Below are 54,583 nucleotides of genomic sequence, written 5' to 3'. Positions count from 1 at the left end.
AGCAGGTCGACTCCCCGCGCAACATGTACGACCGCCCGGCCAACCTCTTCGTCGCCGGCTTCATCGGCTCCCCCGCCATGAACCTGGTCGAGGTCCCGATCACCGACGGCGGCGTGAAGTTCGGCAACTCGGTCGTGCCGGTCAGCCGTGAGGCCCTCAAGGCCGCCTCGGACCGGGGCGACACCACCGTCACGGTCGGCGTCCGCCCCGAGCACTTCGACATCGTCGAGCACAACGGCGAGGCCGTGAAGTCCCTGACGAAGGACGCCTCCGACGCCCCGGCCGGTCTCGCGGTCTCCGTGAACGTGGTCGAGGAGCTCGGCGCCGACGGTTACGTCTACGGTGCCGCGCAGGTCGGCGGCGAGCACAAGGACCTGGTCGTCCGCGTGAACGGCCGCCAGGTGCCGGAGAAGGGTGCCGAGCTGCACGTCGTGCCGCGCGCGGGCGAGACCCACGTGTTCTCGACCTCGACGGGCGAGCGCCTCTCCGACTGACGCGTATCGACCTGAACCACCTGCCACGTACCAACTGAACGGAAGGGCCTCGCACTTCGGTGCGGGGCCCTTCCGTCGTCCCGTCGCGACGTCGCTCACGTTGTCGACAAATACCCCGGCAATTCCGGCATTTCACCCCACGACGTCAACACCCCATCATCAAAACCCAGTTACCAGTCCCTCATCAGAGTGACTAAATGTCGCCAAATCATCACCGACCGCTACGCTCACTCGCGTGACGCACTCCGCTAACTACACCCAGAAGTCGCGCCGAGCCCGGGGCCGGGGCCCCGCCCGCCGCGCCGCCCGCACGCTCGCCTTCGTCCTGCCGGTGATGCTGGTGCTCTCCGGGACCCTCGCGGTCACCCGAGTCAACTGGTCCGGGAGCTCCTCGGACTCCATCCTCACGGCTTCCTCACAAGACGTCTCCGCGCGTGCCAAGTCGCGCGCCCCCCAGGACGTCCTGCGCGACCGTCTCCTCCTGGAACTGCAGGAGAAGAACCCCGGTGTCGTGCTCACCCATCTCCAGCAGGAGGTCGACCGCCGCCCCTCTCTCGCCAAGCACTGCATGTCGATCGCGAAGGCCCTGGGCCGCGCGGCCGTGCAGGCCTACGGCCCGGCGCGTGCCCAGTCGTACGCCCGCCCGGTCTGCGACACCTCCTTCGCCTCGGGGGTCGCGGGCTTCCGCGGCTGAACCGCGGCTGGCCATCGGCTCCCCCGCGGGCCGTGCGCACGTACAGTTCCGGTCATGACGACCGCTGAACCGGCCGCGCACGGCCCGCACTCGTTTCCCCGTCGTGAGGAGCACCGCCCGACCCAGGCCGTTGTCCTGGCGGGCGGCCAGGGCTCGCGGCTTCGCCCCTACACCGACGACCGGCCCAAGCCCATGGTGGAGATCCCGGGCACGGGCACGCCGATCATCGGCCACCAGCTGGCCTGGCTCGCCGAGGAGGGCGTCACCGACGCCGTCGTCTCCTGCGGCCATCTCGCCGAGGTCCTCGAGGAGTGGCTGGACGCGGCCGACCTGCCGCTGCGCGTCACGACCGTCGTCGAGAAGGAACCGCTGGGCCGTGGCGGCGGCCTGAAGTTCGCGGCCGCGCACCTGCCGCACCAGGACCAGCCCTGGTACGCGACGAACGGCGACATCTGGACCCGCTTCTCGCTGCGCGAGATGGCGGACTTCCACCACGAGCGCGAGGCCACCGCGACGCTCGCGCTGGCCCGCCCGCGCATCCCGTGGGGCGTGGTGGAGACGAACGAGTTCGGTCACATCACCGACTTCATCGAGGCCCCGCCGTCGCCCTACCTCATCAACGCGGGCCTGTACGTCTTCTCGCCCGAGTTCGCGTCCCTGCTGCCGGACGTCGGCGACCACGAGCGCACCACGTTCCCGCGCCTGGCCCGCGCCAAGCGCCTGGCGGGTTTCCCGATCCCGCAGGGCGCGTACTGGCGGGCGATCGACACGGCGAAGGACCTCCGCGAGGCCGCCAAGGAGCTTGCCGCGCTGGGCCGTTGAGAGCCGCCTGATCCGGTACGTCGATGGGGCCCCGCACGAGATGCCGTGCGGGGCCCCATCGACGTACCGAATCAGGAGAAGGGAGGGGGAAGGAGAGGGGGAAGGAGAGGGGGAAGGAGAACGGTCAGCCGAGCAGGCCACCCACCAGGCCCGGCTTGTGGTCGCCGCCGGAGCCGCCGGAGCTGCCCGACCCGCCGCCGGAGGACGAGCCGCCGTCCGAACCGCCGCCCCCGGTCGTGCCACCGGACGACGTGCCGCCGCCGCTGCTGCTGCTCGACGGCGGCTGCTGCGGCGTCGACTGCTGCGGCGGGGCCTGGCCCGCGGTGGCACCCTGCGTCGGCGTGCTCGTCGCCCCGCTGGCCGTGCCGGACTCCCGGGCGCTCGGGGCGCCGGACGGGCTCGAAGTGGCCCCCTGCGACGGCGAGTTGGAGGCCGACGGGCTCTTCGAGTGGCGCGGCGCCTTGTGCCGGCCCGGCTCGGAGGGGAGCGGGGACCCGGGCAGTTCGTTGCGCGGGGCGTCGCCGGGGCCCGGGGCGGTGACCCGGTCGGCGTCGCGGACGGCGCCGCCGAGCAGCGAGCCGATGAGCAGCGTGCCGCCGATGACGAGGGTGGCGACGACCATGCCGCGGCGCAGCACGTAGCGGCGCAGCTCCCACAGGGCGGCGCGCGGGCCGAGTCGGCGCCAGGCACCGCCCGCCAGCCGTCCGTCGATGGAGTAGACGGGGGCACCGGCGATGATCAGCGGCGACCAGGCGGCGAGGTAGATGATGTCCGGCGCGTCGTAGGCGGGGACGGTCTTCCAGCTGACGGTGAGCAGCAGTGCGGCGGAGAGCAGTGCTCCGGCGACGGCGGCGATCCGCTGCCACAGGCCGAGGACCGTCAGGACGCCGACGATGACCTGGGCGAAGGCGATGGCGAGGCCGGCGCCGACCGGGTGCTGCAGCGCCCAGTCGCGCATCGGCTCGGCGAGCGCCCAAGGGTGCAGCGAATTCAGCCACTTGACCATGGAGCCGCGCTCGCCGCCGTCGAAGTAGACGGGGTCGCAGAGCTTGCCCATGCCCGCGTAGATGGAGATGAAGCCGAGGAAGACGCGGAGCGGGAGGAGCACCACGCCGAGGTTCATCCGGCGTCCGGGGTAGTAGGCGTGCCGGACGGGGCCGTAGCGCCGGGCGGCGGTGGTCTCGCTCTCCGACTCCTCGTCCTCGTACTCGTCGAACTCCCCGTCGTCGTACGAGACTTGGTCCAGCTCGCCGGTCTCCTCGAAGGCGCTGCCGGCCTGCCGCATCTGCGGCAGCAGCCGGGTGCCGTCGCCGCCCGCGCGCGGGGAGACGACGACGGGCGTCTCCTGCGTGGGCTCGCCCGCGTACAGATCGAGGTCGTCGGCCAGGCCGTCGGCGAGGTCGCGGTCGAGGTCGATGCGCGGGATGACCTGCGTGGCACCGCCGTCGTCGGCCGGTCCGGGGGCGCCCGCCCGGCGTGCGGACTGCAGCAGCCCGCTGGCGGCGAGGTCCCCGGCGCCGCTCATGACGACGCGCCGGCGCCTGGCGCCCGGGGTGCCGGCTGCGGTGATCACGGGAATGCGTGTGGTGGCCGCGTCGGCGCTCAAGTGCCGTGCGATGCGCGGGAGTTGCGTCTGCTGCGCCGTGGGGAGCTGCACGCGGAAACTCGCGTGGTTGACGATGACCTGCGCCGGGTCGCACGGAACCTTCACCATGCTCAGCGCGGGAGCGTCGTCGAATCCCGACGAGCGGTCCCCCGAGGGTGTGCGGGGCGTTCTGGTGTCCACACTCATCTAACCGAGTGATGTGTGTTTAGGACACTGCCTTGACTGCACCGATGTGTCCGAGACGCGTCAATGCCCTGGCAGGCCCTGATCCGGCGCCGTTGCGCCCCGGCCGCGGGCCCGGCCGGCCCTCGCGGTCTACGCGCTTGTCCGTACGTCACCGGCCACTCGGCCCCAATCCGCCTCCGGTGCGAGGTTCTGGCCGTGCAGGGGGAACGACCCGGGCACGGGGACCGTCATCAGCCTTGTCCCACACCCGCGTTCAGGCGCCGGTTCCAGAACACGCCGTCCCATTGGGGGACCCATGCCGAACCCAGAGGTGGCCTCACCCGCCGACCGCTCCAGCCATCAGCTCCTGTTCAGTGATCTGACCGACTACCCGGTCATGTCGCAGGCGCTCGACAACCAGTGGATGCCGCCCCGGCTGGCCATCGGCCGACAGCGGGCGGGCGCGACCGGCGGGTCGACACCGCAGATGGTCGAGGCGGGCGCCGCCGAGCTGCGCCGGTGCCTGGTCAACAGCGGCACCCTGGTCATCAACCGCGCCCACCTGATCAACACCCCTGCCCTGTACGTCAATTACCTGCCCACCGCGGACCCGGGCGACCGTGCCGCCTTCGCCCAGCTCCTGAACAACCGGGCGATCGTGCCCTACCTCTACAACGAGCGCGACCCGGGCGAGGACTACGCCTGGACGTACGACGAGCCCGTCCACCGTGCGTGGCGGCGGCTGCTCGCCCACGAGGCCGAGCCCGACTGCGTCCGCTTCTCCTGGAGCGACGAGGAGAACGCCGAGCAGAACGGGATGGTCGGCCGCTACTTCTCCCGCCAGATATCGGCGCTGCGCCGCATACCGACACCGCTGATCGCCGAGCACCTGCAACTGGCGCCCGCCAGCGCCCAGGTGCTGCGCCAGGGCATCCTCAGGGACATCTACTTCTGGGCCGGTGAACAGGACCCGGACGCCGACATCACCCGCAGCCAGGTCTACGAACGGTTCTTCACCCGTCCCGGCACCAAACCGCACGAGCTGCTGCTGCGCGAGGGCGAGCACATCGTCCCGGCCAAACAGCTCGTCGATCTGCTGTACAACATCGGCGTCGCCGCGAAGGCGGGCACGCTGGTTCCGCTGACCCCGCCCGACTCGCCGCCCCGCTCGGTCCTGGACGAGCTGAACCAGGCCGCCACCGCGCAGCGCGACCCGGAGGCGGTCGGGCTGCTCCTGCGGCAGCTGTTCGCGGACGATCTGCACCGGGTGGTGGACGGCCCCAACTCCTATGGCTCGCTTTCCCTTTCGGATGTGCTGGCGCTGCGCCGCGAGGAGGAGTGGCGGTCCTACATCGACGCGCTCGACGCCATGGTGTTCGGCCGGTTCGGCGCCGACCGGGTGCCGCAGGCCGGTGAGTTGAGCGACGCCGCGGCGGACATCGCCCGGCTGCACGCACAGATGCTGGGCAAGGCCCGCATGATCAGCCGGGGCCACCAGGGCTTCCGCCGTGAGATCGGTGTGACGCTGCTCCTCGAGTCGCCCGGCCTCGTCCTTCAGATGGTGAGCGGCCAGTCGACGCTCCTGTACGGCTCGGTCCAGGCGGCGTCGGTGGCGGCGGGACCGCTCGTGATGCGGCTGCTGTTCAAGGAGCGAGGTGTCCGGTCGGCGGACCGCTTCGGCGGCCTGGGGCACAGCATCACTTTTCCCACGGTGCGACTGGGCAATCTGCGCAAGGACTGGGCAGAGATCCTGAGTACCTATGGCGGGCGGATCACCGAGACGGGCGCCGAACCGCTCGCCGGTCTCGCCGACTTCCAGGCGCAGAGCAGTAGTTGAGCCCCGACGGAGGCCCGGTTGAACAGCGACGGTACGGCCCGGTACGAGCAGGTGCGCGCCCAGCGCCCCGAGGTGTTCGTCAATCCGCCCGGCGGCATCGAGATCCTCACCGACCCGGAGGCGGTCGCCGCCGCGGGCGGAGTGGTGTACGAGGATCCGTATCTGCTGCTGCTGCGGGACGCGGTGCGCTTCACCGACCGCGATCGCACCCGCGGCACCTACATCCGCGCGCTGAGCCCGACGGCCGAGCCCGGCTGTGTGGTGCTGCCGCTGCTCGGTGGGGACGTGGTGCTGGTGGAGATCTTCCGGCACGCCGCCCGCGCCTGGCAGTGGGAGGTGCCGCGCGGGTTCGGCACGCTCGGTCTGACGGGTGCGCAGAACGCGACGAAGGAGCTCCAGGAGGAGATCGGCGCGCAGGTACGGGAGTTGGTGCCGCTCGGTGAGGTGTGGCCGGACACCGGGCTGCTCGGCAGCAGCGTGCTGCTGTTCGCGGCGCGGATCGACGCGGTGGGCCCGCTCAGCGCGGGCGAGGGCATCCGCTCGGCGCTGACCGTGCCGTTCGCCGAGGCCGAGGCGATGGTGGCGGACGGCCGGATCAGCGACGCGTTCACGATCGCCGTACTGACCCGGGCCCGCCTCAACGGCCTCGTGCAGGGAGGCTGATCACGGGCAGCCTGATCAGCGGCGCTGACGAGCCGCCTCGTACAGCACGACACCCGCGGCCACACCGGCGTTCAGCGACTCGGCGCCACCGGGCATCGGAATCCGCACCCGGTAGTCGCAGGTCTCGCCGACGAGGCGGGACAGGCCCTTGCCCTCGCTGCCGACCACGATGACGACCGGACCGTTGAGCGCCTCGAGGTCGCCGACCTCGCGGTCGCCGTCGGCGGCCAGGCCGACCACGACGACGCCCGCCTTCTTGTACTGCTCGAGGGCGCGGGTCAGGTTCGTGGCGCGGGCGACGGGCGTACGGGCAGCCGTGCCCGCCGACGTCTTCCACGCGCCGGCGGTCATGCCGGCCGCGCGCCGCTCGGGCACGAGGACACCGTGACCGCCGAAGGCGGAGACGGAGCGGACGACGGCGCCGAGGTTGCGCGGGTCGGTCACGCCGTCGAGCGCGACGATCAGCGGGTCCTGGCCCTCGTCGAACGCGGCGGCGACCAGGTCCTCGGGGTGCGCGTACTCGTACGGCGGGACCTGGAGGACGAGCCCCTGGTGGTTGAGGCCGTTGGTCATGCGGTCCAGCTCGGGGCGCGGGGCCTCCATGAGGTGGATGCCGCCGCGCTCACCGGCGAGCTGGAGCGCCTCGCGCACCCGCTCGTCGTTGTCGATGAACTGCTGCACGTACAGCGTCACCGCGGGCACGCCCTCGCGCAGCGCCTCCACGACGGGGTTGCGCCCGACGACCATCTCGGAGGTGGACTTGCCGCGCGGGCCGCCGGTGCGGCTGCTGGGACGGCCCTGGGCCCGCTTGGCCTGGGCCGTCGCGATGCGGTTCTTCTTGTGCTTCTTGCGCATCTCGGCGGGCGGGGTCGGACCCCGGCCTTCGAGACCCTTGCGCCGCTGGCCGCCACTGCCGACCTGCGCGCCCTTCTTGCCGGACATGCGGCGGTTGTTGTTGGCGGCCATGACCTACCTGTCTCTTACGTGTCTATGAGTGTGCGTACGTCTATGAAGTGTGCCGCCCGGAGAGCCGGGCGGCACATTCAGCATGCGGTCAGCGCGGACCCAGGGTCCACCGGGGTCCGGACGGGCTGTCCTCGATGACGAGCCCGGACTGGCCGAGCTGGTCGCGGATGGCGTCGGCGGTGGCCCAGTCCTTGCGGCCGCGGGCCGCCTCGCGCTGGTCGAGCACGAGGCGTACGAGCGTGTCGACGACCCCGTGCAGGTCCTCGCCGCGGTCGCTCTCGCCCGCCCAGTGCGCGTCGAGCGGGTCGAGCCCGAGGACGCCGAGCATGGCCCGCACCTCGGCGAGCCGGGCGACGGCCGCTTCCTTGTCGTCGGCGGCGAGGGCGGAGTTCCCCTGCCGCACGGCGGTGTGCACGATGGCGAGCGCCTGCGGGACACCCAGGTCGTCGTCCATGGCCTCGGCGAACGCGGGCGGCACCTCGTCGGCCGGTTCCACGACGCCGCCGGCCTTCTCGACCACGCGCTGGACGAAGCCCTCGATGCGCGCGAAGGCGGACTCGGCCTCGCGCAGGGCGTCCTCGCTGTACTCGATGGTGGAGCGGTAGTGCGGGGTGCCCAGGTAGTACCGGAGCACGATGGGCCGCCAGTGCTTGACCATCTCGGAGACGAGCACGCTGTTGCCCAGCGACTTCGACATCTTCTCGCCGGCCATGGTGACCCAGTAGTTGTGCACCCAGTACTTCGCGAAGTCGTCGCCGTAGGCCTTGGCCTGCGCGATCTCGTTCTCGTGGTGCGGGAAGACCAGGTCGAGGCCGCCGCCGTGGATGTCGAAGGCGGGGCCCAGGTACTTGTGCGCCATGGCCGAGCACTCCAGGTGCCAGCCCGGACGGCCACGGCCCCAGGGCGTCTCCCAGCTGGGCTCGCCCGGCTTGGTGGCCTTCCACATGGCGAAGTCGCGGGGGTCGCGCTTGCCGGTGATGCCTTCCTCGGACGGCTGGCGGAGCCCGTCGAGCTCCTGGTTGGACAGCTCCAGGTAGCCGGGGAAGGAGCGCACGTCGAAGTAGACGTTGCCGTCGGCCTCGTACGCGTGGCCGCGCTCGATGAGGCCGCGCATCATCTCGATCATCTCGGGGACGTGCCCCGTGGCGCGCGGTTCGTACGTCGGCGGCAGGCAGCCGAGCGCGCTGTAGGCGTCGTTGAACGCCCGCTCGTTCTCGTACCCGATCGACCACCACGGCCGGTTCTGCTCGGCCGACTTCTTGATGATCTTGTCGTCGATGTCCGTCACGTTCCGCACGAACGTGACGTCGTAGCCGCGGTACGTGAACCAGCGGCGCATGATGTCGAAGTTGAGCCCCGACCGGATGTGCCCGATGTGCGGGGCCGCCTGGACGGTAGCGCCACACAGGTAGATCGAGACGCAGCCCGGGATGAGCGGGGTGAAGTCACGGATCTGCCGGGCGCTGGTGTCGTACAGGCGAATAGTCACCCCTCCAGGGTAGTGGCCCCGGAGGGGTGCCATGGGCCTGGCCCTCAGACCCGGCCGACCACCTTTCGGGCCCGCACCCGGACCACGACGCGCTCGGCGTCATCGGCCGACGCCGGGTTGAACTCGGCGTACTTCTTGCCGGTGTACTTCAGGGCCAGCTCGTCGATGAGCTCCTGGCCGCCCTCGGTCGTGATGTCGGCGGTGCCGCGGATCTCGGCGTACGCGTACGGGTTGTCCGCGGGCTGGACGAGGACCGTCACGCGGGGGTCGCGGCGCAGGTTCTGCTCCTTGCGGCGGCCGACCGTCGTGGAGAACAGCACGTCGTCGCCGTCGCGCTTGGCCCACACCGGGGAGACCTGGGGGCTTCCGTCGGGCTGGATGGTCGCGACCCCGATGAAGACCTTGCTGTCGAGCAGTGCTTTGAGTGCGTCGGAGAGCTGGGCGGACATGGAGGCTCACTCCTTCTCGATGGACTTCTCGATGGACTTCTCGATGGACTTCTCGATGGACGATGCACGCGTACCCGATCCTGCCGGAAACCAGGCCGGGGCACGGGGAACTCAGCCCGTCCGCACCACCAGTGCCGTCGCCACCGCCATCAGGCCCTCGTCGCGCCCGGGGAACCCGAGCCCGTCGGTGGTCGCCCCGGACACCGACACCGGCGCCCCGGCGGCCTCGGAGAGCACCTTCTGGGCCTCGTCGCGGCGCTTGCCGATCTTGGGCCGGGGGCCGACGACCTGCACCGCGACGTTCCCGATGACGAAACCGGCCTCGCGCACGATGCGGGCCGCCTCCGTGAGCAGCGTCAGGCCTGAGGCACCGGACCACTCGGGCCGCCCGGTCCCGAAGTGCTGCCCGAGGTCACCGAGCCCCGCGGCGGAGAACAGCGCGTTGCACGCGGCGTGGGCGACGACGTCGGCGTCGGAGTGCCCGGCGAGCCCCGGGCCCTCGTAGTCGGGCGCCTCCCACTTCAGCCCGGCGCACCACAGCTCCCGCCCCTCTTCGAAGGCGTGGATGTCGGTCCCGATGCCGACCTGCGGAAGCGCGTACGGGAACGTCTCAGAACCCATCGTTGGCCCTCCTGCGGGCGAGCACGGCCTCGGCGAGGACGAGGTCCAGCGGCCTGGTCACCTTGAACGCCTCCTCGTGCCCGGGCACGAGCACGACCTGCAGGCCCAGCTTCTCGACCATGCTCGCGTCGTCGGTGACGTCCTCGGAGACGGTCTCGTGGGCGCGTACGAGCGTGGCGTGGTCGAAGCCCTGCGGCGTCTGCACGGCGCGCAGCCGAGCCCGCGACGGCGTCGCGACGACGGGCTCGGGGCTGCCGTCGGTGGTCGGCACGACCTCCTTGACAGTGTCGGCGAGCGGCAGCGCCGGTACGACGGCCGGGGCCCCGTCCCGTACGGCCTCGATGACCGCGTCCACGGTGTCGACCGGTACCAGCGGCCGGGCCGCGTCGTGCACGAGCACGATGTCGATCCCCGGCGGCAGCGCGTCGATGCCGAGCTTCACGGACTCCTGGCGGGAGTCGCCGCCCGGGACGACGACGAAGTCGGTCCGCTCGGGCAGGGAGTGATCGGCGAGGAGGGCCTTGACCTCGGGGGCGCCGTCCGGCGGGGCGACGACCACGACGAGGGACACGGAACGGGACGCCGCCATGGCGCGGACGGCGTGGATCAGCATCGGGGTGCCGTTCAGCGCGCGGAGCGCTTTGGGGGCGCCAGGACCGAGGCGTACGCCCCGTCCGGCGGCCGGAATCACGGCCGCGGTGCGTGCGCCGCCCGCGTCGGGACGCGTTTCGTCAGACATCGGTTCCGTTCAGGTTTGTGCGCTCGGGGGTGGTGGGTATGGCCCCATCGTGCCGGGCGCGACTTCTTGACCGGACCCTTCCGTGACATCTGGTCGAGCCAGCTGCCCGGGCCCGGCACACCAAGTAAGTGCAGCCGTTTTATGGGCGGGTACGAACATGCCGCAGCGCCCGGCGACACCATCAGGGTCAGCGGGCACTACGGCATTTGTTCGGCGCTGCGGTGTTCTTACCGCGCGGCAGCAGCGCGTATCAGGACGCGAGAACCTCGTCGAGCAGGGCCTCGGCCTTGTCCTCGTTCGTGTTCTCCGCGAGCGCGAGCTCGCTCACCAGGATCTGGCGAGCCTTGGCGAGCATGCGCTTCTCACCCGCGGACAGTCCGCGCTCGCGCTCCCGACGCCACAGGTCACGGACGACTTCCGCGACCTTGATGACATCGCCCGAGGCGAGCTTCTCCAGGTTTGCCTTGTAACGGCGCGACCAGTTCGTGGGCTCCTCGGCGTACGGCGCGCGCAGTACCTCGAAGACCCGGTCGAGCCCGTCCTGACCGACCACATCACGCACGCCGACGAACTCCGCATTGTCCGCTGGCACACGTACCGTCAGATCGCCCTGGGCGACCTTCAGCACCAAGTAGGTCTTGTCCACGCCTTTGATCTGGCGAGTTTCGATAGCCTCGATCAGCGCGGCCCCGTGATGGGGATAGACCACGGTGTCGCCAACCTTGAACGTCATGTGACAGGTACCCCTTCCGTGGCTATCCAGGGTAACACGGAAACTGCGGGTTCTGAATGGCGTTTTCGCAGGTCAGGGCATATCTCGGGGCTTGACAACAACAACAGGAACGTGCTGCGGAGGGGTAGCGGAGCACGGTATTCGCAGGTCGGAGCCGCTCTCCGACGACACCGAAACGCGTACGCTACAGGCCCCTGAACAGGCCCCCAAGGGGTCGAACGTCCCGGTTTGCGTGCTTCGAAGCGATGAACTTCCGCTGCTCCGTTCGGGTCTCCGGAGGTCTGTTCGAGCCGAATCCGGAATTGATCATCGCGATTCCCGACGCCGGGTGATCGTTTTTCCGGACCCCCCTGCATTCCTTACCGGAAATCCGCACGGGCCGGTGGACAGCGGTTATGTGAATGGTGAACGGGCGGCCAATGGTGACTGGGGGGACCCGTGCGCACCAGGGTGGCTCGTGTGCCGGGGGTGCTCTAGGGGCGGGTCGGGTGCGGCGGTGTCGGAACGGCTCGGTAACCTAAGGCCGCTGACAGACCCTTAGGACGGCTTTACATCCCGTAGTGCCGTTCGCTCCGCCCACGTTCAAGGAGTTGCCGCCGCCGTGAGCAGCAGCCTTCGACGCGGCGCTCTCGCCGCCGCCGCCATCGCGTTCTCGATCGCCTCGCTCGCCGCGTGCGGCGCCGGCAACAACGCGCAGACGCTCGAGGTCAAGCCGGACAACGCCGCGACCTCGGTCGGGGACATCAAGATCCAGAACGCCACCGTCGTCACACAGCCGGACCGCAAGTCCACGGGCCCGGCCGTGATCACGGCGACGCTGTTCAACAACGGGGACACGCCCCAGACGCTGGACTCGATCACCGTCGACGGCGTCGACAAGACCGCGAAGCTGACGGACGCCAAGGGCGGCTCGACCGTCACCGTCCCGGCCGGCGGCTTCCTCGTCCTCGGCGGCAAGGGCAACGCCTCCGCCGAGCTGCCCAACAGCCGTACCGCGGTGCTCGACGGCAACGCGCAGGCGATCACGTTCGGCTTCAGCGAGACCGGTGACGTGAAGCTGAAGGCGTTCGTGGTCCCGGCCGAGAGCTACTTCGAGAAGTGGGGCCCGAGCGAGCTCCCGGCGACCCCGACGGCGTCGGCTTCCGCCTCGACGTCCGCGTCGACCTCCGAGTCCCCGAACGCGGGCAGCACGGCGTCTGGCTCGGCCTCGACGTCGGCTTCCACGTCGGCCTCGACCTCGGCCTCGCACAGCGCCGGTCACTGAGCGCGTACGCCCGCGTCAACGCCTGAGGGCGGCTTCCCCGACACACTCGGGAAGCCGCCCTCAGGCGTTGTCACAGGGGTCGAGGGGGTCGGGGCCTACGGCTCGAACTTGTAGCCCAGGCCCCGCACCGTCACCAGGTAGCGCGGTGCCCCCGGGTCCGGCTCGATCTTGGCGCGGAGGCGCTTGACGTGGACGTCGAGCGTCTTGGTGTCGCCGACGTAGTCCGCGCCCCAGACCCGGTCGATGAGCTGCATACGGGTCAGCACGCGGCCCGCGTTGCGCAGCAGCATCTCGAGCAGGTCGAACTCCTTCAGCGGGAGGTCGACCTTGGAGCCGGAGACCGTGACGACGTGGCGGTCCACGTCCATGCGGACCGGGCCCGCCTCCAGGGCCTGCGGTGCCACCTCCTCCGGCTCGCCGCGGCGGCGCAGGACGGCCCGGATGCGGGCCACCAGTTCGCGCGAGGAGAAGGGCTTGGTGACGTAGTCGTCGGCTCCTATTTCCAGACCGACGACCTTGTCGATCTCGCTGTCCTTGGCGGTCACCATGATGACCGGGACGTTCGAGCGGCCGCGCAGCTGACGGCAGACCTCGGTGCCGGGCAGGCCCGGCAGCATCAGGTCGAGCAGGACGAGGTCGGCGCCGTTGCGCTCGAACTCGTCGAGCCCGTCGGGCCCGGTGGCCGCGATGGCGACCTCGAAGCCCTCCTTGCGGAGCATGTAGGACAGGGCGTCGGAGAAGGACTCCTCGTCCTCTACGACGAGCACTCGGGTCACGGAAGGACCTCCGGGGCGGCAGGAGCGGCAGGGATGGATTCGTATGCGGTTGTGGTGCGGTCGGGCCCGTGTGCGTCGTCTTCGTCGCGTACGTCTCCGGGGCCTGTGGCGGTGCTGTTCTTGTGGGGACTGCGGGCCGCCTCCGGCAGCCGCAGGGTGAAGGTGGAGCCCTGTCCCTCGGAGCTCCACACCGTGACCTCTCCGCCGTGCGAGGCGGCCACGTGCTTGACGATCGCGAGCCCCAGGCCCGTGCCGCCGGTCGCACGGGAGCGGGCCGGGTCGACGCGGTAGAAGCGCTCGAAGATGCGCTCCTTGTCCTTGTCGGAGATGCCGATGCCCTGGTCGGTGACGGCCACCTCTATGAGGTCGCCGCCGGGGGCCGTGACCCGGCGGGCGGCTATGCCGACGCGGGTGCGGGCCGGGGAGTAGTTCACCGCGTTCTCCACCAGGTTTCCCAGGGCCGCGGCCAGCTGGCCCCTGTTCCCCCACACGCTCAGGTCGGCCGTGCCGCCGGCCGCCATGGTGATCTGCTTGGTGGCGGCGGGCTGGCGGCAGCGGTCGATGGCCTCGGCGACGAGTTCGTCGACGCGGACCGGTTCGGCGTCCTCGAGCGGGTCGTCGTTCTGCACCCGGGAGAGGTCGATGAGCTCCTGGACGAGGTTGGTCAGGCGGGTCGCCTCGATCTGCATGCGGCCGGCGAAGCGCTCGACGGCCTCGGGGTCGTCGGAGGCGTCCATCACGGCCTCCGAGAGCAGCGACAGGGCGCCGACCGGGGTCTTCAGCTCGTGGCTCACGTTGGCGACGAAGTCGCGGCGTACGGCCTCGATGCGGCGGGCCTCGGTCAGGTCCTCGACCAGCAGCAGGACGAGGCGGGAGCCGAGGGGCGCCACGCGGGCGGACACCGCGAGGGCGTCGCCGCGGCCGGTGCCGCGCCGCGGCAGGTCCAGCTCGACCTGCCGTATCTCGCCGTCGCGCCGGGTGTCGCGGGCCATCTGCAGCATCGGTTCCACGGCGAGCTTCCCGCCGCGTACGAGACCGAGGGCGTACGCCGCGGAGCTGGCCTTGACCACGCTGTCCGCCTCGTCGAGGACGACCGCGGAGGAGCGGAGCACGGACAGGACCGTGTCGACGCCCGGCGGCAGCACCGGGTCCGTGTGCAGGGAGGTCCGGGTGGGGCGTTTCTGGTCGCGCTCGCTCCAGCGGAACGCCAGCATGGCGATCACGCCGGTGCACACTCCGGCGATCGCTGCCGCTGCGGCGACCGCCGCGTTCACGTCCATGTCTTCAGGTTATGCGGGGTCCGGGGTTCCTCCACAGCCATCCGGGTGGCAGCTCGAACACTCGTCGCCCAGAGTTCACCTTGGGTACGGGGCTGATTCACTTGGGATGACGGAACCGGACGCGTACAGGGCCGAACGTGGGATCGTGGGGCTGACCCGGCCCCACGACGAACCACGAAGAGAGGGCACGTCGTATGCGTGACGCGTACCACGAGGAACTTGACTCGATCGGCGAGGGCCTGGTCGAGATGGCCCGTCTTGTCGGGTCGGCGATCGGGCGCGCCACCACGGCCATGCTCGACGCCGACCTGAAGCTGGCCGAGTCCGTCATCGCGGCGGACCAGAAGGTGGACGACCTCCAGCACGACCTGGAGGCGCGGGCCATAGCCCTGCTGGCGCGGCAGCAGCCGGTCGCCACGGATCTGCGGATCGTGGTCACCTCGCTGCGGATGAGCGCCGACCTGGAGCGCAGCGGCGACCTGGCCCAGCACGTGGCCAAGCTGACCCGGCTGCGCTTCCCGGAGCGGGCCGTCCCGCACGACCTGCACGCGACGATCCTGGAGATGGGCCAGCTCGCGCAGCGCCTGATGGCGAAGGCCGCCGAGGTCATCATCACCAAGGACATCGATCTGGCGCTGCAGCTGGAGCAGGACGACGACGAGATGGACCTGCTGCACCGCACGCTCTTCCAGCACCTGATGGACGAGAAGTGGAAGCACGGCATCGAGACGGCCGTGGACGTGACGCTGCTCGGCCGCTACTACGAGCGGTTCGCGGACCACGCGGTGTCGGTCGCCAAGCGCGTCGTGTACCTGGTGACGGGCGAGCACGCGGACGAGGTGCAGAGCGCCGCGGCGGCCTCGGTCGTCGAGACCTCCTGAGCGCATCGCCGAAGAGACCGAAGAGACCGAAGAGACCAAAGAGAGGGGCCCGCACACCAGGTGTGCGGGCCCCTCTCGCGTACGGGTCGGCTCTCGCGTACAGGTCAGCTCTCCGGTACGGGTCAGCCGCAGCAGCCGCCGCACTGGCACGGCGCGCCCGACTGGCAGCCGCAGCCGCAGCCCGAGCCGCAGCCGCAGGCTCCGAGCAGCACCAACTCCGGTACGGGACGGCTCACTTCAACAGGTGCGACGGGCGTCTGGTCGGGCCCGGGGGACTCGGCAGCCATGGTTCCCTCCTCGACAGGGCCTCCCCGAGTGGGGCGCCTCCCCCATTGCATGCCCAGCCCGGCGGGCGCATCAACGGCGCACACGCGCGCGGTAGTTGCTTTACGGTGTCTCGGCATGACCCACGTGATCGTTCTCAACGGCGGCTCCAGTTCCGGCAAGTCGAGCATCGCGCGCTGCCTGCAGTCCCTGTTGCCGGACATCTGGCTGACGCTCGGCACCGATACGTTCGTCGACGCGCTGCCGGAGTCGGGCGGGGACATCACGTTCGGGGAGGACGGCTCGGTGGCCGTCGGCCCCGGGTTCCGCGCGGTGGAGGCCGCCTGGATCACGGGCGTCGCCGCGATGGCACGGGCCGGGGCCCGGGTCGTGGTGGACGAGGTGTTCCTGGGCGGCGCGGGGTCGCAGGGCCGCTGGCGCACCGCGCTCGACGGCCTCGACGTGCTCTGGGTCGGGGTGCGCTGCGATCCCGAGGTGGCCGCGGGTCGGGAACGGGCGCGCGGGGACCGGACGTTGGGGATGGCGGCGGCGCAGGCCGAGCTGGTGCACGAGGGCGTGACGTACGACCTGGTGGTGGACACGGCGCGGGCCGATGCGCCGGCGTGCGCACGGGAGATCTCGGCGCGGGTCGGCGAACGGTGAGTACCTCGCGTCACAAGTAACACATCCGGGCCGCCACGCGCTCTGTGAACAGGTGTCCGAATCGGGCGCCTGAACTCCCAGGAGGTTCAGTTCACTTGCGCATCCACCAACGCACGTCCATCGCGGCGGCAGCGGCCCTGATCGGATCCTTCGCTCTGCTCGGGACGGGGGCGGGCACGGCCACGGCCACGGCCACGGCCGACGAGACGAGCGTGGCACTGCCCAGCTCCTCGTTCCGCGACATCGTCGTCGACGGACTCCACGACCACGTGTTCGTCAGCGACCCGGACGGCGGCACCGTCGTCGTCACCGGCTACGACGGCTCCGTAGTCCGGCAGATCACCGCCGAGGAGGGGGCCGCGGGCCTCGCGCTGTCGAAGGACTCCTCGAAGCTGTACGTGGCCCTGTCGACGGCCGACGCGATCGCCGAGATCGACACCGCGACCCTCACCGAGACCCACCGCTATCCGACCGGCGCGGGCACCAAGCCCGAGACCCTCGCGCTCGCGGGCGGCAAGCTGTGGTTCGGCTACGCGGCCGACAGCCAGGGCGGCATCGGCTCGGTCGACGTGGCCTCCACGGCCCCGACGGCGACGCTCGTCGCGAGCGGCCGCTCCTGGTACTACGCCCCGTCCCTGGAGTCGTCGCCCGCCGACCCGAACGTCCTGGTCGCGGGCCAGGAGGGCACGAGCCCCGCCTCCATGGCGGTCTACGACACGGCCGCGGGCGACCTGCAGAAGCGCGTCGAGAGCTCGTTCATCTCCTCGCCGTCGATCTCGTTCCTCAACGACTTCGCGGTGACGGCGGACGGCCAGAACATCGTCCTCGCGGCGAACAACCCCAGCGACCACCAGGTCGTACGCCTGTCGGACCTGACCTCGAACGGCTCGTACTCCAGCTGGCAGTTCCCGAACGCGGTGGCCGTGGCGAGTGACGGCACCGTCGCGACGGGCGCGGAGGGCGACTTCGTGAAGACGTACCGTCCGGGCACCACCTGGCCCGCGTACCGCGAGTACGGCGTGAACGACCTCCAGCGCGACGGCCTCGCCTGGGCCCCGGACGAGAACCGTCTGTTCGCGGTCACCGGCGTCTTCCAGGGCAGCGCCCCCACGCTCCACGTCCTCCCGGACGCGGGCAAGCTCGACACCACGCTCAGCCTCACGGCCCCCACCACCTCCCGCAAGGGCCGGGACCTGACCGTCACCGGCCAGCTGTGGGCGGGCGGGGAGGCCTTCCCGGCAGGTACGAGCGTGGACGTGACCCGCACGGACGCGGAGCACCCGGAGGGCGTCGCGGTCGGCACCTTCCCCGTCGACACCACGACGTTCAACTTCACGTTCACCGAGCAGCCGCGGGCGGCGGGCGACATCACGTACACCGCCACGTACAAGGGCGACGGCGCGCACCTGCCCTCGACGAACCGGGCAACGGTGACGATCACCAAGTAGCGGCCCCGGCAGGCCAGAAGGCCCCGCACCGGCTGGTGCGGGGCCTGCTGGCTGCGGGCTTCTGCGTGGGCTGCTACTTCTTCTTGCCCTGGTTCTTGACCGCCTCGATGGCCGCCGCGGCCGCGTCCGGGTCCAGGTACGTGCCGCCGGCCTTCAGCGGCTTGAAGTCGGCGTCCAGCTCGTAGGAGAGCGGGATGCCCGTCGGGATGTTCAGGCCCGCGATGTCCGCGTCGGAGATGCCGTCCAGGTGCTTGACCAGGGCGCGGAGCGAGTTGCCGTGGGCCGCGACCAGGACCGTCTTGCCCGTCAGGAGGTCCGGGACGATGCCGTCGAACCAGTACGGGAGCATGCGGACGACGACGTCCTTGAGGCACTCCGTCTGCGGGCGCAGCTCGGGCGGGAGCGTCGCGTAGCGCGGGTCCTCGAACTGCGAGTACTCGGCGTCGCGGTCCAGCGGCGGCGGCGGGGTGTCGTACGAGCGGCGCCAGAGCATGAACTGCTCCTCGCCGAACTCGGCCAGGGTCTGCGCCTTGTCCTTGCCCTGGAGGGCGCCGTAGTGGCGCTCGTTCAGGCGCCAGCTGCGGTGGACCGGGATCCAGTGGCGGTCAGCCGATTCCAGGGCGAGCTGCGCGGTGCGGATCGCTCGCTTCTGGAGCGACGTGTGGACCACGTCGGGGAGCAGGCCGGCGTCCTTCAGCAGCTCACCGCCGCGGACCGCCTCCTTCTCGCCCTTCTCGTTCAGGTTGACGTCCACCCAGCCGGTGAACAGGTTCTTCGCGTTCCATTCGCTCTCGCCGTGGCGGAGGAGGATCAGCTTGTACGGTGCGTCGGCCATGGGGCCGAGCCTAATCGACCGCCCTGGTCCCCGCCGATTGACGGTGGTCGTCAATTGAGTGGCCGGAAGTCCCTCCGCGGTCGTAAGTTACGAGCACCTGCCGCACCGCTTACATTCGCTCTTCGTACGCCCCGGGGGATGCACCCATGTCAGTCGCCGCGCTCAGACGTGCCACGAAGCAGTCGGTCGCCGGGCTCCCCCGCGAGTTCTGGTGGCTGTGGACGAGCACGCTCGTCAACCGGCTCGGGAACTTCGTCGTCGTCTTCCTCGCCCTGTACCTGACCGCGAGCCGCGGCTTCTCCGCCGCGTACGCCGGTCTGGTGGCCTCCCTGATGGGGCTCGGCGGCGTGATCGCCGCGCTGCTCGGCGGGGTGCTCGCCGACCGGCTCGGGCGCCGGCCCACCCTGCTCGGCGCGCAGCTCGCCTCCGGTGCGACCGTCGCCGTGCTGGCCTTCGTGCAGGACCCGGTCGGCATCGCCGTGACGGGCTTCGCGCTCGGCGTCGCCTCGAACGCGTCTCGGCCCGCGATCCAGGCGATGATGGCCGACATCGTGCCCCCCGAGGACCGGGTGCGGGCGTTCTCGCTCAACTACTGGGCGATCAACCTCGGCTTCGCCGTCTCCTCCGTGTACGCCGGTTTCCTCGTCGCCCAGAGCTACACGCTCGGCTTCCTCGTGGAGGCCGGGATGACGTTCGTCTGCGCCCTGTTGGTGTTCTTCAAGGTCAAGGAGTCGCGGCCGACGAGCATGGCGGTGCCCGGGGGCACGAAGTCGGCGGTGACCATGGGGACCGTGCTGCGCGACGGGCGCTTCATGCTGATGGTGGGCCTGTCGTTCCTCGTCGCCGTCGTCTTCACGCAGAGCTCGGTCGGACTGCCGATCGTCATGGGCGAGAAGGGGCTCGGCAGCGCGGACGTGGGGCTCGTGGCCGCGGTCAACGGCGTGATCATCGTGGCCCTGCAGATCCCGCTGACCCGGCTGATCCAACACCGCGATCCCGGGCGCCTGTTGACGTTCTCCTCGCTGCTCATCGGCTTCGGTTTCGCGCTCACCGCGTTCGCCGGCTCGGTCGCCACGTACGCGCTGACCGTCGTGGTGTGGACGCTGGGCGAGATGGTGAACGCGCCGACCCAGTCGGGCCTCGTGGCCAGGCTGGCCCCCGCCGAGGGGCGCGGCCGCTACCAGGGCGTCTACACGACGTCGTGGTCCGCGGCGGCGCTCGTCGCACCGCTGGCCGGCGGCTGGGTCATCGACTCGGCCGGTGCGGGCTGGCTGTGGGCGGGCTGCGCGGTGCTCGGCGCCGTGACCGCCTTCGGGTACTGGGCACTGATGCGCGGGCTGCCCGCGCAGGAAGCCGTACCGGCGGTGTCCGTCCCCAAGTCCGTGGAGAACGCGCCTGCTTGACCGGGCCGCCGGGCGGGTACGGGACCGTACATGTCCGAAGCCCCGAGGACCTCCGAGGCACCGAGAACCGACGAGCTGCCCAGAACGCTCGTCGGCGGCGTCGAGGTCGACGTGCCCAACAGCATTCCCGCGATCCGTGCCGCACTCGATCCGAAGCGCCGCACGGAGTTCGACAAGGCCATCAACGCGGCGGGGGTCGACGAGATCCACGCCGTCATGCGCCACTGGATGCTGGAGGCCGTGCCCGACCCGGAGGCCGACGCGATCCTGGCCCGGCTCGCCCGCGACGAGGCGGAGAGGCGGGGCCCGGCTTGAGCCGTCGCCGCAGGCGCAGTCCCTGCCGCATCGCGTACGCACCGCCCGCCGACGACACCCTGGCCAAGATGGCGAACCCGGAGTCCTTCCGCGCCGAGATGACCCGCACCCTCGCCCACGATCCGTACGGGCACGGGTCCAGCTCGGTGGCCGGTGAGCGCGACCGCCGGGAGGCGACGATCGGCGGGGCGATCGTCCTGTACTACGTCTCCGGGACCGTGCTCACGGTGACCGTCGTGCGGATGGTCGCGCTCAACTAGCCACCGCTATATGTCCCGTTGGGCGTCGTACAGGTTGCGCGGGCGCACCTCGTCCGTCGTCCCGTACAGCTCCAGGCGGGAGTTGAGGGACCCCGCGAAGTCCGGCACGTCGATCTGGTCGAACTCGCGGACCGTGTTGACCCCGACCGTCGCGCTCCACGGCGCGAGCCCGTCGATCTTCATCAGGCCCGCGCGCTCATTGGTGACCCTGATGTTCCAGTGGGTGAAGCGCGCGCCGAACAGCGGTCCTGCGGAGGCATCTCCGCCGTGCCTGCCGTTGTTGTTCACCGTGATGTCGGTGCGCACGTTGGCGAACGGCATACCGCGGTGCGAGTCGAAGGTGCCCATCTCCATGCGGCCGCGCGACCAGACGTTGTGCGAGGACAGCCCTTCTACGTTGATGCCGTGCAGCTGCGTGTTCGCGGGCGCCTCGACGGTGCGCTGCCGGAGGGTGAAGTCCTCGACCAGGTTGTCGTGCGAGCCCTCGCGGCAGTAGTAGGGGTGGTGCTCGCCGCGGCCGCCGACCGTGGTGCGGCGCAGGGTCGAGGCCGAGGAGGCGATGAACCCGAAGCCGTTGTCGACGTTCCACACCGTGACGTCGTCGACCCAGCAGTCGTACGTGCACTGCAGCGCGAGGCCGTTGTAGCCCTTGTCGAGCAGGTGCTGCGACTGCGGCGTCTCGACGGCTTCCAGGGTCAGGCCCTCGACTCCCGCTCCCGTCAGGGCCTTCACGTGCGTCGTGAGCCGCGGGTCCCACTCGGGGCGCACGTCGAGGGGCAGCGGGCGCTCGAAGGTGACCCGGTCGCGCTTGACGGAGGCGATGCGCACCGGCCACTCGTAGGGCACGTACGAGGTGAGCTTGGTCTTGTCGTCCCAGTAGTAGGCCTCGGGTCCCGCGCCGCCGCCCGCCATGTGCTCGAGCAGCGTGTGGTCCGCGTCGTCGGCGAGGCGGAGCAGGACGAGGTCGCCCTTGCGGAGCTTCGAGGCGTCGGCGACCGTCACCGACCAGGAGCCGCGCGTGGCCGGTGCGACGGTCGTCAGGGTCTGCCACTCGTCGCGCTTGTTGCCCGTCCAGCCCTCGAACGGCCAGGCCTTCGCCCTGATCGCGTCGGTGAGCGTACGGAAGCGGTCCTCGGGGCAGAGCCAGATCAGGCCGCCCGCCCAGGACCAGGAGGACTTGTCGCCGCCGTAGCGGGAGCCGTAGACGCCGATGAGTTCGGTGAGGTTCTTGGTGGCGTACAGCGTGGTGCGGGTGCTGCCCGCGCCCTTGAGGACCACGTCGTCGTGGCCGATGTGGATCAGGTCGTCGATGCGGTACGTGCCGCTGCCGAGGAGCACCGTGCCCCCGCCGGCCCGTCCGGCGGCAGCGAGGGCACGGTTGATCGCGGGGGCGCAGTCGGTCGTGCCGTCGGCGACGGCGCCGTAGGACTCGGCTCGCAGGACGCGGCCCGGACGGTCGAAGCGGCGGCGGCCCGCGCGGTATCCGGCGCGGCCGACGAAGGGGATCTGCGGGTGCCCGAAGGGGTTCTTGGTGAACTCGCGCCAGATGTCGGGGACTTGGCCCGCGCTCGCCGTGGCGGCACCTGTGCCCACCCCGGTGATCGCTGCTGCCGTCACCGCGACCGCCCCGCCCAACACACCGCGCCTGCTGAGATCCCGCACCGCTGCCACCCTCCGTCGATGTATACATACATGAACGATGTTCACGTGAGTGCCGGGCGCGAGCATGCCACGGTGACCCCCTCGGGGGTAAGGGTCGTGCAGCTGTGAACTAGAGGGAGGGCAGCGCTACTTGGCGGGACTACTTAGAGGGGCGCTCGATCAGATGCGTGAACGCGTCCAGGTTGCGCGTGGATTCGCCGCGCGAGGTGCGCCACGCGTACTCCTTGCGGATCGCGCTCGCGAAACCCAGCTCCAGAAGGGAGTTGAACGCGCCGTCGGCCGCCTCCAGGACGACGCCCATCAGCCGGTCGAGCTCCTCGGGCGAGACGGCGGACAGCGGCAGCTTGCCGGTGAGGTAGATGTCGCCGAGCGGGTCGACCGCGTAACTCACGCCGTACAGGCGCAGGTTGCGCTCCAGGAGCCAGCGGTGCACGCCCGCCTCGTTCTCGTCCGGGTGCCGGATCACGAACGCGGTCAGGGTCAGGCTGTGCCGGCCCACGCGCAGCGAGAGCGTCGTGGACAGCTTGCGGGTGCCGGGCAGCGAGACGACGTACGTGCCCTGCTCGGGGCTCTCCCACGGCACCTCGGCGGCCTTCAGCGCGGTCTCGACGAGCTCGCGGTTGTGCCGCTCCTGAGGGGTGTCAGCCATGGTGCGAGAGTACGTGACGGCGGTGTTCCTGCATGGCCGCGGTGTAGACGTCGGCCGTCGCGGACGCGGACGTGTCCCAGCCGAAGAACTGGGCGTGCCGGGCGGCCGCGGCACCCATGCTGTCCACAAGGTGGGGATGGTCGGCGAATTCGCGCAGCACGCGCGCGTAGCGAGCAGGTTCGTGGCCGTCCACAAGGAAGCCGGTCTTTCCGTCGCGCACGGCCACCGGGAGGCCGCCCACCGACGCCGCGAGGACGGGCGTGCCCGCCGCCTGCGCCTCTATGGCGACCAGGCCGAACGACTCGCTGTAGGACGGCATCACGAGTACGGAGGCGGCGCGGAACCAGTCCGCGAGCTGCTCCTGGCCGACCGGCGGGTGGAACCGCACGACGTCGGAGATGCCCAGCTGGGCGGCGAGCTTGTGCAGGGCGGCGGGCTTGGCGAGGCCGCTGCCGCTGGGGCCGCCGACCACGGGGACGAGGAGGCGCGAGCGCAGCTCGGGGCGCTCGTCGAGGAGCACGGCGACGGCCTTGAGTAGGATGTCGGGGGCCTTGAGCGGCTGGATGCGGCCCGCGAAGAGCGGGATCAGCGCGTCCTGGGGCAGGCCGAGGCGGGCGCGGGCGGCGGCGCGGCCGTCGCCGACCTTGAACCGGTCCAGGTTCACGCCGGGGTGCACGACCGCGACCTTGCCGGGCTCCGCCTCGTAGTGCCGGACCAGCTCGTCGGCCTCCTCGGAGGTGTTCGCGACGAGCCGGTCGGCGGCGCGCACGATCTGCGTCTCGCCGATGACGCGGGCGGCGGGCTCGGGGGTGTCGCCCTCGGCGAGCGCCGCGTTCTTGACCTTGGCCATGGTGTGCATGGCGTGCACGAGCGGCACGCCCCAGCGCTCGGCGGCCAGCCAGCCGACGTGCCCGGAGAGCCAGTAGTGCGAGTGCACGAGGTCGTAGTAGCCGGGCCGGTGTCCTGCCCAGGCCTGCATCACGCCGTGCGTGAAGGCGCAGAGCTGGGCGGGCAGCTCCTCCTTGGCGAGGCCTTCGTAGGGGCCCGCGTCCACGTGGCGGACCAGGACGCCGGGCGCGAGCTCGACCTCGGGCGGCAGGCCGCCCGTGGTGGCGCGCGTGAAGATCTCGACCTCTATGTTGATCGCGGCCAGGCGCTTGGCGAGCTCCACGATGTACACGTTCATGCCGCCCGCGTCGCCCGTGCCGGGCTGGTGCAGCGGTGAGGTGTGGACGCTGAGCATCGCGATGCGGCGGGGGCGCCGGTGCGTGCCGGGGAAGCGCAGGCGGGCCGCTGCCGACCCCGCCGTCGCGGCCGCTCCGGAACGGCGGAACCTGGTCACGTACTGGCTCACGTGGCGGGCCCTCCTTGGTGGGGCGGACATGCGGTACAGCGGGCACGGCTCGGAGAGGGCAGGGGCCCTCGTCCAAGGGGGCAACGCCGGAGGGCGCCCCTCCATTTCCACTTTGCCGAATCATTACCATTCGGGCCTCAACCGGTGCCCGTACGGACACAGCGCCTACTCTCATAACCATGAGCCCGCGTACCCCGTCCCGCCCTGTGGGAACAGTGACGCGAGGCACCACCAACCCCAACCGGCTGCGCCGCATGGACCGCTGGATCGCGGCCGTGCACGGCGCCGCGCTGCGCCGGGCCGACGACCCGGTGGCGGTCGACCTCGGATACGGGGCGGCGCCCTGGACGGCCGTGGAGCTCCTTGCCCGGCTGCGCGACACCGCGCCCCACGCGCGCGTGGTCGGCATCGAGATCGAACCGGCCCGGGTCGCGGCCGCGAAGCCGTACGAGAGGGAGGGGCTCACCTTCCGGCACGGCGGCTTCGAACTGCCGCTGGCCGCTCCCCCGCTGCTGATCCGCGCCGCGAACGTGCTGCGCCAGTACGACGAGGACCAGGTCGCCGGGGTCTGGGAGCGGCTGTGCGGGCGGCTCGCGCCGGAGGGGCTGCTCGTGGAGGGCACCTGCGACGAGATCGGACGGCGGCACGTATGGGTGGCGCTCGGCCCCGAGGGCCCGCGCACGGTGACGTTCGCGACGCGGCTCGGGTCGCTCGGCACCCCCTCCGACCTGGCCGAGCGGCTGCCCAAGGCGCTGATCCACCGCAATGTCCCCGGAGAGCCGGTGCACGCGTTCCTGCGGGACTTCGACCGGGCCTGGGCGGCGGCCGCACCGTACGCCTCGTACGGCGCGCGACAGCGCTGGATCCGCACCGCGCGGGCCCTGAGCGCCGATTGGCCGGTGACGGACGGCCCGGCGAGGTGGCGGCAGGGTGAACTGACCGTGGAGTGGGGGGCGTTGGCTCCGCGCGGGCCGTTCACCGGCTGAGCGCAGACTGCGGGGCGGAACCGGGGAACGATCATCGCGCGCCGTTCGTCACACGGTGCGGGGTCTGTCGCATTTGACGCGTGCGTGGCACCATCCCCGGAGCGCGCACAAGTTACTGACGGTAAATCAGGTTTGTCGTCAGGTGCGTGAAGTGCTTCAGGGTGCGTCAGGTGGGTCCTGTTGTCTCGGCTGTGGGGGCGGAGCGGATGAGCAAGCGGAGCATGACGACGATGGCGGCCACGGCGCTGGTCTGCGCGGTGACCGTGGTGGCGGCGCCGAGCGTCGCGCACGCGGCGCCCACTCCCACGCCCACTCCCACCCTGGCGCCCTCGAGTTCCGCTGCGGACAAGGACCTCAAGAGCAAGGACCTGGACGCCGTCCGCAAGAAGATCGACAAGCTGTACCACGACGCGGGCGTGGCGACGGACGCGTACAACGCGGCGCAGGAGAAGGCCGACAAGCAGTCCGTCGAGATCGTGAAGCTGGCCCGGCGGATCGCGGCGGGCCAGGAGAAGCTGACGCGGCTGAAGAACAACGCGGGCGCGGCGGCCCGCGAGCAGTACCGCACCGGCGGGATACCGCCCGAGGCCCAGTTCATGCTCTCCGGCGACCCGCAGCACTTCCTCGACACGGCGGGCCGGATGTACCAGGGGCAGCAGGCCACGAAGAACCTGGTGACGCAGCTGACGCAGACCCAGCAGGACCTTTCCGGGTACGCGGAGGAAGCCTCCGCCACGTGGAAGAGCCTGGAGGAGGGCCGCAAGGAGAAGGACGCGGCGAAGAAGAAGATCGAGAAGCAGATCAAGGAAGCGCAGGCGCTGGAGAGCAGGCTCGAGAAGAAGGAGCGCGAGCGGCTCCTCAAGCTGGAGCAGGAGGCCGAGGAGCAGGCGCAGACGAACTGGCTCTCCTCGGGCGTCCTGAAGGAGATCAACGGCAAGGCGACGCCGGCCGGCAAGAAGGCGGTGCAGTTCGCCAGTGCCCAGATGGGCAAGCCGTACGTCTGGGGCGCCGAGGGCCCGAAGTCGTACGACTGCTCGGGACTCACCTCGCAGGCGTGGGCGGCGGCCGGGCACCCGATCCCGCGCACCTCGCAGGAGCAGTGGAAGCAGCTCAAGCACATCGACATCAAGGACATGCGCCCCGGCGACCTGATCATTTACCACGACGACGCGAGCCACGTGGGGATGTACGTGGGGGACGGGGCGATCATCCACGCGCCTCGCCCGGGGCGGAACGTGACGCTGGCGGGGGCCGGGTCGATGGCGATACTCGGGGTTGTGCGTCCCGACGCCTGATCCTGGGGGCCGATCTTGGGGGGCCGATCTTGGGGGCCTGATTTTGGGGTGCTGCTGCGCTGGGGCGCGGGTCGATCGCCCTTCGGGCTCGTCCTCAATCGCCGGACGGGCTTGATTGTCCGGGCTCGTTCCCGGCTTCGCCCGGCGGGCTTGATGGGGTGACCCCTCTCACGTGAGCTACCGCACTCACCCCGTTCCGGTTCCGGCCCATCGGCGTGATGTTCGTCATCCGCCCGGAGGCTGAAGCTGCCCAATTCCGGTACTGGTTGCGGCATATGACTCTGGCCGTTTGCCGCTCACCATTCCGTTGAAGCGCCAGGTACCGCTATGGTCCCCGTCTGGTGGGCCGAGGACCTTCGTCCCACCGCGCCCTCGGGGGGAGGGAAGGAAACCCAAGCGATGCCCGTACCCATACCGCGGCAGAGAGCAGTCCCGGCCGTGGAAGGTGGTCAGGCTCAGGCTCAAGCCACACCCGACACCGAGACCGCAGGCCCGACCGTCCTGACGCTCCTGGTGATCGAGGACGACCCGGCCGGGTCGCTGAGCATCCCGGAGATGCCCGACGCCGCGGGCCGCCCGATCCGGGTGCGCACCGCTCGCAACCTCACGGAGGCCGAGCGGCTGCTCACGCACGACGTGAACTGCGTCCTGCTCGACCTCGCGCTGCCCGGCGCCAGGCCCGACGCCGACGAGCTGGAGGCCCTGCGGCACGTGCTGCGGCTCGCGCCCCGGCACGCCGTGCTCGCGCTGACCGCGTCCGGCGACGCCGAGCGCGGTGCCGAGGCGGTGCGCGTGGGTGCCCAGGACTATCTGTTCCGCGACGAGCTGGACGCACGCGTGCTGGGCCGCGCCGTCCGCTACGCCGTCGAGCGCAAGCGGGCCGACGTCGCGCAGCGCAAGCTCACCGAGTCCCGGATCCGTGCGCAGGAGAACGCCCGCCTGGAGCGAGGCCTGCTGCCGACCCCGCTGCTCGACGGCTCCCCGCTGCGCTTCGCGGCGCGCTACCGCCCCGGCCGCTCCCGGGCCCTGCTCGGCGGCGACTTCTACGACACCGTGCGCACCGCCGACGGTACGGTCCACGCGATGATCGGCGACGTCTGCGGCCACGGCCCCGACGAGGCGGCGCTCGGCGTCGAACTGCGCATCGCCTGGCGGGCGTTGACGTTCGCGGGCCTGTGCGGCGACGAGCTGCTCTCCACGCTCCAGCAGGTCCTGGAGCACGAGCGCGAGAGCGACGAGATCTTCGCGACGCTGTGCACGGTGGACATCTCGCCGGACGGCCGCCGCGCGGGCCTGTGCCTCGCCGGGCATCCGTCCCCGCTGATCACGAGCCCCGGACGCCCCGCGAGCCTGCTCCCGTACGAGAACAGCGGCCCGGCCCTCGGACTGCTGCCGAAGGCCCGATGGCCGCGCATGCAGGTGGAGTTGGGGGCGTCCTGGAGCCTGATGCTCTACACGGACGGGCTGATCGAGGGCCGCATCGGCGAGGGCAACCGGCGCCTCGGCCAGGAGGGCATGGTGGAGCTGATCCGCCGCCAGCGCGCACAGGGCCTCACCGGTGAGGAACTGCTGGAGGCGGCCATGAACGAGGTCCGTGACCTCAACGGCGGCGACCTGACGGACGACGTGGCGGTCCTGCTCCTGGACCGCTGAGCCCCGGGGGCCGGGGCTTTCGGGCGCTCAGCGCCCGCCGTTGTACGGACCGTACGGGCCGTCGCTGCTGGAGCCGCGGCCCCGCTTGCGGCCCCCGCCGCCGGAGATCTGCCGGACGGCGGGCCGTACGTCCACCATGTACACGATGGTCGCGACGAGCCCGATGATCGGCAGGAACGACAGGATCGAGAACAGCCAGTTCACGACGAACGCGATGCCGAGGATGATCAGCCAGAACGGCTTCGTCTGCTTGCTCGCCGCCCGGAAGGCGTCCTCGCGCCGGATGGCCGCGTCGACGAGCGCGAAGCCGCTGAAGACGATCAGGGCAAGGCTCAGCAGCGACATGAAACTCGCGAACCCCTGCATCAGCACAGTGCCACCACCACATTCGTCTTCCGGTCCTGAGGGCCTTCGGCCACCGTACCCGCACAACGAGCCGGGCACGCGCTACGTGCCCGGCTCGTGATGCGCCTCTGACTCACGCCCCTACTTGGCGGGCGGCGTGTCCGTGCTCTTCTTCGCGGGGGCGGTCTTCTTGGCCGTCGTCTTCTTGGCGGCGGTCTTCTTCGCGGGCGCCGGCTTCTCCCCGGCCGCGGCGGCCGACTGGGGCGCGGCCTCCGGCTCCGGGTCGGGCTCGACGGCCACCGCGATCTCGCTGATCTCCTCGGCGGCCTCGCCGCGCCAGGCCTTCACGGCCTCCTCGCCCTGCTCGGCGAGCTTCTCGTACGTCTCACGCGCCTTGACGGCGGCCTCGGCGGCGAGGCCGACGCCGCGCAGCGCGAAGTCCTGCGCCGTCTCGCCGAACTTCTTCAGGTCGGTGTCGAGCGTGGCGACGAACTCGTTCACCTTCGCGCTGACGGTCGCCTGAACTTCCTTGGCCCGCGCGGACGCCTTGTCCTGCACGTCCTTCGGGTCGGTGTTGCGTACGGCCTCGAAGCGCGCGGGCGCCTCGGCCCGCAGCTGCTCCACGAGGCCCGGAACCTTCTTGGCCTGCTGGAACGCCAACTCGGCGGTACCGGCGGCGAAGTAGAGCGGGGTCGGGTCGGAGAAGGTCTTGCGCAGGTCGTCCTTGATGGCCATGGCGTGGTCCTCCCGGATCACATCAACTACTGCTTGCTCGAGGGCTCGGCATCCCCACCGTCCTGACGGCCCTGCTCACCGCCGGGGCCGGTCCCGTTCTCGTGCCTGAAGGACTCGTAGATCTGCAACAGGACCGATTTCTGGCGCTCGTTGAGGGAGGGGTCGGCGAGAATCACCGCACGCGTCTCCACCTCGTCCCGCTCCCGCTCCGCGTCGAGGATGCCGGCGCGCACGTACAGCGTCTCGGCGGAGATCCGCAGCGCCTTGGCGACCTGCTGCAACACCTCCGCGCTCGGCTTGCGCAGCCCGCGCTCGATCTGGCTCAGATACGGGTTGGACACCCCGGCGGCATCGGCGAGTTGACGAAGCGACAGCTGCGCGTTGCGCCGCTGCTCGCGCAGGTACTCGCCGAGACTTCCGACGTTGAGCGATGCCATACGCCGATACTGCCGCACCCGCGCTAACTATTGCAAGCGCCTGCTTGCAATAGTGCGCTGAGTCACGGTCGCCTCCGGCAGCGGCGGCTGGAACGGCTGGAACGATTTCAAGGGCCTGTACTGATCACCCCGGATGCGGGGAGTTCGCCGCCGACCGTCGAACTCCCCGCACCGGACACCCGGTCAACAGCACTCAGAGCATGATCAACAACCGCGTCCCCACCTTCAGCTTCCTGTTCACCGAGCGGCTCTGGACGTAGACCTCCAGGTCCGGGTTCGTGCCCGCCTTCACCGAGACCGTGCCGCGGATGCCCGTGCCGAACAGCAGGGCGCGGGCCGCGTCGCCCGTGTAGGCGCGGTCGGTGTCCTTCTCCACGACGATGACCTCCTTGTCGGGCTGGACCTGGACGCGGGCGCCCAACTGGTAGTAGCAGGCGCCTCGTTCGTAGGTGACGCCCGGGTGCGAGTTCACGAACGGGCGGATCTCGATCTCCTGGTCGACCTTCAGGAGCCGGTACTTGTCGGCCGGTATCGGTTCGAGGTTGGCCCGGACCTCGTCCACCGAGATGTCCTGGCCGACGGCGAAGAGGTTCTTCGTGCCGCGCACGCCCTGCTCACGGCCCCGCAGGAAGCTGGTGGCGGCGGCGCGCACCGTGCCGATCGCCTCCTCCACGCCCTCGTGCGAATCGGCGTCCCAGATCGCGATGTTCCCCGCCGGGAAGCCGTAGTTCTGCGCGGTCCGCTTGGCCAGCGAGTTCGGCACGAGGATCGCGGAGGTCCAGTGGGCGGGGAGGCCGCCCATCTTCGCCGTGATCCGGTCGAGCCACGGGCCGAGGATGGTCATGTCGCCGTCGTGGCGGCGGTCCCCGCCCGACGCGTTCTCCTCGCCGTCCGTGACCACGATCTGGAGGAAGCTGTGCTCGCCGTACTCCTCCCATATGTGGCCCAGGTCGTCGAGGGACTTGAGGGACGCCTCGATGAGGGCCGTCGCCCCGTTGTTCACCTTGTACAGGCCGCGCATGGACGGAAGGTGCTTCACATCCATGTCCCACACCAGGTTCTCCACCCGGTGGTCGAAGGAGTAGAGACTGATCCGCGTCTCGTGGCCGAGGCTGTCCGACTCGGCCATGAGACCCGCCACGAACTCGTCGACCACACGCACCAGTTGACTCTGGTGCGGGCTCATGGAACCCGAACAGTCCACGACCAGCGCGACGTGATTGACCTTGTGCTGGATCCTGTTTGCGGACATGGCTGTGCTCCCCCTTCGACGCTCCCCTGGTGACGTCTTCACTCTATGAGCAGGCACTGACAATCGATCTTGATGCTGCGTCAGCCGCCCGCCGGGGGAAATGACTTGAGCGCCTCCTCGATCTGACGGCGCGAACCGATGCCCAGCTTCGTCAGGATGTGCTCCATGTGGACGTCGACGGTCCGCTTGGACAGGACGAGGCTCTCGCTGATCTCGCGGTTGGACAGGCCCTGCGCGGCGAGCTCGGCGACCTCGCGCTCGCGCGGGGTCAGCGCCGCGTGGGCGGCGGGCGCCGGATCCTCCGCGGTCGCCCGGTCCACGGCCTCCACCAGCGTGAGGGCCCGCCCCTCGCGCCACAGGCCGTCGAAGCGCCGCTCGCCCAGGGCGTCGCGCGAGCCGCTCTCGGTCTGCTGGTGCAGGGCCTCCAGAACGGGGTTGCCCTGCAGCCTGCCGCCCATGCGCTGCCACAGCGAGTCGGCCGCGCCGAGCAGCCAGGCGGCCTCGCGGAAGTCGCCGGTGGCCCCGGCGAGCCAGGCCATGAGCTCGAGGTTGTGGGAGGCCCCGGCGACGTCGTCGATGCGGCGCTCCACGCGCAGGGCGGCGCGACTGCACTCCGCGCTCGCCGCGAGGTCGGCGCTCATGAAGTGCGCCATCGCCAGGCTGTAGTTGTACGAGGCGTGCATCCACCCCTCGTCCTGAGCGGCACGGACCCCGAGGTCGGCGAGCCCCCGCTCGCACACGGCACGCGCCGCCCCCGGGTCCTGGAACAACAGGTGGATGAACGCCTCCTGCATGCGCAGCACGTGATGCCCCGTGGCGTCCCCCGCGGCGACGAGCAGCTTCGCCGACTCGGCGGTGGCCCGCGCCGCCTCCTCGCGCAGCCCGCCGAGGACCCCGGAGGAGAACTGGACGTACAACTGCGCCCTGCCCAGCAGGAATTGGCCGCCGAACTCACGCGCGAGGGCCAGGCACCCCTGGGTCTGCTCGATGCCCTCCGGGTCCCCCTGGATGCAGCCGAGATAGCCCTTGACCCCGAGCGCGGCGGCGCGGTCGGCCGGTGTGCTGCCGGGGTGGTCGTGGATCGCCGTGCACCAGTAGCGGGCCTCGGTGCACCGCCCGGTGATGTGCCAGTACATCCACAGGCCGTGCACGATCCGGGTGGCGCTGCCCGTGTCGCCGTCCGCCAGGGCCAGTTCGACGGCGTGCCGCACATCGGCGTGCTGGCGTCGCACGGTCCGCAGCCGCTCGTGCAGTCCGGGTTCGAGGAAGTCCCGGTCGAAGTCGGCCGCGAGGCGGGCGTAGTGCGAGCGGTGCGCCGTGCGCAGGCGCGCCCCCTCCGCCTCGTCGAGCAGCTCCGCGCCGAACTCGCGCAGCGTGTCGAGAAGCCGGTACCAGCCCCCTTCGTGCCGGTCCGTGTACTGGACGATGGACTTGTCGACCAGCCCGAACAGGGCCTCAAGGACCTGATCCTCCGTCAACTCGCCCTGGGCACACACTGCGAGCGCGGCATCCAGGTCGAAGGGCCCGGCGAACACCGAGAGCCGTGCCCACAGGTCGCGCTCCAAGGGCGTACACAGGGCGTGGCTCCAGTCGAGGGAGGCCCTGAGCGTCTGCTGGCGGGGCACGACGCCCATGCGCTTGGCGTCCAACAGCCGGAAGTGGTGGTGCAGTTGGCGGTCCAGGGCCGCCAGCGTGAGGGCCTTGAGGCGGACCGCGGCCAGTTCGAGCGCGAGCGGCATCCCGTCCAGGCGGCGGCACAGGCTGGTGAGCTGGGCCTGCTGGGGCCGGTCCACTAAGAAGTCGGTGACGACGTCGGCCGCCCGCTGGGTGAACAGCTCGCGCGCGTCGGCCTCCGACAGGGACGGGACGGCGTAGAGGTGCTCGCCCTGGACGGCGAGCGACTGGCGGCTGGTCGCCAGCACGTGCACCTCGGGCGCCTCGGCGAGCAGCCGGGCCACGAACGCGGCGCAGCCGTCCACGACGCGCTCGCAGGTGTCGAGGACGAGCAGCATGTTCCGCCCGCCGAGGTGGGCGATGACGCCGTCGACCGAGGGCCGCGCGTCGCTGTCGTGCAGATCGAGGGCCGCGGCGACGGTGTGCGGCAGCAGGTCCGCGTCGGTCAGTCCCGACAGGTCGGCGACGCAGAGCCCGTCGGCGAACCGTCCGGCCGCCCGGCCCGCCGCCTCCGCGGCGAGCCTCGACTTGCCGATGCCGCCGGGCCCGGTGACGGTCACCAGCCGCGAGCGCGCCATCGCGTCGACCAGGTGACCGAGCTCCTGGCGCCGGCCCACGAACGAGGTGACCCCGAAGGGGACACGCGGAACGCGCCCCCTGTGGCTGTCCTTCTGGGTGTCTTCCACAGCTGCCCGTTTCCCTGGCGAAGCCCGGTTGAGCCCGGTGGAGTCCGGACGGCTCTCAGTGTGCCGGGTCGGCGCGCACCGGCGGGTGCCAATGGCGCCTCCCCACTCAGACCAGTTCGGGCTGGGGCGCCGGCTGTTGCGCGGGGACGGCCTTGGGGGCCCAGCGCTCGACGGTGCGCATGTAGGCGTAGATCACCGAGCCCGTCGCCAGGAGCATCAGCGGTCCGTACAGCCACGGAAGCCGGGCCATCTCCATCGGCAGATAGCGGTACGACACCAGGAGCCCGGTGAACACCACCGCGCCGTGGACGACGAGCCGCGTCCCCGACCAGTCCCAGCCGCGCTCGAGCGCGCGCAGGCCCGCCTCGATCGTGAGGGTGAAGACCACACCGGCGATGATGTCCGTGCCGTAGTGGTAGCCGAAGCCGAGGGTCGCGCAGAGCGTCGCGATCAGCCAGAACGTACCGGCGTACCGCAGGGCGCGCGGCCCCTTGCGCGAGTGGATGAAGATCGCGGTGGCCCAGGCGGTGTGCAGGCTCGGCATGCAGTTGCGGGGCGTGTGCGTGTCGTACTGCATCCACTGGGGCGGGCTGAGCGTCGGCAGCGTGTGCGGCCAGATGTCGGCCAGGGCCCAGCGCGCGCTGCCGGTGCCGAAGGCGCCGTGGCCGTACGCGAAGACCGGTCCGACCACCGGGAAGAGCATGTAGATGCCGGGGCCGAGCAGTCCGATGACCAGGAAGGTGCGGACGAGGTGGTGGCTCGGGAAGCGGCGCAGGGACGCGACGTTGCGCAGCTGGTAGACGGTGACGGCGACGGCGGCCACGGGCAGCTGGACGTAGACCCAGTCGAGCAGGTGGCTGCCGATCGTGCCGGAGGCGTCGACGGCCCGGCCCATCAGCCAGGACGGGTCGCCGAGTGCGCGGTCGGCGGTGGCCACGTACTGGTCGAGGACCATCGGCCGGGTCTTCGACGTGATGAGCAGCCAGGTGTCGCCCGTCTTGCGCCCGGCGACCAGGAGCAGGCCGAGGCCGACGCCCTTGAGCAGCAGGAGGCGTTCGTTGCCGGTGCGGCGGGTGACGGCGATGACGGCGCAGCCGATCATCACCCACAGCGCGCCGTTGCCGAACATCATCTGGGCGCCGACCGCCCAGCGCACGAGGAAGAAGACGACGTCGATGCCGACCGCGACGCCGAGGGCGATGAAGCGCTCACGCCAGGTGAGCACGACCATCATCAGCGCCATGCTGGCGTAGAGCAGTGGTCCCGACTTGGGGGCGAAGATCACTTCCTTCGCCTGGTTGGCCATCGGCCCCGGCAGCCCGTAGTGACGTGCGGCGATCTCCAGGGCGACGAGGAAGACGAGGCCCACGGCGCCCGCCGCGATCCACAGCTTCGCCCGCGTGGAGACACGCCTGCCCGTCACCACGTCCGCCGCGTCGGCGTCCGAGGTTGCGTCCGGAGATATTCGCGATTGTCTAGGTATCAATTGCCTTGGCCGATTTGTTAGTTGTTAGTGGAGCAGATGACCGTCGGTGCCGATAGCATCGTTTTCCGGCACGTTCGATCATGTCAATGAGTTGTGCACTTGCTGAGAGCCACCACATACCGGTGGATCTCCTCGTGCCCCTCGGCTGTCGGGTGCAGGCCGTCGGCGAACAGGTCGGCGCGGCCCTCGAGCGGTGCCCACAGATCCAGCAGGTCGACGTGGTGCGCCGCGCACCACGCGCGGTACGCCTCGCGCACTTCCAGGGCCTGTACGCGGGTGAAGCGGAGGCCTCCAGTGTCCTCGGCGTCCTCGGTCCGCGTCTCGTCGAGCCAGAGCGGGCCGACGACGACCAGGCGCGCGTCATGGGCGAGGGCCGTGGCGGCAAGCGCGTCGAGCCGGGCCGCGAGGTCCGCCGGACGTGCACCGAGCGCCGAGTCGTTGATCCCCGCGGCGACCACGAGGGTGTCCGGGCGGCGGGCGGCCAGCAGGGCCGGGGTCTGCTCGGCGACGTCGGCGAGGGTGGCGCCGGGGACGGCCAGATTGAAGAAGCGGTGGTCGGCCTCGTCCGCGGCGATGTGGGCGGCGGCCAGGCGTCCGGTCCAGCCGCCGGCCGGGTCGCAGCGCCCGTACGCGATGCTGTCGCCGACGACCACGATGCGCGCGGCCGGCCGCAGGGGCCGCGCGTCCAGGTACGCCCAGGCCTGCTCCCCCGAGGACAGACGCACCCGGCGCCGTACGTAGTCGTCGACCTCATAGGCGTCGGCGGCGGCGAGGTCCTCGTCCGTCAGACGCAGTACGGCCCCCTCGACCTCGGCGCCGAGCCGCCGCTCCAGGGTGAGGTGGACGTCGAGCCCGCTGGTGGCGATCACCTCCGGGTCCGTGATCACGATCGGCCGGGTGGTGTGACCGGCGAGGGCCGCGAAGGCGCTGGGGACGGGGCCGCCGAAGAGGGTCTTCTGGACCTGCTCGTCGAGCAGGGTGCCGAAGGAGAAGAGGGCGTGGGGACGGGACACGGGCACGGCGGACTTTGCGGCCTTCCTTGATACGGCTCGGACACAGAGAGAACTCGGACACAGAGAGCACACAGGGTATGAGTCCGACAAACCTAACAAGGAGCCGCCCGGGTCAACGGGCCCGCGTCCCCACCGCCCCGGCGTCGTCCCACGCGATCCGCAGCTTCCGCGGCGACCCGTTCAGCCACTCGGGCACCCCGCCCGGCGGCGCGATCGGCAGGACCTCGACGTCCCGGCCGCCCATCGCGCGGTAGAAGCCCCGCGCGGCCGTGTTCTGCTCCTGCACCCACAGGTACAGGGCGGGCCCCGACGCCCGCTCCCGCACGATCTCGGCGGCCCGCGTCAGGAGCGTGCGTCCGACTCCCGTCCCCTTCATGTCGTTCGTGACGTGAAGGTTGTCGACGAGACTCCCCCAGTGCCCGTCGTCGTCGAGCACGACGTGCACGAACCCCACGAGCCCCGAGCCACCCTCTGCCTCCGCTACCGCCTCCGCTACCGCCTCCGCGAGGAGAGTCACTCCGTGCGCCGGGACCGAGCCGAGCCGCTCCGCCCACACGCTCCGCCGGTCGGCGACGACGTCCCCGTCGAGGAACGCGTCGGCGTACGCCCCCCGATAGTGCCGCCGCCAGCTGTCGGCGTGCAGCCGCGCCACCGCCTCCGCGTCGTCGGGCCGGGCGGGACGCAGGTGCACGCTGGGAGAGCTCATGCGCGGCACCGTAGGGACCGCGCCCCGGCCCGGTCGAGCGAATTACGTGACGTCGAGCGCGGTTCCGTACAGCCGCGCCACCTTGATCCGGATGACGACGCGCCGCTCGTCGACCATCTCCGCGAGAAAGGCCTCCTCTCCGCCTTCGGGCACGAACTCCCCTGCCATGGCGAGCAGTTCACGCCCGACCGCATCTCCCGGCTCGGCGCTCGGCGCGCTCACCTCCGCCTCCCCCTCGGCGACGGCGAAGGCGAAGTCGTCCCGCCTGACGTGCAGCGCCGCATGCGGATCGGCACGGAAGTGGCCCGGCTTGAGACGCCCTTCGGTCGTGGAGATCCGTAGCGTGCGTTCGTCGGGACTCCACCGGTACAGGACGGTGGCCAGGTGCGGATGTCCAGTGGCGCGAACGCTCGCGAGCGTTCCGAACGTGCCTTCCTCCAGGATCAGTTGGAGCTCGGACTCGGTGAGGGAGCGGGGGGCGGGACCGGACATGGGATCTCCTCTGCTCGGATACTCGGATGTGCAGGCGTACGTACGGGAAGGGGTCAGGCGGCGGTCACGTGCTCGTCGGCCGTCCGGGCCTGCGAGGTGGGCTCGGGCGTCGGGCGGCGCAGGACGAGGAGTGCGACCACGAAGGCCGCGGCGATCAGGCCGGCCCCGACGGTGAACGCGAGGCGGTAGCCGCCGGTGAGAGCGGCTTCCCGTGAACTCCCGTCCGCGACAAGGGAGTCGGTGCGGGTGGCCGCGAGCGTCGACAGGACGGCGACGCCGAGGGCCATGCCGATCTGCTGCGTGGTGTTGAAGAGGCCGGAGGCGAGCCCCGCGTCCTCCTCGCTCGCGGCGGACATCCCGAGCCCGGCCAGCGCGGGCAGGACCAGGCCGCCGCCGGAGATCAGCAGCATCACGGGCAGCAGGTCGGGAACGTACGCGCCCTGCACGGGCACCCGCGCCAGATAACCGAGGGCGCCCGCGAGAAGCACGAGACCGGCGAGGAGGACGCGCCGCTCGCCGAAGCGCGCGGCCAGGCGGGCCGAGACCCCGAGGGACACCGCCCCGATCATGACGGCGGCGGGCAGCATCGCGAGGCCGGTCTCAAGGGCGCTGTAGCGAAGGACCTGCTGCATGTAGAGCGCGGCAAGCACCTGGAAGGCGAACATCGCGGCGAGGGTGAGGACTTGGGTGACGTTGGCGCCGACGACGCTGCGCGAGCGCAGGATGCGCAGCGGCATGAGCGGCGTACGCGCCCGGGCCTGCCGCACCACGAAGGCGCCGACGAGGACGAGCCCAGCCACGATCAGGCCGCTCGCCCGCCACGAACCCGCCCCGTACGCATCGATGTTGACGACGCCGTAGATGGCCAGCATCAGCCCTCCGGTGATGAGCAGCGCACCCCACGCGTCGGCACCGGCACGCAGCCCGAGACCCCGGTCGGCGGGGAGCGCGGGCACGGCGAGGGCGAGGACGGCGGCACCGATGGGCAGGTTGATGAAGAAGATCCAGTGCCAGTCGAGCGCGTCGGTCAGTACGCCGCCGAGCACCTGCCCGATGGAGGCGCCGGCGGCGCCAGTGAAGCTGAACACCCCTATGGCACGGGCCCGTTCGCGCGGCTCGGTGAACAGGGTGACGAGGATGCCGAGCCCGACGGCGGCGGCCATCGCGCTTCCCACGCCCTGCAGGAACCGGGCGGCGAGCAGCACGGCCGGGCTCGTGGCGAGCCCCGCGAGCAGCGAGGCCGCGGTGAACACGGCCGTCCCCGCGAGGAACAACCGCTTGCGCCCCAGCAGATCGCCGAGCCGCCCGGCGAGCAGCAGCAGGCTGCCGAAGGCGATGAGATAGGCGTTGACGACCCAACTCAGGCCGGTCGGCGTGAAGTTGAGGTCCCGCTGCATGGCCGGCATGGCCACAGTAACGATGGATCCGTCGAGGATGATCATCAGGGTTCCGGTGGCGATGACCCCGAGGGCCAGCCAGCGGTTGGACGTCAAGCGGGATGTGGCGGACACGGCGCGGTCCTTCGAGTCGGGCCACCACCCCCACCGGGTGGCGACGACAACACGACCGTAGCAGATAGTTTCGTTGCAGACTATTTTTCTCGGAACCACCTCTGGACTACCCTGGACGCCATGACCGCCATGACGCCCGCCCCCACCCGGACCAGGCCCGACCTCTCCTACCTCCTGGACCACACCAGCCACGTGCTGCGTACGCAGATGGCAGCGGCGCTCGCCGAGATCGGCCTGACGGCGCGCATGCACTGCGTCCTCGTGCACGCCATGGAGCAGGAGCGCACGCAGAACCAGCTGGCCGAGATCGGCGACATGGACAAGACGACGATGGTGGTGACCGTCGACGCGCTCGAGAAGGCGGGTCTGGCCGAGCGGCGCCCGTCCAGCACGGATCGCCGGGCGCGGATCATCGCGGTGACGGAGGAGGGGGCGCGGGTCGCTTCGCGGAGCCAGGAGATCGTCGACGGGGTCCATGAGGAGGCCCTCGCGGCGTTCCCTCCGGGGGAGCGGGAGGTCTTTCTGCGGCTGATGCAGCATCTGGCGGAGGGTCATCTGGGGACGCCTTCGCCGAGCCCGGCGACGGCGCGGAGGGCTCGGCAGCGGGGGTGACGCCGTTCGCCGTAACTGCGCTGGTCCGTTCGCGGCTGCGGCGCCGTCGTGGCTGGTCGCGCAGTTCCCCGCGCCCCTGAAGGCATGCGCTGCGCGCAGCCTTCCCTGAGATGCCGCAGGCATCTCAGGTGCGCGGGGAACTGCGCGAGAAGCCCCACCGGGCCGCACCCGGCGTCGAACCGGCGGAGCCACGGCGCGGAAGCCGGCGTCAGAACGGCAAGGCCCTGCAATGCACCACGTCGAGCCGCGACACCGCCCGGGTCAGCACCACGTACAGCCGCTCGAGCCCCCGCGCCTCCGCCTCCACGATGGCCGCCGGTTCGACCGCGACGACGTGGTCGTACTCCAGGCCCTTCGCCGTCCCGGCGGCCAACACGGTGACCCGCGCCCCGAGTTGATCGGCCCCGGCCACCTCCACACCCGCCAGGACCAGCGCGTCCCGCACCCCCACCACGTCCCGCTCGGCCGCGATCACCCCGACCGACCCCTCGAACGCCAACGCCCGCCGCACCGCGGCGACCACCCCCGCCGCCACCTCGTCGACCGGGGTCACCCTCAACTCCCCGTCGCCGCGCAGCGACCGCGCCGCGGGCACGTCGACGTCGATCCGCTCCAGGACCCGGTTGGCGAGCGCCACGACCGCGGCCGGGACCCGGAACCCGGTGGTCAGGGGCACCGTCCGCGCATCGGGCTTGCCCAGGTGTCCGAGCAGTTCGCCCCAGTTCCGCGCGGCCCAGGGCGTCGTGCCCTGGGCCAGATCGCCGAGCACGGTCAGCGAGCCGAAGGCCGCGCGTCGTGCGATGACGCGGGCCTGCATCGGTGACAGGTCCTGGGCCTCGTCGACGACGATGTGCCCGTATCCCTCGGGGTGTTCGAGCAGCCCGGAGATCTCGTCGAGCAGTACGAGGTCCGCGGCGGACCACTTGGCCGACTTGAACGACCGCGCGGGCCGCTCCCACACCAGCGCCTGCTGCTCGCCCTCGTCCAGCACACCCTCCGCCGCGGCCGCCAACTCCCCTCCCCCCGCCAGGAGTTCGTACAGCACCTCCTCCGGCCGGACCCGGGGCCACACCGCGTCCACGTACGCACTCATCGCCCGCGCCCGCCCGATCCTCTGCAACCAGGACGCGGTCGCGGTCACGCCCCGCCGCTCGGCCTGCGCCTGGATGTGGCGCACGGCCCGGCTGCGGACCCGCTCGCGCCCGACGGCGTACGGCGGCTCCTCCTCGCGTACGGTCTCGACGATCCGCCGCAGCTCCCCGAGCGGCACCCGCCAGGTGACCGAGCCGTCCCGCACCCCGACGGATTCGACCGCCGCATCCGGCGAGACCCGTGCGTACAGTGCGCGCCGCAGCACGGTCGCCATCCGGGGGTCGTGCTTGACGGCGGCCGCGGCCACTGCGTCCTCGGCGCTCTCGGCACGCGCCTCACCGTGCGCGACGAGTTCCTCGACGGTGGACTGGCGCACCCCGCTCTCGCCGAGCGCGGGCAGCACCGCGGAGATGTAGGAGAGGAAGGTCCGGTTCGGACCGAGGACGAGGAGTCCGCCCCGCTGGATGCGCTGCGGGAACGTATAGAGCAGATACGCGGCCCGGTGCAGCCCCACCGCCGTCTTGCCGGTGCCGGGCGCGCCCTGCACGCACAGCGACGAGGCGAGACCCGCGCGCACCAGGTCGTCCTGCTCGGGCTGGATGGTGGCGGCGATGTCCCGCATGGGGCCGACCCGGGGCCGCTCGATCTCCCCGGCGAGGATCCGGCTGCCCGCCCCGTCGTCGCCCTCGGCCAGGTGCTCGTCCTCCAGGCTGGTCAGATCCGCCGAGTCACCGAGGCTCCCGGGCGCCCAGCCGAACCGCCGCCGCACGTCCACACCCTGTGGATCGCCCGCACCGGCCTGGTAGAACGCCCGGGACACCGGCGCCCGCCAGTCCACGACGAGGGGCGGCGCGGCCGGGTGCTCGGTGACGCGCAGGCGCCCTACGTGATAGCTCTGCCCGGCGTGCTCGCCCGAGGCGCCGAAGTCGAGCCGCCCGAAGAACAGCGGCGCCTTCGGCAGCTCCTTCAACTCCTTTGCCTTGCTGCGCAGTTCGTAGCCGAGCACTTCGGCGTCGGCGCCGGACGCGGAGGCGTTCTCACCGATGACGACCTGTTCGTCGGCGCCTTCGATCATGGCGGTGAGGGTGGCGCGGCAGAGGTCGTGGAAGTGGCGTTCGGTGTCGAGGGTGAGGTCACGAGTGGGAGCGCTCATGGCTCCACGGTAACCGAGATAACGTTACCGGGTTAAATCTTTTACCGAATCTCTCTTACGTGAGCCCCTGCGCCAGCTGCCGGAACCCCAGCTCGGCCGCGCGCACCGCGTCCGCCTCGATCGCGTCGGCGGACTCCCCGGCCATGATCCGCCGCACGTTCTCCATCGCCAGGATCCGCTGCACCGCCACGATCTGCCCTGCCGCGAGCCGCGCCGCGACCGCGGGCCCGCCGAGCGCGTCGGCGAGCGCCCGCTCCGAGCGCTCCTGGTACCCGTACATCCGCGCCACCAGCGCCGGCGTCCCGTACAACAGCCGCAGATACGCGAGCACCCCGGGCACGTCGCACAGTCCGGTCACCGGGTCGCGCCGCTGGAGCCCCTCGACGAAGCTCCGCCGCAGCGCGGTGAGCGCGGACTCCCCCTCGGGCCGCTCCGCCACGACCCGCGCCGCCTCGTCCTCGTGGTCGGCGAACCGGTACAGGACCAGGTCCTCCTTCGCCGCGAAGTACCGGAACAGCGTCGGCTTGGACACCTCCGCGGCCGCGGCCACCTCCGCGACGGACACCTGGTCGTACCCCTTCTCGAGGAAGAGCCGGACGGCCGTGTCGGACAGGGTCTGCCGGGTCCGCTGCTTCTTTCGTTCGCGCAGGCCGGGGGTCGGGGTGGGGGTGGTCATGGTTGTGCAGGGTAGCCGCGGCACCAGTCCGCGAGCGCGGCGGCGACGCCCCGCACCGACGGAACGTCCGCCAGACCGAGCGGCACCGCGCCGCGCGCGAGGACCCCGTGGAGCCCGGCCGCCGTCCGCCACAGCCGGGCCGTGTCGGGCGCGCCCTGCGCACCCAGGCCGAGCCCGCCCCTGATGACGTCCGTGAACACCGACTGCGCCCGCTTGAAGCCGAGCAGCAGCGGCAGGTCCGTGGCCAGGGCCGCCGAACCGCCCGGCCTGACCTCCTCCACGGCCGCGCGCCACAGGCCGGTCACCTGGCGCGCCTGCGCCGCCGGGTAGCGCATCAGGTGCAGATGGGTCGCCAGGTCGTACAACGGGTCGCCGAACATCGCCAACTCCCAGTCGATGACCCAGAGTTCACCGCTCGCGTCGACGATCAGGTTCTCCCGGTGGAGATCACCGTGGACCAGGCAGAAGGGCCGCTCGCTCAGCCCCGAGACGAAGCGCCGCAGCCGCCGGAACGCGCCCTCGTCGACACCGAGCGCGCCGAAGAGTCCGCCGAAGGTCCCGGCGTGGGCCTCGTAGACGCTCTCCTCGACGAAGGAGATCAGGCCGTCGAGCGCCGCCGCCGTGTCGCCGTCGGCCGCCCGCTCCGCCGTGCCGTGCCCGCGCGCGATGCGCACCCCGCGGTCCTGGATCGACGCCAACTCACGGAACACGTCCACGATCTGGCCCACCAGCGCGCCGGGCACCAGATCTCCCGGCGGCCGCAGCCGGGCCAGCGTCTCGCCCTCGATGAACCGCTGCAGACCCGCCCCACCGATCTCGATGAACTCCGGGACGCGGCGCACCCGCGGGCTCACCGCACGCACCACGTCCGCCTCCGACGCGAAGCACCGGCGGTCGAACCGGACCAGGCCCACCCGGGCCTCCCGGCACTTCCAGCGGACCGGGCGCGCACCGCCGTGGCCCGTGTGCAGCGGAAAGACGTACGTCTCGTGGTGCGCCCCGGTCAGCGGCCCCTCCACCACCGCGGCGTCACCGCTCAGTTCCACCGCCGACCGCCACGCCGCACTCGTCCTGCCGTTCGAGATGCCCCGCATGAGAGTTCAGCATCATCGTCACGCCGGGCCGCCGCAACGGGCCCGCGGTCACCGCAGGCGGGCCGGGTGGCCCGCGTCCTGCTCGTGCCAGACGTACAGCGCCTTCAGCGCCACCGCCTGGTCCGGGCCGTCCCCGTCGAGGCACAGCGGCTTCCACGCCCGCTCCATCGCCCGGTACACCCGGCCCGCGGCCACCGAGAAGTCCGCGTCCGTCGGCTCCTCACCGAGCGACAGCGCCGCGCGCATCACGTCGGGAAAGATCGACTGCACGTACTCGAAATCCAGGTAGTGGCACAGGTCGGTGTCGAGGCCGCGCGTCATCTTCTCGTGGCCCGCGGCGCACATGGCCTCGGCCCAGAAGTCCGTCATCGACCGGCGCTCGGCGTCGTCGTAGTTCATCCGCACCAGATGGGTGGCCAGATCGTGCAACGGGTCGCCGTAGCAGGCCAGTTCCCAGTCGATGACGCACAACTGCTCGCGTCCGCCGGGCGCCTTGGCGACCACCACGTTGCCGCGGTGGACGTCGGTGTGCAGCACCGCGTAGGGGCGGTCCGTCAGGCCGGCGGGCACCCGGCCCATGAAGGCGGGGATGGCGTCGTCCGGCACGCCCACCGCGCGGAACAGGTCGCCGAAGCGCCCCTCGTTGACGCGGTGCACCTTGTCGTCGGCGAACTCGGCGAGCCAGGACAGGAATTGGCGGCTCCTGCCGTGCTCGGGCCAGTACGTCTCGGGCAGTTCCGGCAGCCCCTCGATCGGCACGGACGCCAGGCGTGCGAAGAACTCCGCGAGGGCTCTGAGCCGCTCCTCCCCCACGGGCGCGGACGGCGCGGCCGTCGACAGCGGCTCGCCCGCCAGATACGTGTGCAGAGACCATTCTTCGAATTCTGCGAGGCACCGCGGGACCTGGCTGAGGGAGCGGCTCACCGCCCGCAGCACCTCGGATTCACGGCGCCACAGGCGCGGCACCACCTCCACCGTCTCCACGGGGGTGCGGAACTTGCCGCGGACGCCGAAGACCTTGACGCCGACCCCGAGCAGCAGGGCCAGCGGAATCCCCAACGGCAGGATCACATTGGTGTTGTGATGCCCCGTCACCACCTCGCCGTTCGGGGCACGCCGCCGAGTCTCCGCCAGCCTGCGGATCAGCGCCTGATGCGCTCTGTGGCGCAAAGGTGACGACATGAGCGCACAGAGTAGTCCCTGAAGGGGTCCGTCTCGTCGCGTACCACTATATGGACACTAGAGAGTTGCTGCCGGTCCCGTTCAGTCCAGAGACGCTTCAGTCCAGAGGCTGGGCGACATGTTCCCAGACTCGGTCGAACATCAACTGCTCGTCCGCGACCATCGCCTTGGCCAGACCGCCGCCGGACGCCTCCAGGATGTGCATCCCGACGTCCGTGCCCTCCACGTCGCGCAGCGGAACCGGATCCGGGTAGCCATCGACCACCCGCTCGAACCGCCCCGGGATGTAGTAGCCGATCAGGGCCTCCTGCCGGTTCAGCAGATAGACCTTCCGCGTCGGGGTGCCGCGCAGGCTGCGGAACTCGACGCGCATCCCTATGCCCGCCTCCTTGCCCAGCTCGCCCAGCGTCCGCTGCAGGATCGTGCGGTACGAACGGCCCTGCCACCGGTTACGGGCATCGATCGCCTGGTCGAGCTCGTCGTCATGGCCCCACCCCTTCTCCGGGGACGGGTAGTCGAGGCGCTGGTCAGCACGCGGCAGCATCACCCGCACGTGCACCGACCGGGGGCGGAGGTGCTCCGCGTAGATCTCGCTCAGCGTCTGCCCGAGCGACAGCACCAGCGTCTCCGCCGTCAGGCTCTGCACGTCGAGGCGCACATCTTCCTGCCGGAAGGCCGAGGCGAGGCGCGGGCCGAGAATGCTGCGGGCCGACTGCGAGGCCTGCGGCAGGGCCGGCACGTGCGCGGCCACCCTCGGCGGGCTGCCCTTTTTCACATTGCTCAACAGGCCCTCGGAATGCAGCCGTTGCAGGGCATTGCGCACGACTCCGCGCTCCACCCCGAACTCCTCGGCGAGCACGGCCTGGGTGGGCAGTCTCTCCCCCGGCTTGAGCGCTCCGGACCGGATCCGCTGCCGCAGGACGTCGGCCATCGATTCGGGCGTGGCCCTGGGAGCGGGGCCGTTGTTGTCGTCCATCGCGACTGCACCCCTCCCGCCGTGCCAAGTTTCCTCAACCCTACGTCAGTTGGCTGCCAACTTCTCCCTACTTCCCGCAGAGGAAAGGGAACCGGCAGGTCAACCCCGCTCCCGCAGCATGCCCAGAAGAGGGGCCAGGCTACCCACGACATGGCGCGCACCGGCCGCGAGCAGCATGTTCCGCTTCTCCTCGTTGCGCGCGTACCCCAGGAACGAGACCCCGGCCGCCGTCGCCGCCGCGAGGTCCGTGGGGGTGTCGCCGATCATCAGGGCGGCGCCGGGAGCCGCCCCCATCGCGTTCAGGGCCCGGTTGACGCAGTACGGGTCGGGCTTGAGCAGCGTCATGTTCTGCGTACGGCCGTAGATGTGCGGCTCGAAGCATCCGGTGAGCGAGCGGCCGTCCAGATAACTGCGCACCGCCTGCGGCGAGTTGTTGGTCGTGACGGCGAGGCGTACGCCCATCGCCCACCAGGTCCGGATGAGCGGGTCCGCCCACGGCGTGGGCCAGGCCCTGGGAACCGCCTGCAGCTCCTGCTCGGTGAGACGTTTCTCCATCTCCAGTACGAGGTCACTGCCCGGCTGCTCAAGACCGAGGCGGGCCACCACTCCGTGCGGGTCGAGGCGGCGCAGCTCCTCCTCCGTCAGCACCCCGTGCAACCCCTGCGTCTCCAGCCACCGTGCGAGGCGCAGCGCTATCTCGGGCGCCGGCCAGCCCGCGAACAGGCGGCAGATCGGCCCGTCGAAGTCCCAGAGCACGTAGCGCGCACCGCGGACCAGAGACCTCAACTCCCCCTCGGCACCCGTCTCATCAGCCACCCCACCAGTCTGCTTCGCCGCATCAGAAGTCACTAGGAGAGTGTCAGGTCGGACGTGATGGTTTCCCAGAGGGCGGTGAACCACTTCTGCGACTCCTCCACGAACGCCCGGTCGCGGTGGCCCGCGCGCTTCTCGAAGGAGAAGAGGAGGGCCTGGGCGCCCGTGGCGGCGTACATCTCCAGCTTGGTGCCGCTGTCGATCTCCTCCTCGCGGCGCGTGACCATGTAGTAGGAGAGCAGCGCCTCGGCGTCGTTGAGCAGGTAGAGCTTGACCGGCGGGGTGAACGGCAGGGCGCGGAAGGTCACTTGGACGTCGATGCCGTGGGAGGAGCGCAGGGAGCGCAGGTTGTGGCGCAGGACCTGGCCCTGGGCGTTGCGGGTCTCGAGCCAGCGCCGGTGGACCGCCTCGTCGTCACCGCGGTCGGGCCCGTCGGTGGCGTCGGGCACCGCCACCGGGAACGCGAGCTCGATGTCGCGGCTGGGCAGCAGGATGCGCACGTCGATGGACTCGGGGCGCATCCGCCCCTCGTGGATGAGGCGCAGCGGTTCGCCGAGGGCCAGCATCAGGGTCTCGGAGGTCATGCAGACCGCGTCGATGCGGACCTTGGGCGCGGCGAACGCCTCGACCAGGCGTGGGGCGAGGGCGACCATGGTGGGCTGCGGCTCGTCGCCGACGGCGGTGGCGGGGGCGATCCGGGGCGGGCTGCCCTTGCTGATGTTGTTCAACAGGCCGTCGGACTGGAGGAGTTGGAGGGCCTGGCGGACCGTGCCGCGCTCGACGCCGAACTCCTCGGCGAGCACGGCCTGGGTGGGCAGCCGGTCGCCCGCCTTGAGCCGGCCTGCCTTGATGCGCTCCCGAAGCTCGTCGGCGATCTCCTGGTGAGAGAGCTTTCTGTCGCCGTTCAGTGTCGCGTCTGCCATGTCCGCCATGTCTGCCACGCTCTCCTGGGTCACAACCAAACGCTACAACTTCCTGTGATTTGGCGGGAGTTGTTGGCGACTTGTTTTATTCCGGCGACCAAGTGGGGACAACCTTAGGAGAGTTGGTCACCAAGTTGGCTCTAGCTGGTAGCAGCTGGCGAGCGTGTCGACCAACTGACCAGCACCACCGATGCCGTAGCTGATGAAGGAGGAAAAGTCATGGCCGTCCTGAGCCTCCTCTCCGCGGTGTTCGTGATCACCTTCGAGCAGCTCGTCCAGTGGCACTACGGGCCGGCCGGTATCGCAGGCCTGCTCCTGCTGACCATCGGCGTCAAGGCCAGGAACGCCACGTGCAGCTCCATCGGCGGCGTTCTGCTCGCGATCATGGTGGCCGGCCCCGCGCTCCACTAGGAACGGGATGGGACACAGGCTCTACGAGCTGAGTGTCAGATCCGAACTGATGGTGTTCCAGAGGCTGTTGAACCACAGGTGGGACTGCTCGACGAACGTCGTGTCGCGCAGTCCCGCCCCCTGTTGGAACGCGAAGAGCATCTGCCGCACCCCCTGCGCGTCGTACACGTCCACCCGCTCGTGGTCGATCTGCTCACCGCGCCGGGTCAGCGTGTAGTACGCGAACAGCGCCTCGGTGTTGTTGAGCAGGTACAGCTTGACCGGCGGCGTGAACGGCAGCGCCCGGAACTCGACCTCCACGTCGATGCCGTGGGTGGCGCGCAGGGCCAGCAGATTGTGCCGGAGCACCTGCCCCTGCGCGTTGCGCTGCCGCAGCCAGTTGCGCTGCAGCACGCCGCCCACGCCGCCCATCACCCCGTCCGCCTCCACGCGCGCGTCCGCGGGCGCAGGGAAGGCGAGGTCGATGTCCCGGCTGGGCAGCAGCACCCGCACCCGGACCCTGGCCGGTTTCATTCGGCCCGCGTGGATGTGGCGCAGCGGCTCGCCCATCGCGAGGGTCAGCGAGACCGACGTCAGACACAGCGCGTCGATCTCCACGTCCTGCTGCAGGAACGCGGCCGCGACCTTCTGGGACAGGGCGACCATCGTCGGCTGCGGGGGCGCACCGGGACCGCTGAACGCGGGCTGGGTGTTCTCCGCGACGGTGGCCGGGCTGCCCTTCGAGACGTTGGCCAGCAGTTGCTCGGACTGCAGAACGCGCAGCGCCTGACGTACGGCGGACCGCTCCACCCCGAACTCGTCCGCCAACTGCGCCTGGGTAGGCATGCGTTGGCCAGGACTCAGATGCCCGGAACGGATCCGGGCGCGCAGCTCATCGGCCACTTCGCGGTACGTCCAGTGCGTCCGCTGCGGCCCTGGCCGTCCGTTGACGGCGGCATGTTCCGCACTCACAACCAAACACTACAACTTCCCGCCATCTTTGGGGAGTTGAGAAGAAGGTGGTTATGAGTCGCGCTTCAGCGGAGATAAGTACCAGTGAGTTGGTGACCAACTTGAGCGACATGGTCGGACAACCTCGGGGGTTGGCGTCGACCACACAGGTTGGTCTACGTCACCGCTATGGCGCGGGAGTTGGTCACCACTCGGACCCGAAGGAGGTAAGTCCCCATGCCGGTCTTCGCCATCCTCATCGCCGCTCTCGCCATCGGATTCGAGCAGCTCATCCAGTGGAAGTACGGCCCGATGGGCATCATCGCGTTCATCGTGCTGTCCGTCGGACTCAAGGCCAAGAACACCATGATCAGCGGCATCGGCGCGGTCGTCCTCGTCATGCTGCTGGCCCAGAGCGGCTGACCGGGCTCCCTTCCGGAGGGGAGCCGGGAGCCCGGTCGGTCTTCTCCGCGCACGCCCGTACGCGACTCAGAACACGTCGGGGCACCACGGCCGGCGTGCCGTACGGAACAGGGCGTCGGCAATGACGGCGGCGCCCGTCTCTTCCTCCACCAAGCGGCCCAGGGCGGCCAGCCGCACCGCGGACGCGTCGCCCAGCCACAGGGACCCCAACTCACCGATGTCCAGGGTGAGTCGGGGGGACTCGTCGCTCGGCTCGCACACCGCACCGTCGGGCGCCGCCGCCAGCCTGAACCGGCCGCCGGCCAGACCGGCCCGGTCCCGCACCTCCAGCACGAGCTCGCCCCGCACGTCGTACGACCTGGCCTCCAGGGCCCGTACGACATCGAGGATCCGCACCCACAGGGAGTCGGCCTGCCGCACGACGCGGGCGGCCCGCGGGTCGGGCAGCAGGTGCGGCAGCAGGTCGTCGGGGGCGCGGTGGCCGCTGTGCACGACCGTGACCCAGTCGATCGAGCAGACGAACGTCCACAGCGCCCGCTCGGCGGCCGGGGTGAGCCCGAACAGGTTCTGCACCTTCGCCTCGCACACCGGCTGGACCCCGTCGTTGAAGCGCTCCTCGCACCAGTACGAAACGAACCCCTCCACCTCACCGCCGGCCCCCCGGTACAGGGCGTAGAACGGCTCCTTCCACGGGTCCTCCGGCGTCGGATGCGCCCCGGTGTTGAGCCGCCACCAGTAGTCGTCGCGCGACACGAGGCCCGCGACCCGCGTGCGCAGCCGCCCGTACAGCTCGGGCCCGACCTTGCGGATCTCGTCGGCGTCGGCGAAGTCGACCCGCCCGCCGTCGCCCGGGCCCGCCCAGCGCGGGTCGAGACCGGCCCGGGGCACGTCGATCTCAAAGTTCGTGGTGGTGGCCGCGGGCCCGAACCCGTAGCGCCCGTAGATCGGGTACTCGGCGGCGATGAGCGTCGCGGCCACGTCCCCGCGCGCCTTCGCCTCGGCCAGGTCGTCGGCCATCATCCGGCTGAGCAGGCCGCGGCGGCGGTGGGTCGGACCGACGGTGACGTTCGTGATGGCGTCAGCGGGCACGACGGCCCCGCCGGGCACGGTCAGCTCCTGCGCGAACGACCGGAAGGTGGCGACCTGCCGGGGGGCGAACGCGGCCCGGGTCCTGCCCAGGTCGAACTGCGCGCGCCGCACGGCGACATGCTCCTGCGAGACGACCGGCTCCCGCAGGAACCCGCGGTTCCGGGCGCGACACCACTCGGGTAACTCGTCTTCGGTGATGGGCCGTACGTCGATGACGTCGTCGGGGCGAGTACTCATGCGCCCACGGTAGGCGGGACGGGCGGCACCTACCCGCCGAGCAGATCGTCCACCTGCGCCTCGCCGTCCCGGTACCGCCGCGCGATCTCCGCGCTGCAGTCGTCGGCCGTCCGCTGCAGATGCTGCCGGCGCCGGGACACCTGCTGCTCGTACCGCACCAGCCGCCCCATCGCCGCGTGCAGCTCGTCGTCCGTGCGGGCCGCCAGATCGGACAGCTCGACCTCGGCGAGCATCTCGGCGGCAAGACGCCGGAACTCCTCGCTGTGCGGGGTGCCGAGCGTGACGTGGCGGGCCGAGGAGCGGTGCCGGGTCGGCTGGTCCCGCAGGATCTCCGAGAGCCGGTCCACGACCGGCGTCTCCGGGTCCCGGCGCCGGCCCAACTCGGCGCGCAGGATGTCGATGCGCCCCTGGAGCAGCCGGCGTACGTAACTGAGGTCCGCCTCGTCCTGCTGCGACTCACGCCGCACCCGGCGCAGCTCGGGCAGCCGCAGATCCGCCAGGTCGTGCTCGGGCGGAGCGGGCAGCTCCGGGCTGCCGATGCGCTGCGCGGGCGGCCGGGCCAGCGGAGCGACGCGGCCGGTGTGCGTCAGGGAGACGGGCTCCCCGGGCAGGCCCGTACTCCGTGTGTGGTGCATGGCGTGAGCATCCATGGTCTGCTTACCGTCCCCTCGACCGGACCGACGCCGCGCGCCACCGGCGCACTGCGTGTGAGCATGGTGCCACTCCCGGTGCCCGCTCTGTGCGCGAGTACCCCATATCCGCCCCGGATGGGGGGTTCGAAGTCGGTAAGAACCGTAAGAGGACGGCACGGCATGATGGCCGTATGCGAGCAGTGGTGCAGCGGGTGGACGGCGCGAGCGTCGTCGTGGACGAAGACAACCAGAAGAAGACCGTGGGTGAGATCGAGGGCGAGGGCCTGTGCGTCCTCGTCGGGGTCACGCACGAGGACACGAAGGAGAAGGCGGCCCAACTGGCCCGCAAACTCTGGTCGGTGCGGATGCTCGCCGACGAGAAGTCGTGCAGCGACATCGACGCCCCGCTGCTCGTGATCAGCCAGTTCACGCTCTACGGCGACGCCCGCAAGGGCCGCCGCCCCACGTGGAACGCGGCGGCCCCCGGCGACGTCGCCGAGCCCCTGGTCGACGAGGTCGTGGCCCAACTGCGGTCGCTGGGCGCGACGGTGGCGACGGGCCGGTTCGGGGCGCAGATGCGGGTGTCCCTGACGAACGACGGCCCGTTCACGGTGCTGCTGGAGATGTAACCGGGGCTAGGGCTCGACGACGACTTCCTGCGCGGCCGCGGTGTCCTCGGCCATGAGCTGCGCATCGAGCGGCACGTTCCGCTTGACCAGCGCGAGCGCGATCGGCCCGAGCTCGTGGTGGCGTACGGACGTCGTCACGAACCCGATCTTCCGCCCCTCAGGGCCATCGGCGGCAAGCCGCACCTCCGCCCCGTGCGGCGGCAGATGCACCTCGCTGCCGTCCAGGTGCAGGAAGACGAGGCGGCGCGGCGGCTTGCCCAGGTTCTGCACGCGGGCGACGGTCTCCTGCCCGCGGTAGCAGCCCTTCTGCAGATGGACGGCGCTGCCGATCCAGCCCAGCTCGTGCGGGATGGTCCGGTGGTCGGTCTCGAAGCCGAGCCGCGGCCGGTGCTGCTCGACGCGCAGCGCCTCGTAGGCGAGCAGTCCGACGGCGGGCCCGTGGGCGGCGGCGTACGCCTCCAGGTCGGCGCGCGGCAGGAACAGGTCGCGCCCGTACGCGGTCTCGCGCACGGCGACCCCGTCCGGGACCGGGGCGATGGACCCGGCGGGCAGGTGCACGACGGCGAACTCGTCGGTCCTGTCGGCCACTTCGACCCGGTAGAAGAACTTCATGGACTCCAGGTACGCGGCGAGCGCCTCGCGCGTACCGGGCTCCACGTGCACCCAGGTCGTCGTCCCGTCGTCGACGAGGTATAGGGCGTGCTCGATGTGCCCGTTGGCGGAGAGCACCAGCGCTTCCGTGGCCTGGTTCGGCGGCAGCTGCTCGACGTGCTGGGTGAGCAGCAGGTGCAGCCAGCTCAGCCGGTCGTCACCGGTGACGGTGAGCACACCGCGGTGCGAGAGGTCGACGACGCCCGCCCCGTCGGCGAGGGAGCGCTGTTCGCGGAACAGGTCGCCGTAGTGCGCGGCGACGCCTTCGTCCACGCCCTCACCGGGGACGGCGCCGGGCAGGGTCAGCAGGGGGCTGCTCGTTGAATGTCGCTGCATGGTCACTCACATTACGACGAGCGCACGGACGCGCTTATTCCTTCGCGGGGTCCTTGGACGCCTCGGACGCCGTGCAGTTCTGGCACCGCCCGAAGATCGCGAAGTGCTTCAGATCGGTGTCGAAGCCGAACTCGGCGCGCAGCTTGGCCGTGAACTCCTTGGCGACGTCCACATCGGCCTCGATCACGTCCGTGCAGTCCCGGCAGACCAGGTGGATGTGGTGGTGCCGGTCGGCGAGGTGGTATGTGGGCGCACCGTGCCCGAGGTGCGCGTGCGAGACGAGCCCGAGCTCTTCGAGCAGCTCGAGGGTCCGGTAGACCGTCGAGATGTTGATCCCCGACGCCGTCTTGCGCACTTCGCACAAGATGTCGTCGGGGGTCGCGTGCTCGAGGGTGTCGACGGCCTCGAGGACGAGCTGGCGCTGCGGCGTCAGCCGGTAGCCGCGCTGCCGCAGATCGCTCTTCCAGTCGATGCCTTCGGTGCTCACCACACCGCCGAGTGTAGGACTACGGGGACCTACTTGAAGAAGGCGATGCCGTCATCGGGCATGTCCGGGAGGTTGCGCGCCATCTCGGCGACCTCCTCCGGGGAGACGACCTTCTTGAGCTGGGCCGACATGTAGGGGCGCAGCGGAACCTCGGGGGTCTGCTTCTCGCCGACCCACATCAGGTCGCTCTTCACGTAGCCGTAGAGCCGCTTGCCGCCGCTGTACGGGCCGGAGGCCGCGGTGCGCGCGACCGCGTCGGTCGCCAGGTCGATCTGCGGCTTCTTGTCGGCCAGCTCGCCGTACCAGACCTCGACGACACCGTCGTCGCGGACCATGACGACCTCGACCTTGCGGTCCTTGTCGACCCGCCAGAAACCGGCCTCGGACTCCAGCGGCTTGACCTTGTTGCCCTCGCTGTCGAGGACCCAGCTGTGCGAGTGGTACTCGAGGAAGTCCCGCCCGTCGTGGGTGAAGGAGACCTCCTGGCCGAAATTGGCCTTCTCGGCGCCGGGGAAGTCGGTGACGCCGGCGCCCGCCCAGTTGCCCAGGAGGAAGGCCAGCGGGACGAGGTCGGGGTGCAGGTCTGACGGGATCTGGATCATGAGCGGTTCAGACGTCTCTCGGTGGGGGTCAGCGCTGGCCCTGGTACAGCTTCTTCACGGTCAGACCGGCGAAGGCGAGGACGCCGACGCAGACCAGGACAAGGAGAGCGGAGAAGAAGGCCTCAAGCACGGGTGCTCCTCGGTGAGCGGTACTGGCGGATCGATGCGGTTACAGAGCCGGGCCCCACTCTAGTCGGGTGGGGCCCGGGGCTCTCGGCGAGGTGGGCCGCTGGGGTCAGCCGAGCAGCTGGTTCTGGAGTACGACCGTCTGCTGGAAGGGGACCTTGGCGGTGGTGCCCTTGCGGGACTGGACGACCAGGGCGTACACGTCACCGGCCTCGATGAACGCCTGGCGGACCTGCTCCTTCCCGTAGGGCCGCTTCTCCTCCTGGGCTCCGATGACGGTGTACGGGTTCTCGTTGAGGTCGCCCGCCGCCCAGGAGTAGTCCTCGACGGTGTCGGGGGCGCCGATGAGCGCGGCGCTGTTCGACGCGACAGCTCCGCGGTAGTCGTGAGCGAACCCTCGCGTGGTGAAGCGCAGCAGGTAGATGCGGGTGTGCGTGCCGTCGGGCATGGTCCAGCCGCGGGCGGCGATGTGCCGCAGGCCGCCGTCCTTCAGGGCCGGTGCCAGTTCGCCGCGCACGTCCTTCTCGTACTCCGCCAGATACGTGGCGGAGGGCAGCCAGCCGTCCTTGCCCGCCAGCGCCTTGTCCTCCACGGCGCCCTTCGGCGCAGGCAGCAGGAGCGCGCGCAGATCGGCGTAGTGCTCCTCGCGGGAGTTGCCCTCGGCGAACACGGCCGGGGCGCCCTTGGGCAGCGCCGGCTTCTGGATCGCCGGGTACTCCCAGCGGCCGTCGCTCTCGGTGGCGAGGCCCGGCAGGTCACCGCGGGTGCGTTCCATGACGCCGTACGCGGTCCCGGCGCCGAGGGCCGCGAACACGACGACGGCGGCGGTCCAGCGCAGCGCGGCCCGCAGCACGCGGCGATCCTTCTTGAGCGGGGGCTGCGGCAGCTCGGACACCGGAGGCAGTA

At 70.9% G+C, this 54,583-nt stretch carries 57 protein-coding genes (2 of these 57 cut by a window edge); 19 read left to right on the top strand and 38 right to left on the bottom strand.

The genetic code is table 11. The features are described 5' to 3' along the window. From ACIBUY_RS31150 to ACIBUY_RS31140, 3 genes are all read left to right on the top strand, one after another. On the top strand, window positions 1-494 hold the end of the coding sequence (locus tag ACIBUY_RS31150) for a sn-glycerol-3-phosphate ABC transporter ATP-binding protein UgpC (RefSeq protein ID WP_365566769.1). 643 nt of this gene lie to the left of the window's left edge; 494 of the gene's 1,137 nt are visible here — the last part of the coding sequence; the start codon falls outside the window, past its left edge; it ends in the stop codon at window positions 492-494. 235 nt (window positions 495-729) lie between these two features. Beyond that, window positions 730-1,188: a hypothetical protein gene (locus tag ACIBUY_RS31145; RefSeq protein ID WP_365566770.1), complete on the top strand. Its 459-nt coding sequence runs from the start codon at window positions 730-732 to the stop codon at window positions 1,186-1,188. A 54-nt stretch (window positions 1,189-1,242) separates the two neighbouring features. After that, window positions 1,243-2,010: a nucleotidyltransferase family protein gene (locus tag ACIBUY_RS31140; RefSeq protein ID WP_365566771.1), complete on the top strand. Its 768-nt coding sequence runs from the start codon at window positions 1,243-1,245 to the stop codon at window positions 2,008-2,010. A gap of 124 nt (window positions 2,011-2,134) precedes the next feature. Here ACIBUY_RS31140 and ACIBUY_RS31135 read toward each other — a convergent pair whose 3' ends face one another. Beyond that, window positions 2,135-3,802 carry a DoxX family protein gene (locus ACIBUY_RS31135; protein WP_399154372.1) on the bottom strand — a complete coding sequence of 556 codons (1,668 nt, stop codon included), beginning with the start codon at window positions 3,800-3,802 and terminating at the stop codon, window positions 2,135-2,137. A gap of 295 nt (window positions 3,803-4,097) precedes the next feature. On the opposite strand from ACIBUY_RS31135, the gene ACIBUY_RS31130 reads away from it, so the two are divergent. After that, the gene (locus ACIBUY_RS31130) at window positions 4,098-5,618 is read left to right on the top strand and encodes a hypothetical protein (protein ID WP_365566773.1); all 1,521 of its coding nucleotides are present in this window, start codon (window positions 4,098-4,100) and stop codon (window positions 5,616-5,618) included. Window positions 5,619-5,636: 18 nt separating this feature from the next. After that, window positions 5,637-6,281, top strand: coding sequence for an NUDIX hydrolase (locus tag ACIBUY_RS31125; protein ID WP_365566774.1), 645 nt, complete (start codon window positions 5,637-5,639; stop codon window positions 6,279-6,281). Between the two features lie 15 nt (window positions 6,282-6,296). Here the strand turns inward: ACIBUY_RS31125 and rlmB are convergent, their stop codons facing one another. The 6 genes from rlmB to ACIBUY_RS31095 all read right to left on the bottom strand — a co-directional run bounded on the left by rlmB (window position 6,297) and on the right by ACIBUY_RS31095 (window position 11,278). After that, the gene (rlmB, locus tag ACIBUY_RS31120; RefSeq protein ID WP_365566775.1) at window positions 6,297-7,247 is read right to left on the bottom strand and encodes a 23S rRNA (guanosine(2251)-2'-O)-methyltransferase RlmB; all 951 of its coding nucleotides are present in this window, start codon (window positions 7,245-7,247) and stop codon (window positions 6,297-6,299) included. Between the two features lie 88 nt (window positions 7,248-7,335). Then, a complete protein-coding gene (gene cysS / locus ACIBUY_RS31115) occupies window positions 7,336-8,736 on the bottom strand; it encodes a cysteine--tRNA ligase (protein ID WP_365566776.1) in 1,401 nt (466 codons plus the stop codon). Between the two features lie 44 nt (window positions 8,737-8,780). Next, window positions 8,781-9,185: a PPOX class F420-dependent oxidoreductase gene (locus ACIBUY_RS31110; protein WP_365566777.1), complete on the bottom strand. Its 405-nt coding sequence runs from the start codon at window positions 9,183-9,185 to the stop codon at window positions 8,781-8,783. A gap of 111 nt (window positions 9,186-9,296) precedes the next feature. After that, complete coding sequence (gene ispF, locus ACIBUY_RS31105; protein ID WP_365566778.1) at window positions 9,297-9,806, bottom strand: 2-C-methyl-D-erythritol 2,4-cyclodiphosphate synthase; 510 nt, start codon at window positions 9,804-9,806, stop codon at window positions 9,297-9,299. Continuing rightward, entirely contained in the window at window positions 9,796-10,545 is a 750-nt protein-coding gene (gene ispD, locus ACIBUY_RS31100) for a 2-C-methyl-D-erythritol 4-phosphate cytidylyltransferase (protein ID WP_399154371.1), read from the bottom strand. The genes ispF and ispD overlap by 11 nt, the downstream gene beginning before the upstream one ends. 250 nt (window positions 10,546-10,795) lie before the next feature. Next, window positions 10,796-11,278: a CarD family transcriptional regulator gene (locus ACIBUY_RS31095; RefSeq protein WP_003953493.1), complete on the bottom strand. Its 483-nt coding sequence runs from the start codon at window positions 11,276-11,278 to the stop codon at window positions 10,796-10,798. 601 nt (window positions 11,279-11,879) lie between these two features. Between ACIBUY_RS31095 and ACIBUY_RS31090 the strand changes: the two genes are divergently transcribed. Then, window positions 11,880-12,542 (top strand): DUF461 domain-containing protein, encoded by a 663-nt coding sequence (locus tag ACIBUY_RS31090; RefSeq protein ID WP_365566780.1) that lies wholly within the window; start codon window positions 11,880-11,882, stop codon window positions 12,540-12,542. Window positions 12,543-12,637: 95 nt separating this feature from the next. Here ACIBUY_RS31090 and ACIBUY_RS31085 read toward each other — a convergent pair whose 3' ends face one another. Together ACIBUY_RS31085 and ACIBUY_RS31080 are read right to left on the bottom strand one after the other, a co-directional pair. Then, complete coding sequence (locus ACIBUY_RS31085; protein ID WP_018527980.1) at window positions 12,638-13,318, bottom strand: response regulator transcription factor; 681 nt, start codon at window positions 13,316-13,318, stop codon at window positions 12,638-12,640. Continuing rightward, complete coding sequence (locus ACIBUY_RS31080) at window positions 13,315-14,598, bottom strand: ATP-binding protein (protein ID WP_365566781.1); 1,284 nt, start codon at window positions 14,596-14,598, stop codon at window positions 13,315-13,317. Before ACIBUY_RS31080 ends, ACIBUY_RS31085 begins: the two co-directional genes overlap by 4 nt. Before the next feature lie 194 nt (window positions 14,599-14,792). On the opposite strand from ACIBUY_RS31080, the gene phoU reads away from it, so the two are divergent. Then, window positions 14,793-15,479, top strand: coding sequence for a phosphate signaling complex protein PhoU (gene phoU / locus ACIBUY_RS31075; RefSeq protein WP_365566782.1), 687 nt, complete (start codon window positions 14,793-14,795; stop codon window positions 15,477-15,479). Window positions 15,480-15,601: 122 nt separating this feature from the next. Here the strand turns inward: phoU and ACIBUY_RS31070 are convergent, their stop codons facing one another. Continuing rightward, window positions 15,602-15,766 (bottom strand): hypothetical protein, encoded by a 165-nt coding sequence (locus ACIBUY_RS31070; protein ID WP_365566783.1) that lies wholly within the window; start codon window positions 15,764-15,766, stop codon window positions 15,602-15,604. Window positions 15,767-15,881: 115 nt separating this feature from the next. On the opposite strand from ACIBUY_RS31070, the gene cpt reads away from it, so the two are divergent. Together cpt and ACIBUY_RS31060 are read left to right on the top strand one after the other, a co-directional pair. After that, entirely contained in the window at window positions 15,882-16,406 is a 525-nt protein-coding gene (gene cpt, locus ACIBUY_RS31065; RefSeq protein WP_399154370.1) for a chloramphenicol phosphotransferase CPT, read from the top strand. Between the two features lie 95 nt (window positions 16,407-16,501). Then, window positions 16,502-17,854, top strand: coding sequence for a YncE family protein (locus ACIBUY_RS31060; RefSeq protein ID WP_399154369.1), 1,353 nt, complete (start codon window positions 16,502-16,504; stop codon window positions 17,852-17,854). A 73-nt stretch (window positions 17,855-17,927) separates the two neighbouring features. Here ACIBUY_RS31060 and ACIBUY_RS31055 read toward each other — a convergent pair whose 3' ends face one another. Next, entirely contained in the window at window positions 17,928-18,689 is a 762-nt protein-coding gene (locus ACIBUY_RS31055; protein WP_365566786.1) for a phosphoglyceromutase, read from the bottom strand. Between the two features lie 146 nt (window positions 18,690-18,835). Between ACIBUY_RS31055 and ACIBUY_RS31050 the strand changes: the two genes are divergently transcribed. The 3 genes from ACIBUY_RS31050 (at window position 18,836) to ACIBUY_RS31040 (ending at window position 20,667) form a co-directional block, all read left to right on the top strand. Further along, on the top strand, window positions 18,836-20,092 hold the full coding sequence (locus ACIBUY_RS31050; protein ID WP_399154368.1) for an MDR family MFS transporter: 1,257 nt from the start codon (window positions 18,836-18,838) through the stop codon (window positions 20,090-20,092). 30 nt (window positions 20,093-20,122) lie between these two features. Then, entirely contained in the window at window positions 20,123-20,407 is a 285-nt protein-coding gene (locus ACIBUY_RS31045; RefSeq protein ID WP_365566788.1) for a hypothetical protein, read from the top strand. Window positions 20,408-20,475: 68 nt separating this feature from the next. Next, window positions 20,476-20,667, top strand: a complete 192-nt coding sequence (locus tag ACIBUY_RS31040) for a hypothetical protein (protein WP_365566850.1) — start codon at window positions 20,476-20,478, stop codon at window positions 20,665-20,667. Window positions 20,668-20,673: 6 nt separating this feature from the next. Here ACIBUY_RS31040 and ACIBUY_RS31035 read toward each other — a convergent pair whose 3' ends face one another. From ACIBUY_RS31035 to mshA, 3 genes are all read right to left on the bottom strand, one after another. Next, a complete protein-coding gene (locus tag ACIBUY_RS31035; protein WP_365566789.1) occupies window positions 20,674-22,395 on the bottom strand; it encodes a glycosyl hydrolase family 28-related protein in 1,722 nt (573 codons plus the stop codon). A gap of 73 nt (window positions 22,396-22,468) precedes the next feature. Beyond that, complete coding sequence (locus tag ACIBUY_RS31030) at window positions 22,469-22,978, bottom strand: YbjN domain-containing protein (RefSeq protein WP_399154367.1); 510 nt, start codon at window positions 22,976-22,978, stop codon at window positions 22,469-22,471. Continuing rightward, the gene (gene mshA, locus ACIBUY_RS31025; protein ID WP_399154366.1) at window positions 22,971-24,332 is read right to left on the bottom strand and encodes a D-inositol-3-phosphate glycosyltransferase; all 1,362 of its coding nucleotides are present in this window, start codon (window positions 24,330-24,332) and stop codon (window positions 22,971-22,973) included. The genes ACIBUY_RS31030 and mshA overlap by 8 nt, the downstream gene beginning before the upstream one ends. 179 nt (window positions 24,333-24,511) lie before the next feature. Between mshA and ACIBUY_RS31020 the strand changes: the two genes are divergently transcribed. From ACIBUY_RS31020 to ACIBUY_RS31010, 3 genes are all read left to right on the top strand, one after another. Beyond that, window positions 24,512-25,318, top strand: a complete 807-nt coding sequence (locus tag ACIBUY_RS31020; protein WP_399154365.1) for a class I SAM-dependent methyltransferase — start codon at window positions 24,512-24,514, stop codon at window positions 25,316-25,318. Window positions 25,319-25,524: 206 nt separating this feature from the next. Beyond that, window positions 25,525-26,613, top strand: a complete 1,089-nt coding sequence (locus ACIBUY_RS31015; protein ID WP_365566793.1) for an NlpC/P60 family protein — start codon at window positions 25,525-25,527, stop codon at window positions 26,611-26,613. Window positions 26,614-27,012: 399 nt separating this feature from the next. Beyond that, window positions 27,013-28,266, top strand: a complete 1,254-nt coding sequence (locus ACIBUY_RS31010; RefSeq protein ID WP_399154364.1) for a PP2C family protein-serine/threonine phosphatase — start codon at window positions 27,013-27,015, stop codon at window positions 28,264-28,266. A 27-nt stretch (window positions 28,267-28,293) separates the two neighbouring features. On the opposite strand, the gene ACIBUY_RS31005 is transcribed toward ACIBUY_RS31010, so the two are convergent. From ACIBUY_RS31005 to ACIBUY_RS30960, 10 genes are all read right to left on the bottom strand, one after another. Continuing rightward, window positions 28,294-28,611 carry a DUF2516 family protein gene (locus tag ACIBUY_RS31005; protein WP_399154363.1) on the bottom strand — a complete coding sequence of 106 codons (318 nt, stop codon included), beginning with the start codon at window positions 28,609-28,611 and terminating at the stop codon, window positions 28,294-28,296. A gap of 141 nt (window positions 28,612-28,752) precedes the next feature. After that, window positions 28,753-29,346: a hypothetical protein gene (locus tag ACIBUY_RS31000; protein ID WP_399154362.1), complete on the bottom strand. Its 594-nt coding sequence runs from the start codon at window positions 29,344-29,346 to the stop codon at window positions 28,753-28,755. A 26-nt stretch (window positions 29,347-29,372) separates the two neighbouring features. Continuing rightward, window positions 29,373-29,783 (bottom strand): helix-turn-helix domain-containing protein, encoded by a 411-nt coding sequence (locus tag ACIBUY_RS30995; RefSeq protein ID WP_399154361.1) that lies wholly within the window; start codon window positions 29,781-29,783, stop codon window positions 29,373-29,375. Between the two features lie 193 nt (window positions 29,784-29,976). Then, on the bottom strand, window positions 29,977-31,035 hold the full coding sequence (locus tag ACIBUY_RS30990) for a vWA domain-containing protein (protein WP_365566798.1): 1,059 nt from the start codon (window positions 31,033-31,035) through the stop codon (window positions 29,977-29,979). Window positions 31,036-31,115: 80 nt separating this feature from the next. After that, window positions 31,116-33,395, bottom strand: coding sequence for a LuxR C-terminal-related transcriptional regulator (locus ACIBUY_RS30985; RefSeq protein WP_399154360.1), 2,280 nt, complete (start codon window positions 33,393-33,395; stop codon window positions 31,116-31,118). 106 nt (window positions 33,396-33,501) lie between these two features. Further along, window positions 33,502-34,818, bottom strand: a complete 1,317-nt coding sequence (locus ACIBUY_RS30980) for a phosphatase PAP2 family protein (RefSeq protein WP_399154359.1) — start codon at window positions 34,816-34,818, stop codon at window positions 33,502-33,504. 146 nt (window positions 34,819-34,964) lie between these two features. Then, complete coding sequence (locus tag ACIBUY_RS30975) at window positions 34,965-35,894, bottom strand: GDSL-type esterase/lipase family protein (protein ID WP_399154358.1); 930 nt, start codon at window positions 35,892-35,894, stop codon at window positions 34,965-34,967. A 112-nt stretch (window positions 35,895-36,006) separates the two neighbouring features. Next, window positions 36,007-36,600 carry a GNAT family N-acetyltransferase gene (locus ACIBUY_RS30970; protein ID WP_399154357.1) on the bottom strand — a complete coding sequence of 198 codons (594 nt, stop codon included), beginning with the start codon at window positions 36,598-36,600 and terminating at the stop codon, window positions 36,007-36,009. A gap of 42 nt (window positions 36,601-36,642) precedes the next feature. Then, window positions 36,643-37,092 carry a TIGR03618 family F420-dependent PPOX class oxidoreductase gene (locus ACIBUY_RS30965; protein ID WP_399154356.1) on the bottom strand — a complete coding sequence of 150 codons (450 nt, stop codon included), beginning with the start codon at window positions 37,090-37,092 and terminating at the stop codon, window positions 36,643-36,645. A gap of 53 nt (window positions 37,093-37,145) precedes the next feature. Next, window positions 37,146-38,534: an MFS transporter gene (locus ACIBUY_RS30960; protein WP_399154424.1), complete on the bottom strand. Its 1,389-nt coding sequence runs from the start codon at window positions 38,532-38,534 to the stop codon at window positions 37,146-37,148. Between the two features lie 189 nt (window positions 38,535-38,723). On the opposite strand from ACIBUY_RS30960, the gene ACIBUY_RS30955 reads away from it, so the two are divergent. Further along, entirely contained in the window at window positions 38,724-39,215 is a 492-nt protein-coding gene (locus ACIBUY_RS30955) for a MarR family winged helix-turn-helix transcriptional regulator (protein WP_365566804.1), read from the top strand. Window positions 39,216-39,423: 208 nt separating this feature from the next. Here the strand turns inward: ACIBUY_RS30955 and ACIBUY_RS30950 are convergent, their stop codons facing one another. The 7 genes from ACIBUY_RS30950 to ACIBUY_RS30920 all read right to left on the bottom strand — a co-directional run bounded on the left by ACIBUY_RS30950 (window position 39,424) and on the right by ACIBUY_RS30920 (window position 47,163). Next, complete coding sequence (locus ACIBUY_RS30950; RefSeq protein WP_399154355.1) at window positions 39,424-41,460, bottom strand: HelD family protein; 2,037 nt, start codon at window positions 41,458-41,460, stop codon at window positions 39,424-39,426. A gap of 55 nt (window positions 41,461-41,515) precedes the next feature. Then, entirely contained in the window at window positions 41,516-42,136 is a 621-nt protein-coding gene (locus tag ACIBUY_RS30945; RefSeq protein WP_365566806.1) for a TetR/AcrR family transcriptional regulator, read from the bottom strand. Then, the gene (locus ACIBUY_RS30940; RefSeq protein WP_365566807.1) at window positions 42,133-43,230 is read right to left on the bottom strand and encodes a phosphotransferase; all 1,098 of its coding nucleotides are present in this window, start codon (window positions 43,228-43,230) and stop codon (window positions 42,133-42,135) included. Before ACIBUY_RS30940 ends, ACIBUY_RS30945 begins: the two co-directional genes overlap by 4 nt. A gap of 48 nt (window positions 43,231-43,278) precedes the next feature. Beyond that, the gene (locus ACIBUY_RS30935; protein WP_365566808.1) at window positions 43,279-44,412 is read right to left on the bottom strand and encodes an aminoglycoside phosphotransferase family protein; all 1,134 of its coding nucleotides are present in this window, start codon (window positions 44,410-44,412) and stop codon (window positions 43,279-43,281) included. Window positions 44,413-44,509: 97 nt separating this feature from the next. Beyond that, entirely contained in the window at window positions 44,510-45,388 is an 879-nt protein-coding gene (locus ACIBUY_RS30930) for a GntR family transcriptional regulator (RefSeq protein ID WP_365566809.1), read from the bottom strand. A 99-nt stretch (window positions 45,389-45,487) separates the two neighbouring features. Next, on the bottom strand, window positions 45,488-46,204 hold the full coding sequence (locus ACIBUY_RS30925; protein WP_365566810.1) for an HAD family hydrolase: 717 nt from the start codon (window positions 46,202-46,204) through the stop codon (window positions 45,488-45,490). A gap of 32 nt (window positions 46,205-46,236) precedes the next feature. Then, entirely contained in the window at window positions 46,237-47,163 is a 927-nt protein-coding gene (locus tag ACIBUY_RS30920; RefSeq protein WP_399154354.1) for a winged helix-turn-helix domain-containing protein, read from the bottom strand. Between the two features lie 180 nt (window positions 47,164-47,343). Here ACIBUY_RS30920 and ACIBUY_RS30915 point away from each other — a divergent pair, with 180 nt between their 5' ends. Further along, window positions 47,344-47,535, top strand: coding sequence for a hypothetical protein (locus ACIBUY_RS30915; RefSeq protein WP_365566812.1), 192 nt, complete (start codon window positions 47,344-47,346; stop codon window positions 47,533-47,535). Between the two features lie 21 nt (window positions 47,536-47,556). Here the strand turns inward: ACIBUY_RS30915 and ACIBUY_RS30910 are convergent, their stop codons facing one another. Continuing rightward, the gene (locus ACIBUY_RS30910; RefSeq protein WP_365566813.1) at window positions 47,557-48,492 is read right to left on the bottom strand and encodes a winged helix-turn-helix domain-containing protein; all 936 of its coding nucleotides are present in this window, start codon (window positions 48,490-48,492) and stop codon (window positions 47,557-47,559) included. A gap of 210 nt (window positions 48,493-48,702) precedes the next feature. Here ACIBUY_RS30910 and ACIBUY_RS30905 point away from each other — a divergent pair, with 210 nt between their 5' ends. Then, entirely contained in the window at window positions 48,703-48,888 is a 186-nt protein-coding gene (locus ACIBUY_RS30905) for a hypothetical protein (RefSeq protein WP_365566814.1), read from the top strand. Window positions 48,889-48,954: 66 nt separating this feature from the next. Here ACIBUY_RS30905 and ACIBUY_RS30900 read toward each other — a convergent pair whose 3' ends face one another. Continuing rightward, a complete protein-coding gene (locus ACIBUY_RS30900) occupies window positions 48,955-50,214 on the bottom strand; it encodes a GNAT family N-acetyltransferase (protein ID WP_365566815.1) in 1,260 nt (419 codons plus the stop codon). 29 nt (window positions 50,215-50,243) lie between these two features. Then, the gene (locus ACIBUY_RS30895) at window positions 50,244-50,849 is read right to left on the bottom strand and encodes an ABC transporter substrate-binding protein (protein WP_399154353.1); all 606 of its coding nucleotides are present in this window, start codon (window positions 50,847-50,849) and stop codon (window positions 50,244-50,246) included. A gap of 188 nt (window positions 50,850-51,037) precedes the next feature. Between ACIBUY_RS30895 and dtd the strand changes: the two genes are divergently transcribed. Continuing rightward, window positions 51,038-51,475, top strand: a complete 438-nt coding sequence (dtd, locus tag ACIBUY_RS30890; RefSeq protein ID WP_365566817.1) for a D-aminoacyl-tRNA deacylase — start codon at window positions 51,038-51,040, stop codon at window positions 51,473-51,475. 6 nt (window positions 51,476-51,481) lie between these two features. Here the strand turns inward: dtd and ACIBUY_RS30885 are convergent, their stop codons facing one another. The 4 genes from ACIBUY_RS30885 to ACIBUY_RS30870 all read right to left on the bottom strand — a co-directional run. Beyond that, window positions 51,482-52,462 carry a folate-binding protein gene (locus tag ACIBUY_RS30885; RefSeq protein ID WP_365579817.1) on the bottom strand — a complete coding sequence of 327 codons (981 nt, stop codon included), beginning with the start codon at window positions 52,460-52,462 and terminating at the stop codon, window positions 51,482-51,484. Between the two features lie 34 nt (window positions 52,463-52,496). After that, complete coding sequence (locus tag ACIBUY_RS30880) at window positions 52,497-52,952, bottom strand: transcriptional repressor (RefSeq protein ID WP_365579819.1); 456 nt, start codon at window positions 52,950-52,952, stop codon at window positions 52,497-52,499. A gap of 26 nt (window positions 52,953-52,978) precedes the next feature. Then, window positions 52,979-53,551 (bottom strand): FABP family protein, encoded by a 573-nt coding sequence (locus ACIBUY_RS30875; RefSeq protein ID WP_365579821.1) that lies wholly within the window; start codon window positions 53,549-53,551, stop codon window positions 52,979-52,981. Window positions 53,552-53,786: 235 nt separating this feature from the next. Beyond that, window positions 53,787-54,583: the 3' portion of a hypothetical protein gene (locus ACIBUY_RS30870; protein ID WP_399154352.1), read on the bottom strand. It continues 40 nt past the right edge of the window; only the last 797 of its 837 coding nucleotides appear in the window; its start codon lies off the right edge, out of view; its stop codon occupies window positions 53,787-53,789.

It is taken from the genome of Streptomyces sp. NPDC050085 (assembly GCF_044460595.1).
In the GTDB taxonomy this organism is placed as follows: Bacteria; Actinomycetota; Actinomycetes; order Streptomycetales; family Streptomycetaceae; genus Streptomyces.
Note: the sequence above shows the minus strand (reverse complement) of the source record. Positions and strands in the feature narration are given on the sequence as shown.

Excerpts from the sequence above, each read along its gene's own strand:
- ACIBUY_RS30960 (WP_399154424.1), bottom strand. The coding sequence starts at position 38,534 with ATGATCATCCTCGACGGATCCATCGTTACTGTGGCCATGCCGGCCATG.
- ACIBUY_RS30965 (WP_399154356.1), bottom strand. The coding sequence starts at position 37,092 with ATGTCCGGTCCCGCCCCCCGCTCCCTCACCGAGTCCGAGCTCCAACTG.
- ACIBUY_RS31110 (WP_365566777.1), bottom strand. The coding sequence starts at position 9,185 with ATGTCCGCCCAGCTCTCCGACGCACTCAAAGCACTGCTCGACAGCAAG.
- ACIBUY_RS30950 (WP_399154355.1), bottom strand. The coding sequence starts at position 41,460 with ATGAGCGCTCCCACTCGTGACCTCACCCTCGACACCGAACGCCACTTC.
- cpt (WP_399154370.1), top strand. The coding sequence starts at position 15,882 with ATGACCCACGTGATCGTTCTCAACGGCGGCTCCAGTTCCGGCAAGTCG.
- ACIBUY_RS30955 (WP_365566804.1), top strand. The coding sequence starts at position 38,724 with ATGACCGCCATGACGCCCGCCCCCACCCGGACCAGGCCCGACCTCTCC.
- ACIBUY_RS31000 (WP_399154362.1), bottom strand. The coding sequence starts at position 29,346 with ATGGCCATCAAGGACGACCTGCGCAAGACCTTCTCCGACCCGACCCCG.
- ACIBUY_RS30905 (WP_365566814.1), top strand. The coding sequence starts at position 48,703 with ATGCCGGTCTTCGCCATCCTCATCGCCGCTCTCGCCATCGGATTCGAG.
- ACIBUY_RS31035 (WP_365566789.1), bottom strand. The coding sequence starts at position 22,395 with ATGCTCGCGCCCGGCACTCACGTGAACATCGTTCATGTATGTATACAT.
- ACIBUY_RS31015 (WP_365566793.1), top strand. The coding sequence starts at position 25,525 with ATGAGCAAGCGGAGCATGACGACGATGGCGGCCACGGCGCTGGTCTGC.
- phoU (WP_365566782.1), top strand. The coding sequence starts at position 14,793 with ATGCGTGACGCGTACCACGAGGAACTTGACTCGATCGGCGAGGGCCTG.
- ACIBUY_RS31130 (WP_365566773.1), top strand. The coding sequence starts at position 4,098 with ATGCCGAACCCAGAGGTGGCCTCACCCGCCGACCGCTCCAGCCATCAG.
- ACIBUY_RS31010 (WP_399154364.1), top strand. The coding sequence starts at position 27,013 with ATGCCCGTACCCATACCGCGGCAGAGAGCAGTCCCGGCCGTGGAAGGT.
- ACIBUY_RS30915 (WP_365566812.1), top strand. The coding sequence starts at position 47,344 with ATGGCCGTCCTGAGCCTCCTCTCCGCGGTGTTCGTGATCACCTTCGAG.
- ACIBUY_RS30875 (WP_365579821.1), bottom strand. The coding sequence starts at position 53,551 with ATGATCCAGATCCCGTCAGACCTGCACCCCGACCTCGTCCCGCTGGCC.
- ACIBUY_RS31050 (WP_399154368.1), top strand. The coding sequence starts at position 18,836 with ATGTCAGTCGCCGCGCTCAGACGTGCCACGAAGCAGTCGGTCGCCGGG.
- ACIBUY_RS31080 (WP_365566781.1), bottom strand. The coding sequence starts at position 14,598 with ATGGACGTGAACGCGGCGGTCGCCGCAGCGGCAGCGATCGCCGGAGTG.
- ACIBUY_RS30945 (WP_365566806.1), bottom strand. The coding sequence starts at position 42,136 with ATGACCACCCCCACCCCGACCCCCGGCCTGCGCGAACGAAAGAAGCAG.
- ACIBUY_RS31055 (WP_365566786.1), bottom strand. The coding sequence starts at position 18,689 with ATGGCCGACGCACCGTACAAGCTGATCCTCCTCCGCCACGGCGAGAGC.
- ACIBUY_RS31020 (WP_399154365.1), top strand. The coding sequence starts at position 24,512 with ATGAGCCCGCGTACCCCGTCCCGCCCTGTGGGAACAGTGACGCGAGGC.
- ACIBUY_RS30995 (WP_399154361.1), bottom strand. The coding sequence starts at position 29,783 with ATGGCATCGCTCAACGTCGGAAGTCTCGGCGAGTACCTGCGCGAGCAG.
- ACIBUY_RS30940 (WP_365566807.1), bottom strand. The coding sequence starts at position 43,230 with ATGCGGGGCATCTCGAACGGCAGGACGAGTGCGGCGTGGCGGTCGGCG.
- ACIBUY_RS31140 (WP_365566771.1), top strand. The coding sequence starts at position 1,243 with ATGACGACCGCTGAACCGGCCGCGCACGGCCCGCACTCGTTTCCCCGT.
- ACIBUY_RS30930 (WP_365566809.1), bottom strand. The coding sequence starts at position 45,388 with ATGGACGACAACAACGGCCCCGCTCCCAGGGCCACGCCCGAATCGATG.
- ACIBUY_RS30895 (WP_399154353.1), bottom strand. The coding sequence starts at position 50,849 with ATGCACCACACACGGAGTACGGGCCTGCCCGGGGAGCCCGTCTCCCTG.
- ACIBUY_RS31095 (WP_003953493.1), bottom strand. The coding sequence starts at position 11,278 with ATGACGTTCAAGGTTGGCGACACCGTGGTCTATCCCCATCACGGGGCC.
- ACIBUY_RS30970 (WP_399154357.1), bottom strand. The coding sequence starts at position 36,600 with ATGAGCTCTCCCAGCGTGCACCTGCGTCCCGCCCGGCCCGACGACGCG.
- ispF (WP_365566778.1), bottom strand. The coding sequence starts at position 9,806 with ATGGGTTCTGAGACGTTCCCGTACGCGCTTCCGCAGGTCGGCATCGGG.
- ACIBUY_RS30885 (WP_365579817.1), bottom strand. The coding sequence starts at position 52,462 with ATGCAGCGACATTCAACGAGCAGCCCCCTGCTGACCCTGCCCGGCGCC.
- ACIBUY_RS31030 (WP_399154367.1), bottom strand. The coding sequence starts at position 22,978 with ATGGCTGACACCCCTCAGGAGCGGCACAACCGCGAGCTCGTCGAGACC.
- ACIBUY_RS31005 (WP_399154363.1), bottom strand. The coding sequence starts at position 28,611 with ATGTCGCTGCTGAGCCTTGCCCTGATCGTCTTCAGCGGCTTCGCGCTC.
- rlmB (WP_365566775.1), bottom strand. The coding sequence starts at position 7,247 with ATGGCCGCCAACAACAACCGCCGCATGTCCGGCAAGAAGGGCGCGCAG.
- ACIBUY_RS30990 (WP_365566798.1), bottom strand. The coding sequence starts at position 31,035 with ATGTCCGCAAACAGGATCCAGCACAAGGTCAATCACGTCGCGCTGGTC.
- ACIBUY_RS30900 (WP_365566815.1), bottom strand. The coding sequence starts at position 50,214 with ATGAGTACTCGCCCCGACGACGTCATCGACGTACGGCCCATCACCGAA.
- dtd (WP_365566817.1), top strand. The coding sequence starts at position 51,038 with ATGCGAGCAGTGGTGCAGCGGGTGGACGGCGCGAGCGTCGTCGTGGAC.
- ACIBUY_RS31045 (WP_365566788.1), top strand. The coding sequence starts at position 20,123 with ATGTCCGAAGCCCCGAGGACCTCCGAGGCACCGAGAACCGACGAGCTG.
- ACIBUY_RS31040 (WP_365566850.1), top strand. The coding sequence starts at position 20,476 with ATGGCGAACCCGGAGTCCTTCCGCGCCGAGATGACCCGCACCCTCGCC.
- ACIBUY_RS30935 (WP_365566808.1), bottom strand. The coding sequence starts at position 44,412 with ATGTCGTCACCTTTGCGCCACAGAGCGCATCAGGCGCTGATCCGCAGG.
- ACIBUY_RS31135 (WP_399154372.1), bottom strand. The coding sequence starts at position 3,802 with ATGAGTGTGGACACCAGAACGCCCCGCACACCCTCGGGGGACCGCTCG.
- ACIBUY_RS31070 (WP_365566783.1), bottom strand. The coding sequence starts at position 15,766 with ATGGCTGCCGAGTCCCCCGGGCCCGACCAGACGCCCGTCGCACCTGTT.
- ispD (WP_399154371.1), bottom strand. The coding sequence starts at position 10,545 with ATGTCTGACGAAACGCGTCCCGACGCGGGCGGCGCACGCACCGCGGCC.